This window comes from Pseudomonas sp. Ps21-P2, from assembly GCF_039672565.1.
Taxonomy (GTDB): Bacteria; Pseudomonadota; Gammaproteobacteria; order Pseudomonadales; family Pseudomonadaceae; genus Aquipseudomonas.
Genome location: NZ_JBDFPL010000012.1, coordinates 49467 through 107137, shown reverse-complemented (window position 1 = coordinate 107137; position 57671 = coordinate 49467). Strand labels below are relative to the sequence as shown.

The window sequence follows — 57671 nt, the reverse complement described above, 5'->3', positions numbered from 1 at the left end:
CAGGTACGCGATCTTGCTCCACAGGCCACCCATTTCGCGCATGTCGCGGGTGTGCAGACGCTCGTACAACTGACCGCTGAGGATAAACAGCGCGGCAGCCGACAGACCGTGAGCGAGCATCTGAACGACGACGCCTTGCAGCGCCTGCTGGCTACCGGAGTAGATGCCGATCAGCACGAAGCCCATGTGCGAAACGCTGGAAAACGCGATCAGGCGCTTGATGTCGGTCTGGGCGAAGGCGAGGAAAGCACCGTAGAAGATACCGATCAGGCCCAGCACCATGGCGATCGGCGCGAACTCGGCCGACGCATTTGGGAACAGCGGCAGCGCAAAACGCAGCAGACCATACGCAGCGGTCTTCAGCAGGATGCCTGCCAGGTCCACGGAACCTGCGGTCGGCGCCTGGGCGTGAGCGTCAGGCAACCAGGAGTGCAGCGGCACGATTGGCAGCTTCACCGCGAAAGCGATGAAGAAGCCCAGCATCAGGATGTATTCGGTGCCGTGGGACAGCTTGGTTTTCAGCAGGTCCGCGTAGCCGAAGGTGATCACGCCGGTCTGGTTGAAGTGCACCAAGACCAGACCCAGGATCGCCACCAACATGATCAGGCCGCTGGCCTGAGTGAAGATGAAGAACTTGGTCGCTGCGTAGATCCGCGTCTTCTTGCCGTCCGCCGAGCTGTGACCCCAGAGCGCGATGAGGAAGTACATCGGCACCAGCATCATTTCCCAGAAGAAGAAGAACATGAACAGGTCGATGGCGAGGAACACGCCGACGACACCGCCCAGGATCCACATCAGGTTCAGGTGGAAGAAGCCGACGTTACGTTGAATCTCTTTCCACGAGCAGAGTACCGAGAGGATACCCAGCAGGCCGGTCAGCAGAATCATCAGCAGGGACAGGCCATCGAGGGCCAGGTGCACGCTGATGCCGAAGCGCTGGATCCACTGGAGCTTGAATTCAAGGGCCCAGGTCGGATCGGCGCCCGGAACTGGAGCGTAGGTAAACGTACCGGTGCTCCAGACCCACAGGCCCAGAATCGTCTCGAGAGACATGGTCAACAGCGCAATCCAGCGCGGCAGGGTAGGGCCGAAGCGCTCACCTTGCCAGCACAGCAGGCCGCCGATGAAGGGGATCAGGATTAGCCAGGGCAGAATCATGACGGGCTCAATTCCTTTCGCAAAGTCGCAAGGTTCATGTCAGTTCGACTCATCAGACCAGCACAATCGCGCCGAGTACCAGTACGGCACCTGCGGCGATCGAAGCGGCGTACCAACGGAGCTGACCGGTTTCGGTGCGGGTCATCAAGCCGTTGCCAGCTTTGACCAGACGCGGAATCAGGCCGATTGTGTGGTCAAGCGGGTCGCCACGCAGCAGGCGGCTGATTGCCAGGTAAGGTTTGACGAACAGCACGTCATACACCCAGTCGAAGCCCCAGGCCGCAAACCACCATGCAGACAGGAAACGACCCGGACCGCTGTTGGCGATGGCCGTGGCCAGACGACGCTTGCCGAGGAACAGCACCGCCGCCAGCAGGATACCGGCCAGAGCGATGGCGCCCGAGGCGATTTCCAGGCTGTGCTTGGCTTCGCCACCCGCATGACCCGCGCTTTCCGGCAGCACGCCGGCCAGTGGCGGATGAATCCAGGCGCCAATGAACGTCGACAGCACGATCAGCACACCCAGCGGCAACCAGTGGGAAATCCCGTGGCCGGCGTGGGCTTCGGTCTTCGCTTCGCCGTGGAAGGCGATGAAGATCAGGCGGAAGGTGTACAGCGAGGTCATGAACGCACCGACCAGACCGGCATAAAGCAGGTACTGATGACCGCTGGCGAACGCTTCCCAGAGGATTTCGTCCTTGGAGTAGAAACCCGCAGTGACCAGTGGCAAGGCCGACAACGCCGCGCCGCCGACGATGAAGCTGGCGTAGGCCAGTGGCAGCTTCTTCCACAGGCCGCCCATCTTGAAGATGTTCTGCTCGTGATGGCAGGCAACGATCACCGCGCCGGACGCGAGGAACAGCAGCGCCTTGAAGAAGGCGTGGGTCATCAGGTGGAAAATCGCGCCGTCCCATGCACCCACGCCCAGCGCCAGGAACATGTAGCCGATCTGGCTCATGGTCGAGTAGGCGAGGATACGTTTGATGTCGGTCTGCACCAGTGCCGCGAAACCTGCCAGTACGAGGGTCACGCCGCCGACAATGCCGACCAGATGCAGGATGTCCGGAGCGAGGATGAACAGGCCGTGGGTCCGCGCGATCAGGTAAACGCCCGCGGTCACCATGGTGGCGGCGTGGATCAGTGCCGACACCGGAGTAGGACCGGCCATCGCATCCGCCAGCCAGGTTTGCAGCGGCAGTTGCGCGGATTTACCGACAGCACCGCCCAGCAGCATCAGCGTGGCCAGGACGATCCAGAAATCACCAACCTTGAAGTGCTGAGGCGCACGAACCAGCAGTTCCTGAATGTTCAGCGTGCCCAGCTGCTGGAACAGGATGAACAGGCCGATGGCCATGAACACGTCGCCGATGCGGGTCACGATGAAGGCTTTCAGTGCTGCGTTGCCGTTGTTGCGGTTGCTGTAATAGAAACCGATCAACAGGTACGAGCACAGGCCCACGCCTTCCCAACCGAAGTAGATGAACAGCAGGTTGTCGCCCAGGATCAGGAACAACATGCTGGCAATGAACAGGTTAGTGTAGGCGAAGAAGCGCGAATAGCCGTCTTCACCGCGCATGTACCACGAGGCGAACAGGTGAATCAGGAAGCCAACGCCGACCACCACACCGAGCATGGTAATGGACAGGCCATCGACATACAGGGCGAAGTTGGGCTCGAAGCCGTCTACCGACATCCAGCGCCACAGCACCATGGTCAGGTGACCGCCTTCGGGTGGTGAGACGTTGAACTGGAAGATCACATACGCGGCCACGATGGCCGACAGGCCAATGGAGCCCACGCCGATCAGGGCTGAGAGGTTTTCCGACCATTTGCCGCGCGAGAACGACAGCAGCAGGAAACCGATCAGGGGGAATACGAAAGTCAGAAAGAGTAGGTTCATCCGCGCATCTCGCTGGCAGCGTCGATATCGAGCGTGTGGAAGCGGCGATACAGTTGCAGCAGGATCGCCAGGCCAATGCTGGCCTCGGCTGCGGCAAGGCTGATCACCAGAATGAACATGATCTGGCCGTCAGGCTGTGCCCAACGGCTGCCCGCGACCACAAAGGCCAGCGCGGCTGCGTTCATCATGATTTCCAGGCTCATCAACACGAACAGAATGTTGCGGCGTACCAACAGGCCCGCCAGGCCGAGGCAGAACAGGATGCCGGCGACCGCCAGACCATGTTCCAGAGGGATTGCTGAGTTCATGGCTTTACTCCTTCGCCTCGTTGCGGCCGACATGGAACGCCGTCACGGCTGCCGCAAGCAGCAGCATCGAGGCGAGTTCGACAACCAGCAGGTAAGGGCCAAACAGGCTGATGCCGACGGCTTTGGCGTCCACCGTGGTGTGACCGATGGAAGCGCCGGTGGAGTTGGCAAACAGCACGTAAATCAACTCCGCCAGGAGCAGGCCGCCCAGCAGAATCGGGCCGAGCCAGATGCCGGGTTTGAGCCAGGCGCGTTCTTGTTGAACCGAGGCCGGGCCCAGGTTCAGCATCATCACCACGAAGACGAACAGCACCATGATGGCGCCCGCGTAAGCGATGACTTCCAGGGCACCGGCAAACGGTGCACCGAGACTGAAGAACGTCATGGCCACGGCGATCAGCGAAATGATCAGGTAGAGCAGGGCGTGCACCGGGTTTGTGTTGGTGATCACCCGAAGGGTGGCCACCACAGCGATGCCGGATGCGAAATAGAAAGCGAATTCCATCTTTCTTCCTTAAGGCAGCAAGCTCTTGACGTTGATGGGCTGGGCTTCGTTCTGTGCATCGCCTTTCGGCTTGCCGGCGATGGCCATCCCCGCAACGCGGTAGAAGTTGTAATCAGGGTTCTTGCCGGGGCCGGAGATCAGCAGATCTTCCTTCTCGTACACCAGATCCTGACGTTTGAACTCGGCCATCTCGAAATCCGGTGTCAGCTGGATCGCGGTGGTCGGGCAAGCTTCCTCACACATGCCGCAGAAGATGCAACGCGAGAAATTGATGCGGAAGAACTCCGGATACCAACGACCGTCGTCGGTCTCGGCCTTCTGCAGCGAGATGCAACCCACCGGGCACGCCACGGCGCACAGGTTGCACGCCACGCAGCGCTCTTCGCCGTCGGGGTCGCGGGTCAGGACGATGCGGCCACGGTAGCGCGGCGGCAGATAGACCTGCTCTTCCGGATATTGCAGGGTGTCACGCTTACGGAAGCCATGGCCGAAGACCATGATCAGGCTGCGCAGCTGGGTACCCGTACCCTTAACGATGTCGCCAATATATTTGAACATGGGTCAAATCCTCACTGAGCCGCCAGGACGACCGCAGCGGTCACCAGCAAATTGATCAGGGTCAGTGGCAAGCAGAACTTCCAGCTGAAATCCATCACCTGGTCATAACGCGGACGAGGGATCGAAGCACGCAACAGGATGAACAGCATGATGAAGAACGCGGTTTTCAGGGCAAACCACATGAACGACAGTTGCGGCAGGATATCGAACGGGCCATGCCAGCCACCGAAGAACAGGGTCACCAGCAGCGCCGAGATCAGGATGATGCCGATGTACTCACCGACGAAGAACATGCCCCATTTCATGCCGGCGTATTCAATGTGGTAACCGTCGGCCAGTTCCTGTTCCGCTTCCGGCTGGTCGAACGGGTGACGGTGAGTCACGGCGACGCCAGCGATGAAGAAGGTACAGAAGCCGAAGAACTGCGGAATGATGAACCACAGGTGATCGGCCTGGTACTTGACGATGTCGCCCATGTTGAACGAACCAACCTGCACCACGATGCCCATCAGTGACAGGCCGAGGAACACTTCGTACGACACGGTCTGCGCCGAGGCACGCAAGCTGCCCAGCAGGGCGTACTTGTTGTTCGATGACCAACCGGCGAACAGCACCGCATAGACCGACAGACCGGCCATGGCGAAGAAGAACAGCAGACCGATGTTCAGGTCGGCGACTACCCAGGTCTGGGTCACCGGGATGACCGAGAACGCGATCAACAGCGCGCTCATGGCCACCACCGGCGCCAGGGTGAAGATCACCCGGTCGACGAAGGGCGGGTTCCAGTCCTCTTTAAAGAACATCTTCAGCATGTCGGCGGCGATCTGGAACATGCCGAACGGACCGACGCGGTTCGGACCGTAACGGTCCTGCCACCAGCCCAGCAGACGACGTTCGACGAAGCTGAGCAGCGCGCCGCAGACCACCACGGCGAGCAGCACCACGATGGCCTTGACGACGGCGATGATCGAGTCGATCACTTCAGGGGTGAACCAGGTCATTGAGCGGCCTCCTGCAGTGCGTCGACGGTTTTGCCGAACAACGCCGGAGGAATGCCCGCCAGACCGGACGGCAATGCCACCAGGCCTGCGCCCAGTTCTTCACTGATGCGCAGCGGCAGACGCAGTGTCTGTCCGGCAACACTCAGGCTCAGCAGTGCGCCGTCGTTGACGCCCAGACGGTCCGCTTCGGACTTGGCCAGCGCCACATATGCCTGAGGAATGCGCTCTTGAACCGGCCCGGCTTTGGAGGAAGTCTCCTCGCTGCCGAACAGGTGATAGAACGGCACGACCTGCCAGGTTCCTTGTGCAGGGGAGAAGGCACGCGGGACATTGGCGAACCAGCCCAGCTTGTCGCCGCTGCTTTCGATCAGGCGCACGCCCGGATCGCCGGCACGCAGGTGACCACCGACTTCGTCCTGGAACTTGTTCCACGCCTGTGGCGAGTTCCAGCCCGGCGACCAGGCGAACGGCACCTGGGAGCGGGGTTCGGCAGAGCCCGAGTAACCTTCCATCGAGAACGCGAACGCAGTGTCTTTGTCCTGCGGCGTACGCGGTTCGTGGACGCTGATATTGGCGCGCATGGCGGTCCGGCCGCTGTAACGAAGCGGCTCGCGAGCCAGTTTCAGGCCCTTGATGCGGAACGCAGCAGACGGCGCAGCACCGACGATGCCGGCCAGTTGCGGATTGCTGGCGGCGCAGGCGGCAGTGACGTGGTCGAGCTGAGTCCAGTCAACCGGCTGATTCAACAGGGTAGCGCGCAGGGCATGCAGCCAGCGCCAGCCTTCGTGAACCAGAATGCTTGCGTCCAGGTAAGTTGGATCAAAGACCTGGAAGAAGCGCTGGGCGCGGCCTTCCTGGCTGACCAGCGTACCGTCGCCTTCGGCAAAGCTTGCAGCCGGCAGCACCAGGTGCGCGCGGTCGGTGGTCGCGGTCTTCTGGTGATCGGCAACGATGACCACTTTGGCGGCCTTCAATGCAGCGTCGACCGTTGCCGCGTCCACGCGGGTAAACAGGTCGTTTTCCAGCACGACGATGGCGTCGGCCTGACCGGAAATCACGGCTTGCAGCGCAGCGTCGACCGAGTCGCCACCGAACAGGGTCAGGCCCATGCTGTTGGCTTCCGGCACGATCAGGCTCAGCGAACCCTGCTTGTCGCGCAGCTTCAAGGCTTTGGCGATGTTCGCCGCGGCTTCGATCAGCGCGTTCGAACCCAGCGAGGCGCCGGAGACGATCAGTGGGCGCTTGGCGTCAAGCAACGCGGTGGCAATGCGCTCGGCCAGTTCCAGCGCTTCGCTGTCCAGGCCAACAACGGCCGGAGCGCTCGGGTCGATGGCGTGGGCCACCGCGAAACCGATGCGCGCCAGGTCGTCAGGCGCCGCGTGCACGCACTCTTCGGCGATGTCGTCGAGGCGGGTGTCGGTGAGGCTGGCGATGAACAGAGGGTTCAACTCGTGCTGACCGATGTTCTTCACCGCAGCGTCAAGCCATGGCTGGACTTTCATCGCAGCGGCCATGTCTTCGGCTTTGTTCTTCACCGACTGACGCAAGCCGAGGGCCATGCGCGCAGCGGTCTGGGTGACGTCTTCGCCAAGGATGAACACGGCGTCGTGCTCTTCGACTTCACGCAGGGTCGGGATCGGCAGCGGGCTGTCTTTCAGCACTTCGGCGATCAGGCGCAGACGCTCCAGCTCCCCGGCTTCGATGCCCGAGTAGAAATGCTCGGCGCCGACCAGTTCGCGCAGGGCGAAGTTGCTTTCCAGGCTGGCGCGGGGCGAACCGATGCCGACGATGTTGCGCCCGCGCAGCAGGTCAGCCGCTTTATCCAGCGCAGCGTCCAGGCCCAGCTTGATGCCTTCGGCCAGCGGCTGGCGCGGACGGTCCGTGCGGTTGACGTAGCCATAACCGAAACGGCCACGGTCGCAGAGGAAATACTGGTTCACCGAACCGTTGTAGCGGTTTTCGATACGGCGGATTTCGCCATAACGTTCGCCCGGGCTGATGTTGCAGCCGCTTGAGCAGCCGTGGCAGATGCTCGGCGAGAACTGCATGTCCCATTTCCGGTTGTAGCGCTCGGAGTGGGTCTTGTCGGTGAATACACCGGTCGGGCAGACCTCGGTGAGGTTGCCGGAGAATTCGCTTTCCAGGGTGCCGTCTTCAACGCGACCGAAGTACACGTTGTCGTGGGCGCCAAACACGCCGAGGTCAGTACCGCCGGCGTAGTCCTTATAGAAGCGCACGCAGCGATAGCAGGCGATGCAGCGGTTCATCTCGTGTGCGATGAACGGCCCCAGTTCCTGGTTCTGGTGAGTACGCTTGGTGAAGCGATAGCGGCGCTCGTTGTGGCCGGTCATCACCGTCATGTCCTGCAAATGACAGTGACCGCCTTCCTCGCAGACCGGGCAGTCGTGCGGGTGGTTGGTCATCAGCCATTCGACGACGCTGGCGCGAAACGCCTTGGATTCGTCGTCTTCGATGGAGATCCAGGTGTTGTCAGTGGCGGGCGTCATGCAGGACATGACGATACGACCACGGGTGTCGTTCTCGTCGGTGTACTGCTTGACCGCGCACTGGCGACAGGCGCCAACACTGCCAAGTGCCGGATGCCAGCAGAAATAAGGGATGTCGAGGCCCAGCGACAGACATGCCTGTAACAGGTTGTCTGCGCCATCGACTTCGAGCGCTTTGCCGTCTACGTGGATAGTGGCCATGGTTCAAAGTTCTTCGTTGGCCCGGTGTCAGCGGGCGTGGCTAATGGAATCTCGGTGCCATCCGACTCAAACAGCCTCGCGGCGTCGTCGGATGCAGGGAAGGCGGCCTTGTGAGCCGCCGACCGTTTATTGTGTTATGCGCCGACCATGGTCGGACTGATGACCTGATTGAGGTCGCCCGCACGTGTCGGTGCGATGCCTGCCTCGAATTCCGGCCGGAAGTACTTGATCGCGCTGCCCAGAGGTTCCACGGCGCCCGGTGCGTGGGCGCAGAAGGTTTTGCCTGGGCCGAGGAAGTTAACCAACCCCAGCAGCGTCTCGATATCGCCCGGTTGACCCTGGCCGTTCTCGAGGGCGCGCAGCATCTTCACGCTCCACGGCAAGCCATCGCGGCATGGCGTGCAGAACCCGCACGACTCCTGGGCGAAGAACTCTTCCATGTTGCGCAGCAGCGACACCATGTTGACCTTGTCGTCCACCGCCATCGCCAGACCGGTACCCATCCGGGTGCCGACCTTGGCCACGCCGCCGGCGTAGAACTGGCAGTCGAGGTGTTCCGGCAACAGGAAGCCGGTACCGGCGCCGCCGGGCTGCCAGCACTTGAGCTTGAAGCCGTCGCGCATGCCGCCGGCGTAGTCTTCGAACAGCTCGCGGGCAGGCAGGCCGAATGGCAATTCCCACAGGCCGGGGTTCTTCACCTTGCCGGAGAAACCCATCAGTTTGGTGCCGTGGTCTTCGCTGCCTTCGCGGGCGAGGGACTTGTACCAGTCGTTGCCGTTGTTGACGATGGCCGGGACGTTGCACAGCGTCTCGACGTTGTTCACGCAGGTCGGCTTGCCCCATACGCCAACGGCGGCAGGGAAGGGTGGCTTGGAACGCGGGTTGGCGCGACGGCCTTCGAGGGAGTTGATCAGTGCGGTTTCTTCGCCGCAGATGTAACGCCCTGCGCCGGTGTGCACGATCAGCTCGAAATCAAAACCGCTGCCGAGGATGTTCTTGCCCAGCAGGCCGGCCGCTTCGGCTTCTTTTACCGCACGGCGCAGGTGCACGGCCGCAGTGGTGTACTCGCCGCGCAGGAAGATGTAACCGCGGTAGGCCTTCAGCGCGCGTGCACTGATCAGCATGCCCTCGATCAGCAGATGGGGCTGTTGCTCCATCAGCATGCGGTCCTTCCAGGTGTTCGGCTCCATTTCATCGGCGTTACACAGCAGGTAACGGATGTTCATGGATTCGTCTTTGGGCATCAGCCCCCACTTCACGCCCGTGGGGAAGCCTGCGCCGCCGCGACCCTTGAGGCCGGAGTCTTTGACGGCCTGAACGATTTCGTCAGGCGACAGCGTGGCGAACGCTTTGCGCGCCGCGGCGTAACCGTCTTTCTTCTGATATTCGTCGAGCCACACCGGCTCGCCGTCATCGCGCAGACGCCAGGTCAGCGGATGGGTTTCCGGAGCGCGGGTGATGAGGTTGGCGGGGCCGAAGGAAGTGATGGTCATACGTAACCCTCCAGCAGCGGGGCGACGCCCGCAGGCTGTAGATTGCCGAAAGTGTCGTCGTCGATCATGACCGCCGGCGCCTTGTCGCAGTTGCCCAGGCAGCAGGCCGGCAACAGCGTGAAGCGGCCGTCGGCGGTGGTCTGACCCAGGCCGATGCCCAGCTTGCTCTGAATCTCGCTGACGATGTCTTCATGACCGGCGATGAAACAGACCATGCTGTTGCAGACGCGAATGATGTGGCGGCCTACCGGCTGACGGAAGATCTGGCTATAGAACGTCGCCACGCCTTCAACGTCGCTGGCAGGGATGCCCAGCACTTCGCCGATTGCGTAGATGGCGCCGTCCGGCACCCAGCCGCGTTCCTTCTGAACAATCTTCAGGGCTTCGATGGACGCCGCGCGCGGGTCCTCGTAGTGATGCATTTCGTGCTCGATGGCCGAGCGCTCGGATTCGCTCAGGGCGAAACGGTCTGTCTGGATAAGCGTGCTGTTCATGCTTAGCGGTCCACGTCGGCCATAACGAAATCGATACTACCCAGGTACGCAATCAAGTCCGCGACCATGCTGCCTTTGATCACCGAAGGGATCTGCTGCAGGTGCGGGTAGCTCGGGGTGCGAATCCGGGTACGGTAGCTCATGGTGCCGCCGTCGCTCGTCAGGTAATAACTGTTGATGCCCTTGGTCGCTTCGATCATCTGGAAGGATTCGTTGGCCGGCATGACCGGGCCCCACGAAACCTGCAGGAAGTGGGTGATCAGGGTTTCGATGTGCTGCAGGGTGCGTTCTTTCGGCGGCGGCGTGGTGAGCGGGTGATCCGCCTTGTACGGGCCGGCCGGCATGTTGCGCATGCACTGCTCGATGATTTTCAGGCTCTGGCGCATCTCTTCGACGCGGACCATGCAGCGATCGTAGGCGTCGCCGTCGTGGGCCAGGGGCACTTCGAATTCGAAGTTCTCGTAACCCGAATACGGACGTGCCTTGCGCAGGTCGAAGTCCAGACCGGTCGCGCGCAGGCTGGGCCCGGTGACGCCCCATTCCAGCGCTTCCTTGGTGTTGTACGCAGCGACGCCCACGGTACGACCCTTGAGGATGCTGTTCTGCAGCGCTGCCTTGGTGTACTCGTCGAGACGCTTGGGCATCCAGTCGATGAAATCCTTGACCAGTTTTTCCCAGCCGCGCGGCAGGTCGTGGGCGACACCGCCGATGCGGAACCAGGCCGGGTGCAGACGGAAACCGGTGACGGCTTCGATTACGGTGTAGGCGCGCTGACGGTCGGTGAACGTGAAGAACACCGGGGTCATGGCGCCCACGTCCTGGATGTAGGTCCCCAGGAACAGCAGGTGGCTGGTGATGCGGAAGAACTCGGACATCATGATGCGGATGACGTTGACCCGATCCGGCACGGTGATGCCGGCCAGTTTCTCGACCGAGAGCACGTACGGCAGGTTATTCATCACGCCGCCGAGGTAATCGATGCGGTCGGTGTACGGAATATAGCTGTGCCAGGACTGGCGCTCGGCCATCTTCTCGGCGCCACGGTGGTGGTAACCGATGTCCGGCACGCAGTCGACGATCTCTTCGCCGTCCAGCTGCAGGATGATGCGGAACGCACCGTGGGCCGAAGGGTGGTTCGGGCCCAGGTTGAGGAACATGTAATCCTCGTTGGTGCCGGAACGCTTCATGCCCCAGTCTTCCGGGCGGAAACGCGCGGCTTCCTCTTCCAGTTGCTGCTTGGCCAGCGTCAGGCTGTAGGGGTCGAACTCGGTGGCGCGGGCCGGGAAGTCCTTGCGCAGCGGATGACCTTCCCAGGTCGGCGGCATCATGATGCGGGTCAGGTGCGGGTGGCCCGGGAAGTCGATCCCGAACATGTCCCAGACTTCACGCTCGTACCAGTTGGCGTTCGGCCAGATGCTGGTCACGGTCGGCATGCTCGGGTCGCTTTCGGACAGCGCGACCTTGATCATGACGTCGCTGTTACGTTCTATCGACATCAAGTGATAGAACACGGTGAAGTCAGCGTCGGGCAGGCCACGGCGCTTGGTGCGCAGGCGCTCGTCGACGCCGTGCAGGTCGTACAGCATCACGTACGGCTTGGGCATCTGACGCAGGAAGGTCAGGATTTCGATCAGCCGCGCACGTTGCACCCACAGCACGGGCATGCCAGTGACGGTGGACTGGGCGCTGAAGGCTTCAGCGCCAAAACGGTTATGGAGTTCAACGACGACCTCTTGGTCGTCAGCCTTGTGAGGCGGGATGTACAGAGCGGTGTCTGCAGTCATAGGTCTCGATCGCTATCGGTCAACGTACAGAATGAACCCAGGTTCAGGCTTCTTTTTGTAAAAGAAAAACTGGATCAGACTTCGTCGGGGCTGCGCAGGTTGGTCACCGCAATACGCTGTTCGCGGCGCTGTTCCTTCTGCGACGGCATCTCGGCGCGATAAACGCCCTGATCACCGACGACCCAGGAAAGGGGACGACGCTCCTGGCCAATGGATTCCTGCAACAGCATCAAGCCTTGCAGAAATGCCTCTGGACGGGGCGGGCAGCCGGGCACGTAAACATCCACAGGGAGGAATTTATCCACGCCCTGAACCACGGAATAGATGTCGTACATGCCACCGGAGTTGGCACAGGCGCCCATGGAGATGACCCACTTGGGCTCCAGCATTTGCTCATAGAGGCGCTGGATGATCGGGGCCATCTTCAGAAACGGGGTGCCGGCGATGACCATGAAATCCGCTTGGCGCGGCGATGCCCGGATCACTTCAGCGCCGAATCGCGCGATGTCGTGGGGCGCCGTGAAGGCGGTGGTCATTTCCACATAGCAGCACGACAGGCCGAAGTTGTACGGCCAAAGGGAGTTCTTGCGACCCCAGTTGACCGCGCCATTCAGCACGTCTTCGAGCTTGCCCATGTAGATGTTTTTGTGGACTTGGTCTTCTAACGGATCGGAAACGACTTCGCGTTCGCCGATGGGGTACTGCTCGTTAGGAGCATCCGGGTCGATCCTGGTGAGATTATATTGCATTGCCAAAGCCTCATTGTTTTAGCTTCGCCTGCCGGTTACGACGACCAACGGGAGCCCAATCGAGCGCCCCTACCCGCCATAGGTAGACAAGACCTGCCAACAGAATTGCTATGAAAACGAGCGCTTCGGCGAAGCCGGTCCAGCCGCTTTCGCGGACGGACACAGACCAGGCGTACAGAAAGAGGGCTTCAATGTCGAAAATCACGAAGAGCATCGCGACCAGATAGAATTTTGCCGAGAGCCGCAGACGGGCGCCGCCGGTGGGCAGCATGCCGGATTCGAACGGTTCGTTTTTACTGCGGCCCCAGGCTTTGGAACCCAGCAGGCTGGAAAGGCCGAGCATGAAGGCGCAGAGGCCGACGACACCAAGGAGAAACACGGCGAAGCCCCAATTGTGGGCAATCAATCCTGTCGAGTCGGGCATGCTGGCAGTCCTTAACAGAGAGCAAAGGTCTCTGGGCTTGGAAAAGAAGTAGAAGCAGTGACGATATGTCGCAGTGCGATCAATTCCGGGATTTTATGTGCAAAAGGAGGGCAAGTAAATTTTCTGCATCAAATTTATTCGCAGGATTAATGAGATAGGTCACGGTTTTCATGCTTAGCCCCAGCGGGGGCGGGCATCGAAGAGGGTTTGGAGAAATCTGTTTCTTACGGCGCGGCGACAGTTCGGCCTGACTTAAATGATAATAAATATCATTTGGCGGCTCTATTTGATGTGTGTCACTGGAAGGTGACGAAGTTCCCGTTTAATTAGCCGGGAGAGGAAGACGGTTATTGAGTGTGTGGTTAATTAACTTTTAGGCGCTGATTTGAGTTGTCTATCGTTAATAGTTGACTGGCAACGTAGGTTAAATCCCTCACTGTCATCAGAAAGCCGCCCGTAGGCGGCCTCTGAATTCCTATTGCGTAGTGGCTTAATGGAACTGTTCTTCTTCCGTCGAGCCCGTCAGTGCGGTCACTGAAGACTTGCCGCCCTGAATGACCGTGGTCATGTCATCGAAGTAGCCGGTGCCCACTTCCTGCTGGTGCGCTACGAAGGTGTAGCCCTTGGCGGCGTCGGCAAACTCCTGTTCTTGCAGTTTCACGTAGGCGGTCATGTCGTTGCGGGCGTAGTCGTGCGCCAGGTTGAACATGCTGTGCCACATGTTGTGGATGCCGGCCAGCGTGATGAACTGATGCTTGTAGCCCATTGCCGACAGCTCGCGCTGGAATTTGGCGATGGTCGTGTCGTCCAGATTCTTCTTCCAGTTGAAGGAAGGCGAGCAGTTGTAGGACAGCAGCTGATCCGGGTATTCCTTTTTGATCGCTTCGGCGAAGCGACGGGCCTCGTCCAGATCCGGCTTGGCGGTTTCACACCAGATCAGATCGGCATATGGCGCGTACGCCAGGCCGCGGGCAATCGCCTGGTCGAGGCCGGCGCGTACTTTGTAGAAGCCTTCCGGCGTGCGGGTGCCGGTCACGAACGGCTGGTCATACGGGTCGCAGTCCGAGGTCAGCAGGTCTGCGGCGTTGGCGTCGGTACGCGCCAGAATGATGGTCGGCACGCCGGCAACGTCAGCCGCCAGGCGTGCGGCCACCAATTTCTGTACGGCTTCCTGGGTGGGCACCAGCACCTTGCCGCCCATGTGACCGCATTTTTTCACGGACGCCAGTTGGTCTTCGAAGTGGACGCCTGCAGCGCCTGCCTCGATCATGCTCTTCATCAGTTCGTAGGCGTTAAGCACGCCGCCGAAACCGGCTTCGGCGTCGGCCACGATCGGCGCGAAGTAATCGATATAGCCTTCGTCGCCCGGGTTCTTGCCGGCTTTCCATTGGATCTGGTCGGCACGGCGGAACGAGTTATTGATGCGCTTGACCACGGTCGGCACCGAGTCCACCGGGTACAGCGACTGATCGGGGTACATCGATTCGGCGGAGTTGTTGTCCGCCGCGACTTGCCAGCCAGACAGGTAAATCGCCTGGATGCCGGCTTTGACTTGTTGCACGGCCTGACCGCCGGTGAGGGCGCCCATGCAGTTGACGAAATCCTTGTCGGGTCGGAAGGACGGCTTGGCGCCCTGGGTCACCAGGTTCCACAGCTTGTCAGCGCCCAGCTTTGCAAACGTGTGTTCAGGCTGAACCGAGCCACGCAGGCGGACGACGTCAGCAGCGGAGTAGGTGCGGGTTACGCCTTTCCAGCGTGGATTCTCGGCCCAGTCTTTCTCGATGGCTGCAATTTGTTGTTCGCGTGTCAGTGCCATGGGGTAAACCTCGTTGCTTGGTGTTGTGGGTCTTGAGGTGAAGCTCCTTGCTTCGCCGGCGCCGGGTTTCTTCAAGGCGCACTGATGGCTGCTCACTGAATCGGAAAGCATGGTTTCTCAGTCATATTTTTTCGCCATCAGGATGATGAGGCGATGAAGCTGCCTTTTGGGCGGAAATGACGTTAATCGGCACGAACATGCTGAGTTCGAGCGCGATCAGGAGGCGTTCTGCACGACCTCCGATCAGCGGGAGCGAGGCCATCATGCCTCGGTGATTTTGCCTCGTCAAACACTTTGTAGTGCTTTTTTGAGAGCACTACATCCTTCGTCTAATACGACTTGTCGGTCAGTTTCAGGCGTGTGAGTGCTGGGAAGGGGAAGTCAGCGCGGGTACTGGGCGGTCACGGTATGGAGGCAGGATGTAGTGCCGGATCGGGCACTACATAATTGGCGGTATCTAACCGGAATAGCACGGATGGCCACGGTCCATGTGGGAGCGAGCTTGCTCGCGAAAGCCTTGTGTCAGCCACCAGAGAGCCATTGGCTGCACCGGCCTCTTCGTGAGCAAGCTCACTCCCACAATTTTGTGCAGTGGCTAAATCACCCTTGGGCTTGGCATTGCGATAACGAGCAGTTCCCCTCAATCCAGGCTATCGACCTTCACCCGCAGCTGCATGTCGTTGCTGCCCTGTGTCGAATAGCGTCGGACGACGCCATGCTCGTCGGCGCGGGACTGATCGCTGGCGCCGGCCAGCGTGATCCACTCACCCAGCCGACCACTGACTTGCGTGTCGGTGCTCTGCACCTTGATGGCGTCGGCCTGTTGCTGGCTCATGCGGTCGTTGTTGGTGCTGATGCTCAGGTGGACGATGTCACCGGTGACCGTCGCGGTGACGTAGAAGCCCTGGGTCACGTTGCGGTATTGCGTGTTGGTCTGCGGGTAGCCATAGCCATCGGACTGCACCGTGGTGATCGGTACGCTCTGGCCCATCTGAATCAGCGCCGGCGTCCCTTCGTTGGCCTGAACCTGTTGCACGCCACCGTCGCGACTGGCGGTGCCGTAATTCTGGATGCGCGTGCGGCCGTCGGCGCTGATGCGTCCGTCCTGGGAACGCACGGTGCCATTGACCGAGTAACCCTGGTCGCTCTGGACCGTGCTGTCACTGGTGTCGACGCTGATCATAAGTCGCTTGGGCGCGGTATCGAGTTGACCGAGCAGGTCGCGCAGTTCGCTGATCTTGTCCGGTTCGGCGTTGACGATCAGCTTGTTGCCATAGGCATTGACGCTGCCTTCGTTGCCCAGAAACGACTTTACGGTGGGCAGCAGATCGTCGCTGGTGCGGTAATTCAGGGGGATGACTTCAGTGGCGGCCGCAGCCGTGAAGCTGCAAGCCAACAACAGTGAAGCGAGGAGGGTGCGTAATGACATCGATGTGGTCTCCGCGAGGGGCGCGTCTGAACGACGAGTTTGCCAGTTTGTCGGCCCGCGCAGCACCAAGTTGAATCGCAGGCAGCAAAACGCCCCGGTGCTCGCGTTTCAGCATAGACAGCTGAGGCGCGAAAGCCGGGGCGCCGGGTGCAGCAATGGGCAATCAGTGCGAGTCGCGCACCATGTCCACGTGGGGCAGGCCGGCTTCGAGGAACTCGTCGCTGACCACGCTAAAACCGAAGCGCTCGTAGAGTGCCGTGGCATGAACCTGAGCGCTGAGCCGCTGCTGTTTCAGGCCGCGGCGCTCTGCTTCGGCGAGGATCGCGGTGATCAACGCTTCACCCACGTTCAGGCCACGCCAGTCTTTGAGCACGGACAACCGGCCAAACTCACCGTCCGGCAACAGGCGCGCGGTGCCCACGGCGTAATCGCCTTCCAGCGCCAGAAAATGCAGAGCGTCTGCATCTTCCGAGTCCCATTCCAGTTCGGGCGGCACCGACTGCTCGGACACGAATACAGCGTCGCGAATGCGCCGAATGTCGGCGTTGTCTTTCTGCCAGTCGGCTACCCGTACGTGGATCTTATTCATCAGCAAACCCCAGACTTCCTTGTTTGACCAGCTCACAGAGCAGGTTACGTCCATCGTCATCTGCCAGCCATTGGCCCAGATTGTCGATATGCAGCGCATCGGCTGCACAGATCATTTTCAACAGTTCGCGCAGATGGCCCGGCAACAGACGGCTCTGACCGCTGGCGAACAACAGCAGGTCGTCGTCGACTTCCGACCACGCCAGTCGCGCGCTCGGGTTGCGGATCAGCACGGCGCCCTGTTCCAGACTGTCGAGCAGCTCGCTCTCGGCCAGTTCCGGGCCGACCACCAGCTCGGGATAACGCGGCTCGGTCATGAACTGGCCGAACCAGGTCAGCAGCAGGCGCTCGTCACCCATGTGCTCGGCCAGCAAGCCCTTCAGGCGATCAAGGGCATCACGCTGAATCTGGTGCGGATCGCTGACCGGTTGCGCGTCGGCATCGGTGTAGCGTTCTTCTTCAGACATGAACTGGCTGAGGAAGTCCGTGAAGTGGGTCAGCACTTCAGCGGCGCTTGGCGCGCGGAAGCCCACCGAATACGTCAGGCACTCATCCACCGCGACGCCGCAGTGGGCCAGACGTGGCGGCAGGTAGAGCATGTCGCCTGGTTCCAGCGTCCACTCGTCGGTACCCTGGAAGTCGGCGAGGATGCGCAGGTCGGCGTGCTCGAGCAGTTTGCTCTCTGCGTCGCACATCTGGCCGATCTGCCAGTGACGCTTGCCGTGGCCCTGCAGCAGGAACACGTCGTAGTTGTCGAAGTGCGGACCGACACTGCCGCCCGGTGCGGCGTAGCTGATCATCACGTCATCGATGCGCCAGCTTGGCAGGAAGCGGAAGTTTTCCAGCAGTTCGCTGACTTCAGGCACGAACTGATCCACGGCCTGGACCAGCAAGGTCCACTCACGCTCCGGCAGTTTGCTGAATTCGTCTTCTGCGAACGGGCCGCGGCGCAGCTCCCACGGGCGCTCGCCTTTCTCGATGACCAGGCGCGATTCAACTTCTTCTTCCAGCGCCAGGCCCGCCAGTTCGTCGGCGTCGATCGGGCTTTGGAAATCCGGAATGGCCTGACGGATCAGCAAAGGTTTCTTCTGCCAGTAGTAACGCAGGAACTCGCGCGCTGTGATGCCACCTAGGAGCTGAAGAGGGATGTCAGGATTCATGTGTAACCTATTGAAAAAACGAGTTTTTACGACGGGAATAAAAACGCCCGGCTCAGCCGGGCGTTCAGAGCGTGTGCAGTGCGGTCAGATGCGCTTGGCTTGCGCCACGGCGTTGCCGATGTAGTTCGCCGGCGTGAGCTTTTTCAGCTCAGCCTTGGCTTCGGCAGGCATGTCCAGACCGTCGATGAAGGTCAACAGTGCTTCAGGGCCGATGCCCTTGCCGCGCGTCAATTCCTTGAGCTTCTCGTACGGGTTCTCGATGTCGTAGCGACGCATGACCGTCTGGATCGGCTCGGCCAGGACTTCCCAGCAAGCGTCCAGATCGGCGGCGATCTTCTGCTCGTTGAGTTCCAGCTTGCCGATGCCTTTCAGGCTCGCTTCGTAGGCAATCACGCTGTGAGCGAAGCCCACACCGAGGTTGCGCAGCACGGTTGAGTCGGTCAGGTCACGCTGCCAGCGGGAGATCGGCAATTTGCTGGCCAAATGCTGGAACAGCGCGTTGGCGATGCCGAGGTTGCCTTCGGAGTTTTCGAAGTCGATCGGGTTGACCTTGTGCGGCATGGTCGACGAGCCGATTTCGCCGGCGATGGTGCGCTGCTTGAAATAGCCCAGGGAGATGTAGCCCCAGATGTCGCGGTCGAAGTCGATCAGGATCGTGTTGTAACGGGCGATCGCGTCGAACAGCTCGGCGATGTAATCGTGCGGCTCGATCTGCGTGGTGTAGGGGTTGAAGCCCAGACCCAGCTCGTCTTCGATGAAGGCGCGGGCGTTGGCTTCCCAGTCGATGTCCGGGTAGGCCGACAGGTGCGCGTTGTAGTTGCCGACGGCGCCGTTGATCTTGCCCAGCAGCGGCACGGCAGCGACTTGAGCGATCTGGCGTTCCAGGCGGTAAACGACGTTGGCCAGTTCCTTGCCCAGGGTGGTCGGCGAGGCTGGCTGACCGTGGGTGCGCGAGAGCATCGGCACGGCGGCGAAGCGGATCGCCAGCTCGCGGATCGACTCGGCGATTTCCCGCATCAACGGCAGCAGCACGGTGTCGCGGCCTTCGCGCAGCATCAGCGCGTGGGACAGGTTGTTGATGTCTTCGCTGGTGCAGGCGAAGTGGATGAACTCGCTGACCTTGGCCAGCTCCGGCAACTTGGCCGCCTGCTCCTTGAGCAGGTACTCGATGGCCTTGACGTCGTGGTTGGTGGTGCGCTCGATCTCTTTCACGCGCTCGGCATGCTCGAGAGCGAAATCGTTAGCCAGGGCATCGAGGAGGGCGTTGGCCTCGGCGGAGAATGCCGGCACTTCAGGGATTTGCGGGTGAGCCGCCAGGCGTTGCAGCCAGCGTACTTCCACCAGGGCGCGGAAACGGATCAGGCCGTACTCGCTGAAAATCGGGCGCAGGGCCTGGGTTTTGCCGGCGTAGCGGCCATCTACAGGGGAAACCGCAGTGAGCGAAGAAAGCTGCATGGGGTGTTCTCGGACTGTCAGGCGACGAAAAGGGGCGCGTATCATACATGAAAATTCCGGTCAGCCGAGGCTGGCTGACCGTTATGACTCGCGCGATGTCAGGTTCGGAGCGGGCTGAATGGGGTTGGCCACTCAGCGGTGAAGCAATGGATACAGTTCTTTCAATAACTTGCGGCGGCTGATGACCAGTTGCCAGCGGTGGCCGCCCACTTGTCGCCAAAGGCGTGCGCAGCGAATACCGGCAAGTAACAGCGCGCGGATTTTCGAGGCGTTGTTGGGTTGCTGCAGATTGCGCATGTCGCCGTGGACCTGAATCCGTTGACGCAAGGTGCTCAGGGTGTCCTGATACAGCGCGCCGCTGGCAGCAATGACGTTTTCGTGCGCGATACCGAAATGCTCGACTTGGGATTTGATCTGCGGCAGGCGCTTGCCGATGGTGTCGAGCATGTCCTCGCGCTTGGACAGTTGACGTTCCAGGCCCAGCATCGCCAGGGCATAACGCAGGGGTTCCCGTTGCAGCGTGGCCGGATCCCGTTCCAGAGCGCTGGCGAGGGCGCGATAGCCCTCGTGCAGATTCAGGTCGTCGCCACCGAACACGTCCAGCGTGTCTTTCGGGTCCATGACCAGCAGCGTGCCCATCAGGCAGCCAACAGCCGCTTCACCGGCCTGGCCGGTCTTGGCGATGCGATCGACCAGCACAGCGGCCTGAAAGACTCCGGCCAGGGCGACAAGTTGTTCCTGAATCGGGGTCATCAACGTGCATCCCTGGTGTGCCACGGCTCGGCGATTTCGATAACGCCGCCGCCGAGGCAGACCTCGCCGTCGTAAAACACCACGGACTGGCCCGGCGTCACGGCGCGTTGCGGTTCGTCGAAGGTGGCGCGATAGCCGGTCTCGGTACGTTCCAGTGTGCAGCTCTGGTCGCTCTGGCGGTAACGCACTTTGGCGGTCAGCTGGCGCGGGCTGCTGAGGTCGATCGGATTGACCCAGTAGATCTCCGACGCGAGCAGGGCGCGGGAGAACAGCCACGGGTGTTCGTTGCCCTGGCCGACGATCAGCTCGTTGTGCTCCAGATCCTTGACCAGCACGTACCACGGCTCATCGCCGGCGTCCTTCAGTCCGCCGATGCCCAGGCCCTGGCGCTGGCCGATGGTGTGGTACATCAGGCCGGCATGCCGACCGATGACCTCGCCCTCGGTGGTCTTGATTTCGCCGGGCTGCGCAGGCAGGTATTGCTTGAGGAAGTCGGTGAAACGACGCTCGCCGATGAAGCAAATGCCGGTCGAGTCCTTCTTCTTCGCGGTCGCCAGCTGGTATTTCTCGGCGATGGCACGCACCTCGGGCTTCTCCAGTTCACCGACCGGGAACAGGGTCTTGGCGATCTGCTCACCGCCGACGGCATGCAGGAAGTAGCTCTGGTCCTTGTTCGGGTCCAGGCCCTTGAGCAGTTCGGTGCGGCCGTCGATGTCGCGGCGGCGCACGTAGTGCCCGGTGGCAATCAGGTCAGCGCCGAGCATGAAGGCGTAGTCGAGAAAGGCTTTGAACTTGATCTCGCGGTTGCACAGGATGTCCGGGTTCGGCGTGCGCCCGGCTTTGTATTCTTCGAGGAAATGCTCGAAGACGTGATCCCAGTACTCGGCCGCGAAATTCACGGTGTGCAGTTTGATACCGATCTTGTCGCACACAGCCTGGGCGTCCGCGAGGTCGTCCATGGCGGTGCAGTATTCCGTTCCGTCGTCTTCTTCCCAGTTCTTCATGAACAGGCCTTCCACCTGGTACCCCTGCTCCATGAGCAGAAGGGCGGAGACCGAAGAATCCACGCCGCCGGACATGCCGACAATGACGCGCTTCTTTTCTGTATCGGAAAAGGCTGAATCAGACATAGGAATTCGATTGGGTAGCAGCAGGAAAGGGCGCGATTCTAGCAGGGAGTCGGCGCCAAGGCTAAAAGCTATTCAGTTGCACAGACGCATGGGATGAGTAGGACCTGCTTCAGCCGGGAAAGGGCCAGTCAGTCGCGTACAACGTCCAGAATGTGAATCGGGCCTGCCAGGTAGTCGTCGATGCAGCGCAATACCAGCTTGCTGCGCCAGCGCTCCGGTTGACGGGCGAGTTCGTCGCGGCTGAACCAGGGCGCGCCGACGATGCCGGTGTCCAGCGCACGGTCGGGGTGGTGCCGCGTTGCTTTGGCCGAAAAGCACACGCGCTGGTAGGTCACGCCATTCGATGGCGCTGTGTACAGGTAAATGCCGACGACGCCCGTCAGTTCGACGTCCCAGCCGGTTTCTTCCAGCGTTTCGCGGATGGCCGCTTCGCGCAACGTTTCATCAGGCTCGAGGTGCCCGGCAGGCTGATTGAGCACGAGCTTGCCGTTTTTCAATTCTTCGACGAACAGGAAACGGCCATCGTCTTCGATGACGGTTGCGACGGTGATGTGGGGGTGCCAAGTCATGGATAGCTCGGAGAATATAAATAAGGTTTCGGAGCATAGCCGCTACAGTGACCTGCCTCAAACCCGTCCTCTTGGCTACCGTTGGTCTTATCCAGCATTTGCTTTTCTTGCCAGGGAAAAATAGTGCTTAACTGAAAGATAAGGTTGTTGTATCAGTGCGCAAGTCCGCATTCATTGAGTGCCGGATATCGTCGCCCGTTATAAATGGAGAAGTACATGAACACTATGGATGGTGATAAAGGCCGGTCGTGCGCCTGTCGGTATGTAGACGTTATTGGATGGCGACCTATCGTTTTCGGGGTGATACTTCTAATTGGATTAATGCAAAGAGGGTGGGCGGGGCCGCTTGAAGTGGGAGGCGAGCAGCGGGGCAGTGCAGCAGCGTCGCCGGAGGTAATATTACAAGCCAAAGACCGCAGTCTTCAGAAAACTGAACCCGACCACGCCGGAGTAGGCAACAGCGCGCCATACATTCGGGATTTTTCCAAGCCCTATAATGAATATGTCTGGGTAACGGCTCATAACGGTTATCTGAATGACCTGGACGAACAGTTGGAGCGAGGTGTTCGCGGATTGATGTGGGACGTTCACCCCTTCAGGCTGGGGGCCTATCCCGACTACTGGACCGAGGCCTATTTGTGTCATGAAACCTTGGGCGGTTACGAGGAGAGTCCGTGCGCTCCTGCATCCAAAACAAGAAAACCATTCAAGGACGAACTGCAAAAAGTCATGCGGTTTCTTGATAAGGAAGAGAATAAATCCGCTGTCGTTACTATATTGCTGCAAGATCGAGTCGAACGCCGATTTATCGAAGAGGCCTTTGCCAGCGTGCCTGGTTTGTCGGACTACGTATTTGATGTTAGAGACTACATTCGCGATGATCATTGGCCAACGTTGCAGCAAATAATCGACAGTCACAAAAGGATCATCTTTTTCGTTGAGAACCTCAATGGTGAGTATTCAACGCCGGCCAAGCCTATCTACCTGGCGAAGGGTTCAAATTTCAAGGTGGAGAATACCTATGATCTGGGATCTACAACCTCTGATAACTGGGAGTGTGTTACTCGCTGGTCAGACATCCCGCTGACAACTCCTTACGCCTCGGAAGTCGGGTTTACATCGTGGCCCAGGCTTTTTACCCTGAATCAGTTCCACACGTTGTTTTCCTCCCCCGCCCATGCCGCCCAGATCGACAATAATTTAACGTGGATGGAACACCGGATTGACCGTGCGTGCGCGGTCGCAAATGAGAAACGGTTGATTCCCAACTTCCTCGCTCTGGATTACTCCCAAGTGGGTGATGCGGTCGCCTATGCCGGTGCATTGACCGAGGGCGGCGTCTACTTCTATGAGGATAACAACGGTGTCTCCGAGGCTCATCCAGATTCAACGCTTCACGCAGGTCCCACCAGTGCTTTGAACTCAGACGTCGTCTGCGTCTTGCCCACCAGTGTCGAGTGGGATATTCGCTTAAAAGCTGCAGGGTGCGAGAACGACGAAACACGATCCCTTGCACTTAGGGGTGTCAAGAAAGGCACCAGTATAAAAGTCTTCGATCAACCTAATGCGAGCAAGTCGGACGACTACACCGTCATCAACGTGTTGCGTGACATCGGGCTCAGCGAGCGAGTCGTGGTGGGCAGTTATGAGCGCTCTTACACCAACGCAGATGTAGAGGTGACCTATCACCCTCACAACGGTCTTGATGGCAAGGTCTCACACATCATTATCGAGCCCGAGACAGGCAGCATCATGCCTAAAATAAAATTGGCTGACGACAGCGACAATGACGTTTGCTCTGTTCCGGTGGATGCGGCCATTTCATTTGAGTTGGGCGGCAATGATGATGCTTATGGATGTTCAAACGATGATGCCCAGTCCTTTGTGCTGACGGGGGCTTTAGCCGGCAGCACTATCACGCTCTTTGGTACTAAAGATGCGTCCGAAACCTGTTCGCAGGGTTGCGTCAGATTATTTGTACGCAAGGACATGACCGCTCCCTTCAGCATTGCCAATCTGGATGGGTTCGGTGCGAGCACGGAAAGTGCTGACGGATCGGTATTGGCTGTTCGATATGGGGGCGATCAGCAACTGGCGGGCAAGGTCTCTTATATGAAGGTGTCACTGGACAGCTTTACGGGCCAGGACGTCGTGCCAACAAGTGCGGAGGCCGATGGCTCTTTTGGTAGTTGGGGGGCTAAAGCTCAGTGCCCGGTCGGCCGGTTTGCCTGGGGGTTCAGTTTGAAAATCGAAAAGAACCAGGGTAGCGGAGATAACACCGGGCTTAACTCAGTCAGAATGTTTTGTTCAGAAGACGCTCAGTCAAACCCGATCGAGAGTGCCGGGGGAAGTTGGGGGGGCTGGAGCGCGACGTATAAGTGCGCCCCTTCGAACGGGTCGCTCAAGGGTTTTGCCATGAGGACGCTGTGGCCCAGAGATCACAGCGACGAGGTGGTCGCAACCGACCTCATCGGTATTTGCCAGGACGGTACCCGGATCGGCGGAGCAATGCCTGAAGACTGGGGAGTCTGGAGCAGCGATTTTATCTGTCCTGCGGATCTGTACGCCGCAGGGTTTATAACGCGGCTCGAGGGTTATCAGGGGGAGGGTGACGACACTGCCCTGAACGGCATGAGGATGTATTGTGCCCGCAGCTTTGACGAGGTGTTGCCAACAAAGCCGGTCATACAGCAAGTGACCCCTGGAACGTCTGTGATCTACTGGGACGATTCCGTGAACCAGGACGGCATCGCCGAGTTCGAGATATCGGGTGATGGCCGAGTGTTGGGGAGTACCCACACCAACTTCTATGAATTCAACACGCAAGGCATCAGTGAGGTGTCCGTCGTAGCGGTCGATTTTGATGGCAATCGTTCTGCGCCCTCATCCGTGGCGGTTCCGGCGTTCGATGCCACACCGCCCGCCACGCCGACAGGGCTGAAGGTCGTCAATCACCAGGACGGGTTGTTTGAAATAAGCTGGGATGAGATCGCGGGCTCCGCAAGCAGCCTGGCATATGAGATTTCCTACGATGGACAGGTGCAAGGGGTAACGCCTGAAACGTCGATAGCGATCGACGAAGCTGTCACACCGCTCAACTTCATGCTGGCCGTTCGTGCTCACAAGTTTAATGACACTTATTCGGCGCCCGTATCCCTGTTTATCGACAGGACCCCCCCTCAGTCACCTTCAGACTTGAGTTTCAGTGACCTGCAAAGCCACTCGTTGAAATTGAGCTGGGCCGCGTCGTCTGACGAGACGAAAATGAAGGGGTACGCGGTTTACAGGGATGGCAGCCTGTTGGCCGAGACGGCAGGCACGACATTCACTGTCGAGGGGTTGGAGATCGGTGTGAACTACACCTTCGCTGTCCAGGCCAGGGACGCCGCTGATAACCAGTCAGCTGTTGTTTCTGTGTTCGTTGATCGTGAAGCGCCGTCTACGCCCCGTGGCATTGAATACAGCGATGTGACACCGACATCGCTGAAACTTTCATGGCTTCCCTCAGACGATAATGTGGGTGTGGTCGGGTATCGCATTGTGCGGGACGATGGCGCGACCTTCGATACCGAAACCCCCGACTACCACGACACCACGCTTAAACCCTTGACGACTTATCGTTACAGTGTGAGCGCTTACGACGCCAACCTTAACCCATCGCAGTCCACGATGCTTTTGGTGGATCGCGAACCACCGTCAGCGCCGTCCGGGGCCCGATACAGCGAGGACACAGGCACCACGTTGCTTATCCAGTGGACCGCCTCCACCGATGATGTCGGCGTAACGGGTTACCACATCTACCGAGATGATCTGCCTGAGGCGATCGGTGAAACTGATCTGACGACGTTCACTGCATCGGGCCTGACCCCCGCAACGACCTACACCTTTCACCTGGAAGCGTTCGATGCCGCCGGCAATCAATCTGCCCGCGCCCTGCTGCTTGTTGATCGGGTTGCGCCAGTGCTTGCGCCGTTCTTTTATGCCTATGGCGCGAATGGTGCTGAAACAGACACGCCACTGTTGAAGTGGGAGGACGCAACCGACGACACCGACGTGGCCGGCTACGAACTATCGGTGGATGGAAGCGTAGTACAAACCGCCAGCGAAAGACCCGTCAAGACCGCCGATCTGGGCCTCAGCACTGGCGAAAACCATACCTTTGGTCTTAGGGCCTATGATGCGGCGGGTAACTATTCAGCCCCTAAGGAACTCGTGATGTATCACGGCCGCCCCTCGATGCCGATAGACCTAAAAGGCACGTTAATGCCAGGTGGTGGGGTTATCTTCGATTGGGACAGGGGTGATCCGTCAACCACCCTGTATTCAATCCAGACAGACGCAGGGGTTGAGACCGAGCAACCTGACGTTCGATTCCCCACATTGGTCAATGAGGCGCTTGACCCCCCTTCGGTCGCCGTGAAGCTAGAGGCCATCAACAGCGAAGGCGCCAAATCGTTAAGTATTTTCTGCAAGAAAACGGATCCAGCCACGCCCACCTTTGACCGCTGTGAGCCCAGCGATTACACGAACACCAGGCATACGCTCAACGTGAAGCCTCCCCGGCCATAGCAATGCCAGGTCGTTTGCCGGCCTCAGTGACCTACAAAAAAGAAACCCGGCGCGAGGCCGGGTTTCGTTTTGCATCCTTGCAGTACTGCGTAGCGCTTACCGTCTTACTTCAACGCATTGATCGCGTCATTCAGGGTCTTGCTTGGGCGCATGGCGTTGCTGGCCAGTTCCGGGGTAGGGAAGTAGTAGCCGCCGATGTCCAGTGGCTTGCCCTGCACGCTGTTCAGCTCGGCGACGATGGTCGCTTCGTTGTCAGCCAGGGTTTTTGCCAGCACCGTGAACTTGGCTTGCAGCGCCGTATCGTCGGTCTGTGCCGCCAGAGCCTGAGCCCAGTAGGTGGCCAGGTAGAAGTGGCTGCCACGGTTGTCGATACCGCCGACCTTGCGCGATGGCGACTTGTTGTTGTCCAGGAACTGACCGGTGGCCTTGTCCAGAGCAGTAGCAAGTACCAGCGCTTTCGGGTTGTCGTAGACGTTGCCCAAGTGCTCGAGGGAAGCAGCCAGTGCCAGGAATTCGCCCAGGGAATCCCAGCGCAGGAAGTTCTCTTCGTTCAGCTGTTGAACGTGCTTCGGCGCCGAACCACCTGCGCCGGTTTCGAACAGACCACCGCCACTCATCAGCGGCACAATGGACAGCATCTTGGCGCTGGTGCCCAGCTCCATGATCGGGAACAGGTCGGTCAGGTAGTCGCGCAGCACGTTACCGGTCACCGAAATGGTGTCCTTGCCCGCGCGGATACGCTCCAGGGAAACCTTCATCGCGTCGACCGGCGACTGGATGCTGATGTCCAGGCCTGCCGTGTCGTGATCCTTCAGGTAGTGCTCGACCTTCTTGATCATCGCCGCATCGTGGGCGCGCTCAGGGTCCAGCCAGAAAATCGCCGGGGTGTTGCTCAGGCGCGAACGGTTGACGGCCAGTTTGACCCAGTCCTGAATCGGCGCGTCCTTGGTCTGGCACATGCGCCAGATGTCGCCGGCTTCAACGTTCTGCTCCATCAGGACCTGACCTTTGTCGTCGGTCACGCGGACCACGCCATCGGTTTCGATCTGGAAGGTTTTGTTGTGAGAGCCGTACTCTTCGGCTTTCTGCGCCATCAGGCCAACGTTTGGCACGCTGCCCATGGTGGTCGGGTCGAAGGCGCCGTGTTGCTTGCAGTCTTCGATCACGGCTTGATAGATGGTTGCGTAGCAGCGATCCGGGATCACGGCCTTGGTGTCCTGCAGGACACCGTCGTTGTTCCACATCTTGCCGGAATCACGAATCATCGCCGGCATCGAGGCGTCGACGATGACGTCGCTCGGCACGTGCAGGTTGGTGATGCCTTTGTCGGAGTTGACCATCGCCAGGGCAGGGCGGGTCGCATAGACGGCTTTGACGTCCGCTTCGATCTGCGCTTGCTGGTCGGCGGGCAGGTCTTTGATGCGGGCGTACAGGTCGCCGATGCCGTTGTGCAGGTTGAAGCCGATTTCTTTCAGGACCTCAGCGTGCTTGCTCAGCGCTTCCTGATAGTACTCGGCGACGAACTCGCCAAACATGATCGGGTCCGAGACCTTCATCATGGTGGCTTTCAAATGCACGGAGAACAGCACGCCGAGCTTCTTGGCGTCTTCGATTTCACGGGCCACGAAAGCGCGCAGGGCTTTCTTGCTCATGACCGCGCAGTCGATGATCTCGCCCGCAAGTACCGACGTCTTGTCCTTCAGCACGGTGGTGCTGCCATCTTTGCCGATCAGCTCGATCTTCACGGCGCCAGCGGCTTCGATGAGCGAGGATTTTTCGCTGCCGTAGAAGTCGCCGTTGTCCATGTGCGCCACGTGGGACTTGGAGTCCGCAGACCAGGCGCCCATTTTGTGCGGGTGCTTGCGCGCGTAGTTCTTGACGGAGAGCGGCGCCCGGCGATCAGAGTTACCTTCACGCAGCACCGGGTTCACGGCACTGCCTTTCACTTTGTCGTAGCCAGCCTGGGCAACCTTGTCGGCTCCGGTGACGACTTCATCCGGATAGTTCGGGATGTCGTAGCCCTTGGCTTGCAGTTCCTTGATCGCGGCCTTCAGTTGTGGAACCGAAGCGCTGATGTTCGGCAGCTTGATGATGTTGGCTTCCGGCGTGGTCGCCAGTTGGCCCAGCTCTGCCAGATCGTCGGACACCTTCTTGTCACCCAGGCGCTCGGGAAAGCTGGCGAGGATGCGGGCTGCAAGCGAGATGTCGCGGGTTTCAACGGCGATGTCAGCGGAGGCGGTGAACGCTTCGATGATAGGCAGCAGTGAGTAGGTGGCGAGGGCTGGCGCTTCGTCAGTGAAGGTGTAGATGATCTTCGAGCGGTTGGACATATTCGGGATAACTCTCTTCTTTGCTGAGCGTACACAAAATTTCGAGATGCGCAGGGTAGGCACTTTCGCCCAAAGTATCGATGAGCCGAAAGTCGAGAATTTCGTCGCGTGATAGGGGGTGCATCAGTCGAGCGTCAAACGGTCGGACCCGGGTAGCGGTCCGGCCTGTCGAGGGCTGAAAGCCTGGGTTCAGGTGGTTCGGCCCCCAATGACCCAACGGTCACCGGCGCTGAGTATATCACTGCACCCGGCCATTACTACGGTACTCGTGTGACGGCTTTGCGGTGCCCGGGACGATTGCGCAGGTCTCGGGATGCGTGAGGATTCCCCGGGAAAACCGTGCAGCCCTTGCGCCACGGGGCCTGCGGCAACCTGTCGCAGTTAGCGGGTGTGAATCCGTCCCGACGCGTAACGAGGCGGATTTCGACTAAAGGAGCACCTGGGCCACAGTTGCGTTGGCTCGCTTCCCTATATAGATGCACGATAGATGCACGCAACGGGGCAGCGAAGGCACAAAAAAAGCCGGCCAACCCTGATGGATTGACCGGCTTATCGAATCTCGCGCTTGAACGGTCCGGCTCAGGCGTGATTGTTGCGCTATGCCCGCTGTTCCTCGGGTTGCCTCTCGTGATGAGGGACGGCCTGATGGTTATCAGCGGAGATCTTCGCGCTGATTTTAATGGCGTGAAGACCTTTCGGTCCCTGGATGATTTCGAAATTTACCGGCTGTCCGGCCTTCAGGGTTTTATAGCCATCCATACTGATCGCCGAGTAGTGTGCAAACAGGTCCTCGGACTTGCCATCTTCGACGATGAAGCCATACCCCTTGGCGTTGTTAAACCACTTGACCTTACCGCTTAGCATAGTCACATCCCTCTGCAAAGGACTCCGATGGGAGTATCATCACCTCTCATCCGCCGGACCTAAAAAATTTTGGTTGACTGCGCGGACCCTTTTTACCCAATGTGGGTTCTATTGTTTGTAACACCGATTGGCCGATAGTCAAGGTCAAGCGGCGGTCCAGTTGAAAACCGGTATCACCGCCACCACTTATTTCAATCACGTCCTCTGTGAACCTTCTTTACCATGCATGCAATCAGCAAGATTCGACTAACATTCAATCAGGATGACCCGCATCCCCATGAGGACGATGCGTCGGGCACCGCTGTACAGGAAGCCAAGCCGATATTGCAGGTGCCGCCTATGTACAAGGTGGTTTTGTTCAACGATGACTACACCCCGATGGATTTCGTTGTCGAAGTGCTCGAGGTGTTTTTCAACCTGAATCGTGAGCTGGCGACCAAGGTCATGCTGGCCGTCCATACAGAGGGACGGGCCGTTTGCGGATTGTTTACCCGCGACATCGCCGAGACCAAGGCTATGCAGGTCAACCAGTACGCCAGGGAAAGCCAGCATCCGCTACTCTGTGAAATCGAGAAGGACGGTTAACGCCGGACACTTGGGTATGAGGTGAAGCTATGTTAAACCGTGAGCTCGAAGTCACCCTCAATCTGGCTTTCAAGGAGGCCCGCTCTAAACGTCATGAGTTCATGACCGTCGAGCACCTCCTGCTGGCCCTATTGGACAATGAGGCTGCCGCCACCGTACTGCGTGCCTGCGGCGCAAACCTCGACAAACTCAAACACGACCTCCAGGAGTTCATCGACTCCACCACGCCGCTGATCCCCGTGCATGACGAGGATCGCGAGACCCAACCTACACTCGGCTTCCAACGCGTTCTTCAGCGTGCGGTTTTCCATGTGCAGAGCTCCGGCAAGCGAGAAGTCACTGGCGCAAACGTGCTGGTGGCGATCTTCAGCGAGCAGGAAAGCCAGGCAGTGTTCCTGCTCAAGCAGCAGAGCGTTGCCCGTATCGATGTCGTCAACTATATCGCCCACGGTATTTCCAAAGTGCCGGGGCATGGCGATCAATCTGAAGGTGAGCAAGATATGCAGGATGACGAGGGCGGTGAGTCTTCTTCCTCAGGCAATCCTCTGGATGCCTATGCGAGCAACCTGAATGAGCTGGCCCGTCAAGGCCGCATCGATCCGCTGGTAGGGCGCGAGATGGAAGTCGAGCGCGTCGCTCAGATTCTCGCGCGGCGCCGCAAGAACAACCCGCTGCTGGTGGGCGAGGCCGGGGTGGGTAAAACCGCCATTGCCGAAGGCTTGGCCAAACGCATCGTCGACAATCAGGTGCCGGACCTGCTGGCCAACAGCGTCGTGTACTCCCTCGACCTGGGCGCACTGCTGGCCGGCACCAAATACCGTGGCGATTTCGAGAAGCGCTTCAAGGCGCTGCTCGGCGAGTTGAAGAAGCGTCCGCATGCGATCCTGTTCATCGACGAAATCCACACCATCATCGGTGCCGGCGCTGCGTCCGGTGGCGTGATGGATGCGTCCAACCTGCTCAAGCCGTTGCTGTCGTCGGGTGATATCCGTTGCATTGGTTCGACCACGTTCCAGGAATTCCGCGGCATCTTCGAAAAAGACCGTGCGCTGGCCCGTCGTTTCCAGAAGGTCGACGTCTCGGAGCCGTCTGTCGAAGACACCATCGGCATTCTGCGCGGCCTGAAGGGCCGTTTCGAACAGCATCACAATATCGAATACAGCGACGAAGCCCTGCGTGCCGCTGCCGAACTGGCATCGCGCTACATCAATGATCGTCACATGCCCGACAAGGCCATTGACGTGATTGACGAGGCGGGCGCCTATCAGCGGCTGCAACCGGTGGAAATGCGCGTCAAGCGCATTGAAGTGCCGCAGGTTGAAGACATCGTGGCGAAGATCGCGCGGATTCCGCCGAAGCACGTCAACAGCTCCGACAAGGAGTTGCTGCGTAACCTGGAGCGCGACCTGAAGCTGACCGTGTTTGGTCAAGACGCAGCCATCGACTCGCTGTCCACCGCCATCAAGTTGTCCCGTGCAGGCCTCAAGTCCCCGGACAAGCCTGTCGGTTCGTTCCTGTTCGCAGGTCCGACCGGTGTCGGCAAGACCGAGGCAGCGCGTCAGCTGGCCAAGGCGCTGGGTATCGAGCTGGTGCGTTTCGACATGTCCGAGTACATGGAGCGTCACACCGTATCGCGTCTGATCGGTGCGCCGCCGGGCTATGTCGGTTTTGATCAGGGCGGTCTCCTGACCGAAGCCGTCACCAAGCAGCCGCATTGCGTGCTGCTGCTCGATGAAATCGAGAAGGCGCACCCTGAAGTCTTTAACCTGCTGCTGCAGGTGATGGACCACGGGACGCTCACCGACAACAACGGGCGCAAGGCGGACTTCCGCAATGTGATCGTGATCATGACCACCAACGCCGGTGCTGAAACGGCCGCGCGCGCTTCGATCGGTTTCACCCATCAGGATCACTCCTCTGATGCGATGGAAGTGATCAAGAAGAGCTTTACGCCGGAATTCCGCAACCGTCTGGACACCATCATTCAATTCGGTCGCCTCAGCCATGAGGTTATCAAGAACGTGGTGGACAAGTTCCTCACCGAGCTTCAGGCGCAGCTGGAAGACAAGCGCGTATTGCTGGAGGTGACCGACGCGGTGAGGGGTTATCTGGCCGAGGAGGGTTACGACGCAGCGATGGGTGCACGCCCGATGGCACGTCTGATCCAGGACAAGATCAAGCGTCCGCTGGCCGAGGAGATTCTGTTCGGCGAGTTGTCCGAGCACGGCGGTGTGGTACACATCGACATCAAGGACGGCGAGATCTCGTTCGATTACGAAACCACGGCTGAACTGGCCTGACGCTTCGGTTGATGCAACAAACCTGAAAGGCGCCGATTGGCGCCTTTTTTGTGTCTGGCTGGTTTTTGGGGTTTGGTTCGGGTTGGCTTGAGAATGTTACTTTGAAGCCCTTCGGGCCTTTTTGCGAGCAAGGTGGAGCGCCACCCCGGTCGCTCCCACATCTTTTGCAACGTGCCGCGTTCTGACGGACCGAGTGCTCTGCCTTTTTTGCAACGTGCCGCGGTCTGTGGGATCGAGTGATGCAGCCTCTATATTCCGCGCACAAAAAAACGCCCGGCATGGGCCGGGCGTTTTTGTTAAGACCTGTTTAGCGGGCGCGGTAAGTGATACGCCCTTTGCTCAAGTCGTAGGGCGTCAGCTCAACGCGGACCTTGTCGCCGGTAAGAATGCGGATGTAGTTCTTGCGCATCTTGCCGGAGATGTGCGCGGTTACGACGTGCCCATTTTCCAACTCCACACGGAACATGGTGTTGGGCAGGGTGTCGACGACAGTGCCTTCCATTTCGAAGCTGTCTTCTTTCGACATGCAGTAAAGCCCTCGGTATCCAATGAATGGCCCGGTGCAAACGGCAGCCAGGCAAAAGCGGGCTGCATTGTGCCCGAAAATTGAGCTTTAAGCCAAGGGCTTCAGTAAAGAGTGACCCATCTTTGATTGGTGAGCAGCTCGATGGGGCGATATTGGGTCTTGTAATTCATCTTTTTGCAGTTCTTTATCCAGTAACCGAGGTACACGGCATGCAATTGCATGCGTGCGGCTTCGGCGATCTGCCAGAGAATCGCGTAACGCCCCAGGCTGCGGCGCTCTTCGGAGGGTTCGTAGAACGTGTAAACGGCCGAAAGGCCGTTGGGCAGCAGGTCAGTGACGGCCACGGCGAGTAGCCGGCCTTCCAGGCGAAATTCGTAAAACCGCGAGAACGGCAGGTCCCGTACCAGGAACGTGGAAAACTGGTCGCGACTTGGGGGGAACATATCGCCGTCCGCATGGCGCTGCTCGATGTAGCGCTGATACAGATCGAAGTACTCCTCACTGAAATGCGGCTTGGTGCTCGTCACTTCGAGGTCGGCGTTCCTTCTGAAAATACGTTTCTGCTGACGATCAGGCACGAACAGCCCGACCGGAATGCGCGCAGGCACGCAGGCGCTGCAGTTCTGGCAGTGCGGACGGTACAAATGATCGCCACTGCGGCGAAACCCCATGTCCGAGAGATCGGCATAGACCTGGACGTCCATCGGCTGGCTGGGGTCGAGGAACAGCGTGGTGGCTTGTTCCTCGGGCAGGTAGCTACAGGAGTGGGGTTGAGTGGCATAGAACTTCAGCCGCGCCAGCTCGGTCATGATCAACCCTCGAGAAAAACCTTGAGTTAAGAGTGTATGCCAGCCGACTCAAACTCGCCTAGGCAGCCAGTCGGCGCAAGTGCTCTTATCCAGATGTTCGCGCAGACAGTCGGCGAAGGTCTGCCGTGGAATCGACCGAGCGCCAAGGCTTAGCAGATGCTCGGTTGGCATCTGGCAATCGATCAGGACAAATCCCCACGTTTGCAAATGTTCGACCAGCGTCGCAAAGCCGACCTTTGAAGCGTTGTCGGCGCGGCTGAACATGGATTCGCCAAAGAACAACTGGCCCATGGCCAATCCATACAAGCCGCCCACCAAGGCGTCGCCGTCCCAGACCTCAACGCTATGGGCGAACCCACGCGCGTGCAGTTCGATGTAGGCCGCCTGCATGGAGTCGGTTATCCATGTGCCGTCTGCGTAGGCCCGAGGTTCGGCGCACGCTTGAATGACCGCCGGGAAGTCCTGATCGAACGTGACCCGATAACGCCCCTGGCGCAGCAACTTGCCCAGACTGCGCGACACATGCAGTTCATCCGGAAACAGCACGGTACGCGGGTCCGGCGACCACCACAGAATCGGCTGGCCCTGCTGATACCAGGGAAAACAGCCATGGCGGTACGCGGCGATCAGGCGATCGGCAGACAAATCGCCGCCGCCGGCCAACAGTCCGTTGGGCTCGCGCATGGCTTTTTCCAGCGCAGGAAAATCAAGGGTGTCGCGTTGTAACCAGGTCAGCATGGCATCCAGACTTTACGAGAGGGGAGGGGAGTCAGCGCGGGTCGTCATTGCGAATTGCAACTCCGTGCTGCAAACGGGGTCACAAGCCGCCTGATCGAACCGGGATGTCGGACCGCTTGATTTCTTCATTCCAGCATGGCCTTTTGACAGTTCAAGGAACCAGTAGCTACGCGTCATAAGCCTTTGTCGGCAAAGAAAATGCGTGCCGCAATTGTCTGCGGCCGTCGAAGCTTGAAGATCGGCAAGCTCCGCGCCAGACTAACGTAGCGCGCGGCGCGCAAATCCGTACAATGCCGATGTTGTTTAACCTCATTTCAAGTCACCTGTCGAGCGTGCGTTATCGCAGTCGTGTTTTCCCCGGTGGTCATGCTGACCGTCGGACCGATATTCAGGCCGATGTTCGGGAAAGGCACTGCCATTTCGTCAAGGCAGTCGTACACAGTCAATCATCAGATGTTCGCGCTTGCGCGCAGGAATTGAAGCGTTTTGAAGAAATCCACCATAGCACCCACCCCCGTTCCGCTCTGGCGGCAGCACCTGCACTACCGGCTCAAGGAAGGTGCACTGATCGCGTTCGGCGCGCTGTGTCTGTATCTGATCATGGCGCTACTGACCTACGATCAGGGCGATCCAGGCTGGAGCCACACGAGCAGCTCAAGCAATTCTGCCCAGGTTCAGAACGCCGCAGGCTTCGCCGGTGCGTACTCTGCCGACATCCTGTTCATGATCCTCGGCTACTTCGCCTACATCTTCCCGCTGTTGTTGGGGATCAAGGCCTATCAGGTTTTCCGCCATCGCCATGAGCCGTGGCAGTGGAGCGGCTGGCTGTTTTCCTGGCGCATGATCGGTCTGGTGTTTCTGGTACTCGCCGGCGCTTCGCTGGCGCACTTGCACTTTCATTCGGCATCGGGCCTGCCGGGTTCTGCCGGTGGCGTGCTGGGCGAAGTGCTGGGCGATCTGGCCAAGCGCGCGCTGAATGTTCAGGGCAGCACATTGCTGTTCATCGCCTTGTTTTTGTTCGGTCTGACCGTGTTCACCGATCTGTCCTGGTTCAAGGTCATGGACAACACCGGCAAGATCACCCTGGACCTGATCGAATTGTTCACGGGCTCGCTCAACCGCTGGTGGACCGCGCGCAACGAGCGCAAGCAGATGGTGGCTCAGCTGCGTGAAGTCGACATGCGTGTCGACGAAGTAGTTGCTCCGGTTGCCCCGGATCGACGGGAGCAAGCCAAAGCCAAGGAGCGCCTGATCGAGCGCGAACAGGCGTTGACCGAGCACATGGCCGCCCGCGAGAAGCACGTGCCCGCCGTCATTGCGCCGGCACCTCCACGGGCACCGGAGCCGAGCAAGCGCGTACAGAAAGAGAAACAGGCGCCGTTGTTCGTCGACAGCGCCGTAGAAGGCACCTTGCCGCCGATCTCGATCCTCGACCCGGCAGAGAAAAAGCAGCTCAACTATTCGCCTGAATCCCTGGCAGCGGTGGGTCATCTGCTGGAGATCAAGCTCAAGGAATTCGGCGTCGAAGTCACCGTGGACTCGATTCACCCCGGCCCGGTGATTACCCGTTACGAAATCCAGCCGGCTGCCGGCGTGAAAGTCAGCCGTATCTCGAACCTGGCGAAAGACCTGGCGCGCTCCCTGGCAGTGACCAGCGTCCGTGTGGTCGAGGTCATTCCCGGCAAGACCACCGTCGGTATCGAAATCCCCAACGAAGATCGCCAGATCGTGCGTTTCTCCGAGGTCCTCTCGACCCCGGAATACGACGACGCGAAATCACCGGTCACCCTGGCGCTGGGTCACGACATCGGCGGCAAGCCGGTCATTACCGACCTCGCCAAGATGCCGCACCTGCTGGTCGCCGGTACCACCGGTTCCGGTAAGTCGGTGGGCGTGAACGCGATGATCCTGTCGATCCTGTTCAAGTCCGGGCCGGAAGACGCCAAGCTGATCATGATCGACCCGAAAATGCTCGAGCTGTCGATCTACGAAGGCATCCCGCATTTGCTGTGCCCGGTGGTGACCGACATGAAAGACGCCGCCAACGCCTTGCGCTGGTCGGTGGCTGAAATGGAACGCCGCTACAAACTGATGGCCAAGATGGGCGTGCGTAACCTGTCGGGCTTCAACCAGAAGGTGCGCGAAGCGGAAGAGGCTGGCACGCCGCTGTCCGACCCGCTGTACCACCGCGAAAGCATTCACGACGAAGCCCCGCTGCTGACCAAGCTGCCGACCATCGTTGTGGTGGTGGACGAGTTCGCCGACATGATGATGATCGTCGGCAAGAAGGTCGAAGAACTCATCGCCCGTATCGCGCAGAAGGCCCGTGCGGCAGGCATCCACTTGATCCTCGCGACCCAGCGTCCGTCGGTGGACGTGATCACCGGCCTGATCAAGGCGAACATCCCGACGCGCATGGCGTTTCAGGTATCGAGCAAGATCGATTCCCGGACCATCATCGATCAGGGCGGCGCCGAACAACTGCTCGGGCACGGCGACATGCTCTACATGCCGCCGGGCACCAGCCTGCCGATTCGTGTGCACGGCGCGTTTGTGTCGGACGAGGAGGTTCACCGCGTGGTTGAGGCGTGGAAGCTGCGCGGCACGCCGAACTACAACGATGACATCCTGGCCGGCGTCGAAGAGCCGGGCAGCGGCTTCGACGGTGGCGGTGGCGGCGGTGATGGCGAAGACAGCGAAAGCGATGCGCTGTACGACGAAGCCGTGAAGTTCGTGCTGGAAAGCCGTCGTGCGTCGATCTCTGCGGTGCAGCGCAAGCTGAAGATTGGCTACAACCGCGCCGCGCGGATGATCGAAACCATGGAAAACGCGGGCGTCGTGACGCCGATGAACACCAACGGCTCGCGCGAAGTGATTGCGCCAGCCCCTGTGCGTGACTGACACTTCCCGGTCACGCGTTACCGGGCGTCGCCACCGCGGCGGCGCCCGGCTTCAACCACACTCAAAGAGGAATCCCATGCGTCTTATCCGCATGCTGTTGGTATCTGCACTGGCTTTTTCCGCTGTCTCGGCCCACGCCGACAGCAAGGACGTGGCGCGCCTGACCCAACTGCTGGAAAACTCGAAAACCTTGAGCGGGCGTTTCTCCCAGCTCACCCTCGACGGTGGCGGCACCCAGTTGCAGGAAACCGCCGGCGAGATGACGTTGCAGCGCCCGGGCCTGTTCTACTGGCACACCGACCCGCCGCAGGAGCAAACGATGGTCTCCGACGGCAAGAAGGTTTCCCTGTGGGACCCTGACCTGGAGCAGGTCACCATCAAGACCCTCGACCAGCGTCTGACCCAGACCCCCGCGCTGCTGCTGTCCGGCGACGTGTCGAAAATCAGCGAAAGCTTCGACATCACTGCCAAGGAAGCGGGTGGCGTGATCGACTTCGTGCTCAAGCCCAAGTCCAAGGACACGCTGTTCGACAGCCTGCGCCTGTCGTTCCGCAACGGCATGATCAACGACATGCAACTGATCGACAGCGTCGGCCAGCGCACCAATATCCTGTTCACCGGCGTCAAGGCCAACGAGCCTGTCGCGGCGAGCAAATTCCAGTTCCAGATCCCGAAAGGCGCTGACGTCATTCAGGAATAAAAGGGGTTCGCCTGTTTCATGGACCTGTTCAGCACTGAACCGATCGCGCAACCGTTGGCCGCCCGCCTGCGAGCGACCAATCTGGACGAGTACGTCGGCCAGCAGCACCTGCTCGCCCACGGCAAGCCACTGCGTGAAGCGCTGGAGCAGGGCGCGCTGCATTCGATGATTTTCTGGGGACCGCCCGGCGTGGGCAAAACCACGCTGGCGCGGTTGCTGGCGAAAGTCTCCGACGCGCATTTTGAAACGGTGTCGGCGGTGCTGGCGGGGGTCAAAGAGATCCGGCAGGCCGTAGAGATCGCCAAGCAACAGGCGGGTCAGTACGGCCGCCGGACCATTCTGTTCGTCGACGAAGTGCACCGCTTCAACAAGTCGCAGCAGGATGCGTTTCTGCCCTACGTGGAAGACGGCACGCTGATCTTCATCGGCGCCACCACTGAAAACCCGTCATTCGAACTGAATAACGCGCTGCTCTCCCGCGCCCGGGTCTATGTGCTCAAGAGCCTGGACGAAGGGGCGTTGCGTCAGTTGGTCAACCGCGCGCTGACCGAAGAGCGCGGGCTGGGCAATCGGCATCTGACTTTGGGCGACGAGGCGTTCACGACGCTGTTGGCCGCAGCGGATGGCGACGGTCGGCGGATGCTCAATCTGCTGGAGAATGCGTCGGACCTGGCCGAAGACGGCAGCGAAATCGATCCCGAATTGCTGCAAAGCCTGCTCGGTGACAGCCGTCGCCGTTTCGACAAGGGCGGCGAAGCGTTCTACGACCAGATTTCCGCGCTGCACAAATCCATTCGCGGCTCCAACCCCGATGCCGCGTTGTACTGGTTCGCGCGGATGATCGACGGCGGCTGCGATCCGCTGTATCTGGCGCGGCGCGTGGTGCGCATGGCCAGCGAAGACATCGGTAACGCCGATCCGCGCGCCTTGCCGCTGTGCATGTCGGCGTGGGATGTGCAGGAACGCCTCGGCAGTCCGGAAGGCGAACTGGCCGTGGCCCAGGCCATTGTGTATCTGGCCTGTGCGCCGAAGAGCAACGCCGTGTACATGGGGTTCAAAATGGCCATGCGCGAAGCCACCGAGCACGGTTCGCTGGAAGTGCCGCTGCACCTGCGCAACGCGCCGACCAAGCTGATGAAACAGCTCGGCTACGGCGAAGAATACCGCTACGCCCATGATGAACCGGACGCTTACGCGGCGGGTGAAGACTACTTCCCCGACGAACTCGAACCGCGTCAGTATTATCAGCCGGTTCCCCGAGGCCTTGAGCTGAAGATCGGCGAAAAACTCAAACACCTGTCGGCGCTCGACCGCGCCAGTCCTCGCCAACGGAGAAAATAGTGATTCAGTTGATTCTTGCCGTGTCCGCCGGTGGCGTGGCTGGTACATTACTGCGTTTCGCGACGGCTAACGTGGTCGCTGCGAACTGGCCGCGCTATTTCTATACAGCAACGCTCGCCGTGAATCTGGTGGGCTGCCTGCTGATCGGTTTGCTCTACGGGCTGTTTCTGATCCGCCCGGAAGTCCCGATCGAAGTGCGCGCCGGATTGATGGTGGGAGTCCTCGGTGGTTTGACGACGTTTTCGTCTTTTTCACTGGACACGATTCGCCTGCTTGAAAGCGGCCAGGCTCCTCTGGCCATTGGCTACGCCCTCATCAGCGTACTGGGCGGGCTGCTCGCGACATGGGCCGGCCTGTCTTTGACCCGAATTTAATATACGAGAGACCGATATGCTCGACTCCAAACTGCTGCGTACTCAACTTCAGGACGTAGCGGATCGCCTGGCTTCCCGTGGCTACACACTGGACGTGGCCCGCATCGAAGCGCTGGAAGCCCAGCGCAAGACGGTGCAGACCCGCACCGAACAGCTTCAGGCCGAGCGTAACGCCCGTTCCAAATCCATCGGCCAGGCCAAGCAGCGCGGCGAAGACATCGCGCCGCTGATGGCCGACATCGATCGCATGGCTGAAGAGCTGAGCACCGGCAAGAAAGAGCTGGACGCCATCCAGTCCGAGCTCGACGGCATGGCCCTGAGTATGCCGAACCTGCCCCACGAATCGGTGCCGGTGGGCGCTGATGAAGAAGAGAACGTCGAAGTGCGCACATGGGGCACGCCGGCGTCGTTCGATTTCGCGGTTCAGGACCACGTTGCCCTGGGCGAGAAGTTCGGCTGGCTGGATTTCGAAACCGCCGCCAAGCTGTCCGGCGCCCGTTTCGCGTTGTTGCGGGGCCCTATTGCGCGCCTGCACCGTGCGCTGGCGCAATTCATGATCACGCTGCACATCAACGAGCATGGTTACGAAGAGACCTACACGCCGTATCTGGTCCAGGCGCCTGCGTTGCAGGGCACCGGCCAGCTGCCGAAATTCGAAGAAGACCTGTTCAAGATCTCCCGCGAAGGCGAGGCCGATCTGTACCTGATCCCGACCGCCGAAGTGTCGCTGACCAACATCGTCTCCGGGGAAATCATCGACGCCAAGCAGTTGCCGTTGAAATTCGTCGCCCACACCCCTTGCTTCCGCAGCGAAGCCGGCGCGTCGGGCCGTGATACCCGCGGCATGATCCGTCAGCACCAGTTCGACAAGGTTGAGATGGTGCAGATCGTCGAGCCGGAAAAATCCATGGAAGCGCTTGAGAGCCTTACCGGTCATGCCGAACGCGTTCTGCAACTGCTCGAATTGCCGTACCGCGTACTGGCGCTGTGCACCGGCGACATGGGTTTCAGCGCAGTGAAAACCTACGACCTGGAAGTGTGGATTCCGAGTCAGGACAAATACCGTGAAATCTCGTCGTGCTCCAACTGCGGCGATTTCCAGGCGCGTCGCATGCAGGCGCGCTGGCGCAACCCGGAAACCGGCAAGCCGGAACTGGTTCACACGCTGAACGGTTCGGGTCTCGCGGTGGGTCGTACGCTGGTGGCGGTGCTGGAAAACTACCAGCAGGCCGACGGCTCGATCCGCGTGCCGGACGTCCTCAAGCCCTGGATGGGCGGCATCGAGGTGATCGGCTAAATGGAATTTCTGCCGCTGTTCCATAACCTTCGGGGCGCTCGGGTGCTGGTGGTGGGCGGCGGCGAGATTGCCTTGCGCAAGTCTCGCCTGCTGGCTGATTCCGGGGCGGTGCTGCGCGTGGTTGCCCCCGAGATCGGAGCGGAGGTGCGCGAGCTGATCGAGCGCAGCGGCGGCGAAGAGATTCTGCGCGGCTACACCGAGTCGGACCTCAATGGTTGCGTGCTCATCATTGCCGCCACCGACGATGAGCCACTCAATGCGCAAGTGTCAGCCGATGCCCGCCAGCGCGGTGTGCCGGTTAACGTGGTGGATGCGCCTGCGCTGTGCAGCGTGATCTTCCCGGCCATCGTCGATCGGTCGCCGCTGGTGATTGCGGTGTCCAGCGGTGGCGATGCGCCGGTGCTGGCACGGCTGATCCGCGCCAAGCTCGAAACCTGGATTCCACCGACTTACGGGCATCTGGCCGGTCTGGCCGCGCGCTTTCGCCATCAGGTGAAAGGGCTGTTTCCCAACGTTCAGCAGCGTCGGGCGTTCTGGGAGGATGTATTTCAGGGACCCATTGCTGACCGGCAACTGGCCGGGCAGGGCGCCGAGGCAGAGCGGCTGTTGCAGGCAAAGATTGACGGCGATGCGCCGGCCACGACCGGCGAGGTGTACCTCGTGGGCGCCGGGCCGGGCGATCCTGATCTGCTGACCTTCCGCGCGCTGCGTTTGATGCAGCAGGCGGATGTGGTGCTGTACGACCGCCTGGTAGCACCGGCGATTCTGGATCTGTGCCGCCGCGACGCTGACCGCGTCTACGTAGGCAAGCAGCGCGCCGATCACGCCTTGCCCCAGGATCAGATCAACCAGCAACTGGTGGATCTGGCCAAGCAGGGCAAACGCGTGGTGCGACTGAAGGGCGGTGATCCGTTCATCTTCGGCCGTGGCGGTGAAGAGATCGAAGAACTGGCGGCCCACGGCATTCCCTTCCAGGTCGTACCTGGCATCACGGCGGCCAGTGGTTGCGCGGCCTATGCCGGCATTCCGCTGACCCACCGCGATCACGCGCAGTCCGTGCGTTTCGTGACCGGTCATCTGAAGAACGGCTCTACCGATCTGCCATGGAAAGACCTGGTCTCACCATCCCAGACCTTGGTGCTCTACATGGGCCTGATCGGGCTGCCGGTCATTTGCGAACAGCTGATCAAGCACGGCCGATCGGCCGAAACCCCTGCGGCGCTGATTCAGCAGGGCACCACAGTCAACCAGCGCGTCTTCACCGGCACGCTGGCCAATCTGCCGCAACTGGTGGCGGAGCATGAGGTTCATGCGCCGACCCTGGTGATTGTGGGCGAAGTGGTGAAGTTGCGGGAAAAACTGGCGTGGTTCGAAGGGGCGCAGGCTAGCGTCTGATCACGACATGCGCCTGCCTGGCTTCGCGAGAGCTACACAATTCTTGTGGGAGTGAGCTTGCTCACGAAGACTGCCTTCCAGCCGCTGAAAATTTTGCGGATGCACTGGCCTATTCGCGAGCAAGCTCGCTCCCACAATGATCATGCACCGAGTGACGGGTTTCAGGTCTTTAACTGAAACCCATCAGTCGTTGTGCAAGATCCCTTTTCCGCTCAAACGCCCGCGATCATGCTCGCCGCTAAAGTCCTGCTGCGGGCCTTTTGGCACGATGCCGGTCGGGTTGATGGTGGCGTGGCTTGCGTAGTAGTGATGCTTGATGTGCACGAAATCCACTGTCTCGGCCACGCCCGGCAGCTGGTACATCTCGCGCACCCAGTTGCTCAGGTTCGGGTAGTCGGCAATGCGCCGCAGGTTGCACTTGAAGTGCCCGTGATACACCGCGTCAAAGCGAATCAGCGTGGTGAACAGGCGCACGTCCGCTTCGGTCAGGTATTCACCCGCCAGGTAGCGTTTCTCGCTGAGCAGGCTTTCCAGCGCATCAAGCTCGGCGAACACTTCGTCGAAGGCCTCTTCGTACGCACCTTGTGACGTGGCGAAACCGGCGCGGTAGACACCGTTGTTCACGGCCGGGTAGATACGGTCGTTCAGCCGGTCGATCTCGTCGCGCAGCGGCTCCGGATACAGATCCAGGTGATTGCCGGTCAGGTCGTCGAACGCCGAATTGAACATCCGGATGATTTCCGATGATTCATTGCTGACGATGCGATTCAGTTGTTTGTCCCACAGCACCGGCACGGTCACCCGACCGGTGTAATCGGTGGTGTCGGCGAGGTAGCGCTGGTACATGAACGTATGGCCATCCAGCGCGTCGCCTTTAGACCCTTTCTGCTTGTCGAACGTCCAGCCGTTCTCGCGCATCAGCCAACTGACCACGGAGACGTCGATCAGACTTTCCAGGCCCTTGAGCTTGCGCACGATCAACGTGCGATGGGCCCACGGGCAAGCCAGGGAAACGTACAAATGGTAGCGACCGGCTTCCGCCTTGAAGCCGCCTTCACCGGACGGGCCGGGCCGACCATCGCTGGTAACCCAGTTCCGGCGCTTGGCTTGCTCGCGCTGAAAAGCGCCGTCTTTGCTGCTTTCGTACCACTGGTCTTGCCAGCGTCCTTCAACGAGAAGGCCCATGTCTGACTCCAAAGTGAGCTGTACCGAAGTACGTTGGAGATCAGTCTAAAGGCAATCGTTCGAACGAATAACGCAAAGACTGGGGGGTAGCTATCGGCTAAATCGATCTGTTTCGGTTCGCCCAATACTGCTCGGCCTGCGCGAAGGCTTCAGTTCGCGGCATCCCGAGGCCCCGCAGTGCCAGCGCCATGGTGGCGATCAGCGCCAGTTGCGGGTAACTGTCCTCGATGTCGCCTTTCCAGATCGCGAGCAGATGCTGCGGATCGAGGGTGGCCGGCTTCACGTGGCGACGGTCCGACAACGCCGGCCATTCCTCGTCCCACGGCTGACCGTCAGTCGTGCCATACAAGTGGCTGATGGTGTCGGGATTGATCTCGACTTCACCGCCGTCGCCCTTGATCACGATGGCGTGGTCGCCGAGTAGGCTGCTGGCGTCGCGGTGTACGCCCTGATAACCCGGATGGAAAATACTCTGCAGCCCGCAGCGGGCACCCAGCGGATTGAGGATGCGCGCCAGGGAATGGATCGGCGAGCGCAGCCCTAGCGTGTTGCGCAGATCGATCATGCGCTGCAGCTGCGGCGCCCAGTCGCCGAGGGGGAAGAACGCAATGTTCTGCTGCTCCAGCGCTTCACCCACCGCCTGCCAGTTGCGGCACAGCGGAATGCCCAACAGCTCCAGCAACTGCTCGCTGTACAGGCGGCCGGCGGTGTGGGCGCCGCCGCCGTGCATCAATACGCGCACGCCGTTCTGTGCCAGGCACTTGGCGGCCAGCAGATACCACGGCAGATGACGCTTTTTGCCGGCATACGTGGGCCAGTCGATATCGACCTTCAGTTCCGGCGCATGCAGCCGCTCGCGCACCGCTTCGGTGAAACCCGCGAGCTCATCCGGGCTTTCTTCCTTGTGTCGAAGCAACATCAGGAACGCGCCGAGTTGGGTGTCTTCGACTTTTTCATCGAGCACCATGCCCATGGCTTCCCGCGCTTCGGCGCGGGTCATGTTGCGCGCACCACGCTTGCCCTTGCCGAGAATGCGCACGAAGGGCGCGAACGGATGCTCGGCAGGGGTTTCGATGACGAGGGGAGTGAAGTCGGTCATAGGCAATTGGTCGGCTTGGGCAGGCCCGCCAGCTTGGCGGCAAGTTTGGCGGGAGTGCCGTTGAACAGACGATTCAAGTGCAAGCTGTTGCCCTTGTCGGCGCCCAGTTTCAGCGCGGTGTACTTGACCAGCGGCCGCGTGGCCGGGGACAGCTGAAACTCCGCGTAGAACGCACGCAGCAGTTCGAGAATTTCCCAGTGATCGGGAGTAAGGGCGATGTCTTCTTCAAGGGCCAGGGCTTCGGCGACTTCATTGGACCAGTCGTGGAGGTCCTCAAGATAGCCATCTTTGTCCAGCGCGATGCTGTGCCCGTCGACGATGAGCTGTTTCATAGCCACGTATTGACCTTGTCGTATTGCACCGAGAGCGCGACGAAGCCGGCATAGTCGACGCCTTGGGCCCAGTCAGGCAGCGCGATGTTTCGAGCGGTGGCGTCTTCATCGAGCACGAACAGTTTCAGGCTGCCCGTTTTCGCGCTCAGTGTCTGGGCGGTAGCGGTGTCTGCGCGCAACGCATAGGTTGCGTCGCCGCACAAAAGGATCGCGTCTTGACTGCCGAGCACGCGCAGGCAACTGCTCAGGCGCGAGTCGGTAAAAGGGGAGTGAGAGAGTACGTGCAGGGTAGCCATCAGATTGTGATCACCTGGTCGTAACGGTCAATGAGCCCAGCGATTTGCGGGTCATCCAGTACCTGAAGGGGTTCGACGCTCAAGCCGGTTGGCTGCATCCCACGCTGATTCAGGCTGGTGCCGCAGGCGAACAGGTCTTCCACACCGAACATCGACAACGCTTGCAGGTTGGCGGTCAGGTCTTTCTGCTGCACCTGACTGGGGTTCTGCGCCGTCGCCAGCTGAAACACGCCGTCGTCCATGAACAGCAGGGCGACCGGCAGATCGAACGCGCCGCCGGCCAGGGCAATGTCCAGTGCCTCGCGGGCATCCGGACCAGACCATGGCCCTTGACGGCTGATGATCAGTAATGACTTCGCCACGTCACGGCCCTCCGAAACAAATCAAACGGTCGGCCGCCTGGACCGCGTCGTGCAACTGACCCAGCCCCGACAATTCCCACGGTGCAGCAAGGTTCGCCGCAGGTCGCGAATAGCGTTCCGCTTCTTCGGCATTCAATACGCCCCGGCGCAGGGCCGCTGCGATGCAGACCACGCCATCAAGCTGGTGGGTGGTGACGAAATCACGCCATTGCGCGGCAGTGTCCGACTCGTCCTGAGGCGACACGACATTGCCGGACGCGCTGTGTACGCCGTCCTGATAAAAGAACAGGCGGACGATTTCATGGCCCTGGGCCAATGCGGCTTTGGCGAACAGCAGCGCACGCCGCGAGGAGGGCGCGTGGGCGGGCGAATGCAGGGCGATGGCGAACTTCATGGGCGGCTCGGTGGGGCGCTGGCAGGGAACATGGGCGCAATGATAAAGAATTCATGAACGCCGGACAGCAAAAAGCCCGCCGAAGCGGGCTTTTTGTTGAAGCGGGCAAACTGATCAGTCTTTGCTGCCCATGATGCCGAAGATCTGCAACAGGCTGATGAACAGGTTGTAGATCGATACATACAGGCTGATGGTCGCCATGATGTAGTTGCGCTCACCGCCGTGGATGATCGCGCTGGTCTGGAACAGAATGCAGACCGACGAGAACAGCACGAAGCCGGCGCTGATCGCCAGTTGCAGGCCGCTGATCTGGAAGAACATGCTAGCCACCACGGCCCCGAGCAACACGAAGAAGCCTGCGGTGATGAAGCCGCCGAGGAAACTCATATCCTTGCGGGTGATCAGCACATAGGCCGACAGACCACCGAAGACCAGTGCTGTCATCGCGAACGCGGAAGCAACGACTTCAGCGCCGCCCTGCATGCCGATGTAACGGTTGAGGATCGGGCCGAGGATGAAACCCATGAAGCCCGTCAGCGCGAACGCCGAGACCAGACCCCATGCCGAATCGCGCAATTTGTTGGTGAGGAAGAACAGACCGTAGAAGCCGATCAGCACGACGAAGACGTTCGGGTAACGCACGTTCATCTGTTGTGCAACGAACGCCATGACGCCACTGAAGGCGAGGGTGAGGGCCAGAAGGCCGTAAGTGTTGCGCAGGACGCGGCTAACCTCTAGCTGCTCGACCTGCACGCGGTTGTTGACTGCGTAATCCTGTTCGCGCATGGCGCTACTCCTGATGGTGAAAACGAAGGGTTTGAAACCTCAAGTTGCAAAGATCATAACAGAGGCGAGGCAGCGCGCTAGCCGGAGAGTTTGACAGCTTGTTTCATTACGGTATTATGGCGCCCGCAAAGCGACGGAGGGGTGAAAAACTTCCGACGCCAGATGCTTCGGGGAATTGGCAGAGTGGTTGAATGCACCGGTCTTGAAAACCGGCGAACGTTAATAGCGTTTCTAGGGTTCGAATCCCTAGTTCCCCGCCAAACACAGTAAAAAGCCCTGCTCATGCAGGGCTTTTTCGTTTTCGGGGTCTGGTTTTTGCTCGGCTGCTTTTGATCGTAATCTATCGGATCATCCAGCCCGCGCTGCCCAAAGTTAGCAGATGCTAATCATGTGGCTGATAGCAGCCCGTCATTTACTGTATGCTAACCCGAAGCGATGATTGGACATGGACATTAACAAGCTTAGAGCTGACGCCCTGAAAGCCCTGATGGCCGGGGCCTCCCAGAAAGATTTCGCCAATCGGCACGGCCTTGATGCGTCGTATCTGTCCCAGATTCTTAACGGGCACAGAAATCTCGGCGAGAAAGCTGCTGCGAATTTGGAAGAGAAGATTGGCCTTCCTTCGGGAAGCCTGGTCAGCCCTGCTGCGTCCGAGACTTCCGCGACAGCAGTGAAGGCCGGGCTTTCGGCACTGGAACAGCTCAAGCAGTCCCTCGCCAAGGTGAAAGGCTTTTCAAATGAGGCGCGGGACCGGATTGTGGCGGCGGCTGCCGACCCGGATGACCAGAGCACAGACGTGCTTCCGGCCAATTACGCCGCGCTTCGTCCTACCCAGGAAGAGATTGTCATTCGCCAGTACGACATACGTGCAGCGATGGGTCACGGACAGGTGCCGCCTGATTACAATGAGGTAGTGCGCAACTTGGTTGTCAGAGAGGAGATTCTTCGCGAGAAAGGTGTGACCTACACCTCGAAGACAGCTCTGGCCATGATCAGTGGCTGGGGTCAGAGCATGGAAGGAACCATCAACGATAAAGACTTGGTGATCGTCGACAAAGGCGTGCAGGACTTCATCGGTGAGGGCATCTACGTACTGACCTGGCATCAAGAGCTGTACATCAAGCGCGTGATGCGACTGGACGAAGAGAATTACAGGCTTATTTCAGACAATCAGCATTATGAGAACCAGACGGCAAGGGTCGACGATGTGACGATCCATGCGAAGGTTTTATTGATCTGGAACGCAAGGAAAGCCTAGTTGCGCTGGCCGATGTGGCCGACTAATGGCCGGCACATGGGGTTTCTTGAAGGTACATACGCCCGCCAATCAAGCGGGCTTTTTTGTGCCCTTAGAAAGGCGCGGCTTCCTCCAATACTTCGAATTCGTCCCGCATCTGAACGCGGGGATCGTCATCTGACGGCGCCTCCCACTTCAGCGTGACCGAACGGTCTTCATCGTTGAAAACCATCTCTATCCCATCCACCTCCGCGATCGCCCTCATCACCTCGTCCCACTCCTTTTCGCCGTCAGTCTCCAGCTTATGGATCGTCACCCACATCTGATCCTGAGCGATGGGGTGGTTGATCATGCTCGCGACCCTTAGGTTCAGGCGCTCAAGGCCGGACATGGGCTCGCGCTCTTGAGGCTTGTTCTTCTCTGGCAGGGACATCAGTTTCTCCTTGATTACTGTATATGCGTACAGCTTTCGCAAGCATAACGGCAGTCAGCTGTTTGCAAAACCCCTGTCAGAAATATCGATCTGCTTCGAGCGACCAGCACCCATTCCAAGCGCGGAAATAATTTAGCTTTAGCTATTGACGCTAGATTTAGCGTTTGCTAATTTACGTCCATCGCAGCGACTTACCGCTGCGGTACATGACTGGTGAAGCCGCCAGATAGCCAGGGACCAGCGAAATGGTCTCCCAGCCCCGACAAGGGACCGACTGGATCAAAGCTCTTTAGCAGGACGGAATCACCGATTTCGCTGGCTGGCCTTGGCAACAGGGCCAGACGGGAAATCAACGAAGAAAGAGAGGGCAGTCAGGCGGGTGCACTAACACCCACAGGGATCGCCAGATCGCAGGTTGTACCTGCAAACCAGCCGAGGCCCTTACTCTCCGCGCGAGCGGGGCGGAGCCTGGCAGAATCCAAAAGGCTTCGCAGAATGTTGAAAGATTGCAGATGTGGAAAGTGCAAAAGACTTCTTGCCCGTATCGGTGAGATGACGGAGCTCCAGATCAAGTGTGCCCGGTGCGGGACGTTGAATCATGTGAGGGCCACGTGCCCCGAGCTATCGCCTATGAGCGACATGAATGCGGAATTCTCCGCTAAAAATCATTCGACTCAAGGTAATCAAAATGTCCAATAGCAGCTCAGTAATCGCCCAGCTCAAAAACATTCCTCTGGTAGGAATCAACCTGGGCTCGGTCGCCAATGCTGGTCAAATCCTTCCAGGTTCGGCCGGCACTCATTATCAATGGCCCACTCGGGACACCATCACTCACTGGGTGAAGAACCTCGGTGTGCGCCTTATCCGTTTTCCGTTCGAACTGCAGCGCGCCATTGAGCTGTCGACAATTGACGGTCTGCCAGGTCAAGGCGCGAACTTGAAGCAGGAGTTCGTGGACAAGTGGAAGGAAATGCTGAAGGCGATCAGCGATGACTCTAACGGTGAAGCCAGGATCATCCCCGATCCGCATCACTACATGCGCCTGCATCGCTACCAGACCGATGCGAATGGCCAACTGACCGGTCAGCTTTACCCAAGTAAAGAGGCGGGCAATCAAGACGGCTGGAAAATTACGGAGCAGGTTCTGATCCAGGAGGGTAACTCCGCCGGTGGTGGTTCCTGGAGTGCGGTCCACTTGGCGAACTTCCACCAGAAGTTGGTTGTTGCGTGCGACGACCCTATGGTTCTTGGTTGGGGTTTGGGCAACGAGCCCTATCCAAACCCCAACGCCGGCGCAAAGGACTACATTACGTCGGGCGACTTGGAAACCCTTTACATCAACACGATGAATACCGTGCTGAAGGCCCTGCGCAATAGCTCCAAAAAGCCAGTCTTCATCTGCGGCCTGCAATTCGCGAGTGCCAAGGACTGGGCGGGTGTCTCGGCGAATCTACAGTCGAAGATTGTGGATCCGGCGAATTCTATCGTGTGGGAAGCGCACGCCTATGCTGACGTCGATGGCGGATCGAGCGGTGCCTACAACGGCGACAACACCCAAATTTCGCCAACGGCGCTACGCGACCAAATCGTGGGTCCGTTTCTGACTTACGCCAAAGCCAACAAGATGGCAGCATTCATCGGCGAGACTGGCATTCCACCAACGGACGCTGGCCGTACCGCGCTGAAGAATCTTCTCGACAAAGCCAAGGCTGAGAAAATCCCCGTCACCCTATGGGTCGCGGGTCCGGGCACTGACGGCGAGAAGATGAGCCTTGAAGCGAGTAACCAAGCGGCAACGGTTACGATGGTGAAGCCATACTTCGCTGAGCGCATCACTCAGTGGGGTTATGCACAAGCGTAGGTCTGGCTAGCAGAGCCTGAGCCTCCCATTCCGGGAGGCTCTCCTTCCCATTCTTCCAGTGACCGCGTGTGTGAACACCCGATCCGGAACGCTATATAACAGCATATGCGCTGCTCCGACGGAGCAGCCTGAACGACATGCACTTATTCAGAGCCTCGGCATTCACCGAGGCTTTTTCGTATTTAGCCCTGCCACGCCTATCGCTCTAAGCCAGGCGTGCTGCGGGGCTGCCCCATTCCCCGAGCCCGAGAGGGCGGACTGTCGGAGGTCGACGAAGATGTCGGAAAAAACACCTGACTTCTGGGCCCACGTCTGGCTGATCATCACGACGCCGCTCTGGCAAGGAGCGATCATGGCCGCAACCATTTCTCTATTGCGCGTGGTCTATGAAGGCAAAGAAGCCAACAAATGGCGCGTTGTGCTTGAGGCGCTGATCTGTGGTGCATTGAGCCTGTCAGCCAGCAGCGTCATCGAATGGATGGCCTGGCCGTCGAGCCTGTCCGTTGCCGCCGGCGGCACCATCGGGTTCATCGGCGTGACGGCGATCCGCGAGCTGATCATCCGGTTCCTCGGACGCAAGGCGGATTCGTTATGAGCCTCGAACCAATTGCCGCAGTAGCCAAAGCTGGCTCCACCTTGCGAGCCGTCGCGGTCGCCATAGTCATTGTCATCGTGATGGGCCTGGTGATTGCCATCCAGCAGATCCGCGTGGTCACGTTGCAAGGGGCCATCAGTGTCGAGGCCAAAGCCAAACAGGAAGCCGTCGACGCCAATAAGGAAAGCCAGGCCACGATCACGACGCTGCGCGCTGAAGCACAGCGTAACGCCGACTACACCGCCGACCTGAACAAGCGCATCAGGGCCAGTGAAGACAAAGCCAAGAAGGCGAGGAAGGAGTTCGATGACCTCAAGCGCACCAGTAAACCTGTTCGTGATTGGGCTGCTCAGCCTTTGCCTGACGGCCTGCGCGGCAAAGCCGCCAGTGGTAACAAAGACCACAGTCATAAGGCTGCAAGCCCCTGAGCTGATTCCGTGCGAGCGGGTCAATGCGGAGGATACCGATCTGCGTGACAACGGCGACGTATGGGAGCTGAAGGATCAGGCCATCAAGCTGCTCGACACATGCGCCGACCAAGTCGATGCGCAGATCGTTCGAAGCAAGAATAAGTAAGCCCGTTTATTGGAGGTGCGTCGAGTCTGGACGCACCCATGAGCGGATTTTTTGCCTGGAGGATAGTCATGACCGTGACTGATAAAGATCGCGATGTGCTCGCTCGCACGCTGTACGGCGAAGCTCGTGGGGAAGGGCTTGCCGGAATGGTTGCCGTGGCCTGGACGATCCGCAACCGCGTGAATGATGGACAAGAAAAATCATGGTGGGGCGAGGGCTATGCCGGGGTATGCCAGAAACCCTATCAGTTCAGTTGCTGGAACAGGGGCGACCCGAACTATCCGTTCCTGAGCGGCGCGCGACAGATCCCGTTCCGCGAGTTGGCGCAGTGCCAAATCGCTGCTGACCAAGTGATCGACGGGAAGGTGCCAGACCCCACCGGTGGGGCAACTCATTACTACGCGACCACTCTGTCGAAGGCTCCGGAGTGGGCTGCCAGGGCTAAGCGGACTCTGAAACTCGGGGACCACGTATTTTTCAAAGACGTTCCGTGATCTACGGCACGAGCCCGCCGGGCTTTCGCAGCACCTGCGATACAACCACGCTCGAAAAAAGTTCCTCAAGTAAAAAGCCTAATTGTCGACACTTTGATTAAGGTCTGAGCACAGTTCGACCCTGGGCGAGCCTGACTTTCAAACGCGCACTCACGCGCCACCTTAAGCTCAATTATCAGCCAGGGAAGGGCTTTGCCGGGATTTAGATAATGCTAAGTAAGCTAAGCATATCTCAAAAGCTGTATTTCAGTTTCTTCGTTATCGTATTGCTAATCGGGATGTTGGTAGGAAGCGCGTACAAGGGGTTTGAAGAGGTTGAAACCGCAACCAGGAGCAATGTGCATAGCTATCAAGTGCTTAGCGGAACACAGGTCGCACTGGAACAGTTGATTAATATTGAAACTGGCATGCGCGGATTCGTCATTTCGTCAAAAGACTCATTTCTAGAACCCACGATGATGGGCGAAAAGCAGTTCGCCGAGGTGCTCAACCTGCTCAAAAGTTTGACCGCCGATAACCCGCAACAGCAACAAAGACTTGCCCAGCTTGGCGAAATTCAGAAACGGTGGATTGACGAAGACGTGCACCCGATCATCGCTATGCGCAGAGATTTGACTCAGCGCAGTGCCCCCGATGACCCTTTAGACCAGCGTATTACCTCAGGGGCTGACAAGGCCAAAATGGACAGCATGCGGGCTGTATTGGGAGACATCACCGCTGATGAGAACAAATTGCTGGATATCCGAAACCAGGCAATGGCGGACGCCAAGCATGATGCATTGTTGATTCTGATCTGGGGAGGCATCGCAGCAACGGTTCTATCCGTCATCTTGGCTACCACGTTGGGCCGTAGTACCTCCGCACGCCTGCAACTCGCTATCGACGCAGCCACTGCAATCGCCAACGGTAAGCTGGATACCGTTATTGACACCAGTAGCCATGATGAGCTGCCCAAAGCCTTCTTGCGTATGCAGACTCGGCTAAGAGAGATGATCCAGCAAATCAGCCTCGCTGCCAGTCAGCTAGTTATCGCTGTGCAACAAATTTCGGGGTATCCGAGCAACTTTCCGGCGCTATTCAAGAGCAATCAACGTCCGCGTCAATGATGGCTGCAACTGTCGAAGAATTGACCGTCAGCATTCACCATGTCTCCGAAAATGCGGATGAAGCTCACACGTTGGCTACCCGCTCAGGCCAGCAATCGAAGGATGGTGCACAAGTTATAGAAAGCACCCTGTCCAGCATGATGGGCATCGCAAAAACAGTGCAGCTTTCCTCTACACAGGTCGCAGGCTTGGGCCAGCATTCCGAGCAGATTTCCTCAATTATCAGTGTGATCCAAGGTATCGCTGATCAGACCAATTTACTCGCCCTTAACGCCGCCATTGAGGCGGCGCGGGCGGGTGAACAGGGGCGTGGATTTGCAGTAGTGGCCGACGAGGTGCGCTTGTTAGCGCAGAACACAGGCAAATCGACCAAGGAAATCGCAACCATGATCGGAAAGATTCAATCTGGCGTCCGCGAAACCGTAGAAAGCATGCGCAGCGGGGTCCAGGAAGTGAATGACGGCGTGGAAATGGCGGGTAGTGCCGGCACGGCAATAGGCGAGATACGCGACAGCTCGAACAAGGTACTCGAAGTTGTAGACCAGATTTCCCTGGCTTTGCGGGAGCAGACGGCGGCTAGTCAGGATGTAGCTCGGAATGTGGAGCGCACTGCGCAGATGGCTGAACAAAATAATATGTCCATTCAGGACCTGCTGAAGACGAGCGGCGGGTTGAAAAATCTTGCCACCAGCCTGCAAGTGGAAGTCAGCAAGTTTCAGATGTAGCGAAGGCGATCTCCAGCCGTAACCGTTTAACACTGCCAAGGCTAACTTGGATTTCTTGACCCTGAGCGAGCAAATCAGAGAACTTCTGTAAATCAGAGGTTTTTCTGTTTAAACAGAGAATAGCGCAGACCTTTGTCAAATTGGGCTGCGCTTCTCGGCACTCCGCAGGGAATGTCTGATTTATTTGCCCAGCTTTTTACGTACGTCTACCACCATTGGACCGACTGCCTTTACTGCGGCTTTGAGTTGTTCTTCGGTCACCCCGAACTCGTTAGTCCAGTACTGCAGCTCCCAGGCTTCAGAGGTATTCACTCTGGCTCTGTCCTGTGGTCCGCGATTACCTAAATTGTCAGCCATTTTCTACGCCCTTATGAGATAGCCTGGCTATTCCAGGCCAACGAAGCATAGGCCATCCTGAGCGTCTGACATGGGCGCAAGACATCTACCGGAGCGGCATCTGTGAGCGGTAGAAACCAGTGGTGTTGAAAGCCGGCGAGGGTTGAGACCGTTTCCGGGGTTCAAATCTCCAGGTCCGCCAAACACAGTAAAAAGCCCCGCATCTGCGGGGCTTTTCAGTTTTCGGGGTCTGGTTGGAAATGGGCTCTGAAGTCCGGGCGTCAGGGCCGCGGTGGGCTAAAGCCGGAACTTGCCGACCATGTCGTTGAGCCGGACCGCCAGCTTCGACAGCTCGTTGCTTGCTTCCAGTGTCTGTCTCGCGCCCTCGGTGCTCTGCATTGCCAGATCCCGAATGCTCACCAGGTTTCTGTCCACATCGCGGGCAACATGGGCTTGCTCCTCCGACGCCGTCGCAATCTGCATATTTCGTTCATTGATTTCCAGGACCGCATCGGTGATCAGGCGCAGGGACGAGCCGGCGTCTTTCGCAGAGGTCAGCGTGCTGTAAACCTCCTGCCTGCTTTTGTCCATGGACTCCACGGCAGCGGCAGACCCTGACTGGACCTTGGTGATCATCTGCTCGATTTCCTGCGTGGACAGTTGGGTCCGGTGCGCCAGTGCCCGAACCTCGTCTGCCACCACAGCGAATCCTCGTCCCTGTTCCCCGGCGCGCGCCGCCTCAATCGCTGCGTTCAACGCGAGCAGGTTTGTCTGCTCGGCAATGGCCCTGATGACGCTCAGCACTTTTGTAATATCGTCCGCCTGACTGGCCAGGGCCTTGACCTGAACCACTGAGTTGTCCACGAGGTCGGCGAGGCTCGTCATGGCCGTCACCGTGTTGACGACCCTGCGGTTGCCCTCTTCGGCGGATGTGCTGGATGACTTCGCGGCCTCGGACGTTGAGTTCGCATTTCTCGCCACTTCCTCCACTGCCGCACTCATTTCGGTGACCGCAGTGGCCGCCTGTTCGATCTCGCTGTTCTGTCTTTGAAGTGTCCGGTCTGCGCTTTCGGTGATCGATGTCATTTCGACGGAGGCGGTGCTCAGTTGGTCGGCTGCTCCCGATATCTCGGTGATCGTGGTCTTTAAATTGCCGGCCATGACATTGAGCGCAATCATCAAACTGGATACCTCATCTCGCCCCGTCACGGGGAGGACACCGGAGAGGTCGCCCGTCGCGATTTGCTCCGCGAAGGTCAATGAGCTGGCAACCGGCTTTACGATGCTTCGGGTCAGGGCATACGCCAGGCCTATGGTGAGCACCGATGCAACCAGAACAACCGAGATAAGAACCATGATGCTGTGGCTGTAAACCTCTGCAGCGCGATGCCCGGCGTTAACTGCGTTCTGTGAATTAAGGTCACGCAGCTTTGTGAGCTCTGCCTGATACTGCGTCGCGGTCTGCGCCTGTTCGTTGTTGGCATAGTCCAGCGCGCTTTGATGGTCGGTTTTATTCAGCGAAATAATGTTTTTGACGCCAGCTATGTATTTCTCCATCAGGCCGTTCGCGGTCTGAAACTGCTTGTTATCCTCTTCGTCAGTAACCAGGTGTGCTCGGTAGTAACCCGTCTTGTCTTCGAGCATGGCAATGTCCTGAAAAATACTATCGGTGACCTTGCGTTGTGCGTCTGAGCCCGCCACCGCCAGCGATCGTATGCTTTCCAGCCGGGTATGCAGCAGGGCGATCTGGATATCGTCAATTACCTGAATGCTGGGCACCACGTCGGTTTCCAGCTTTTGTTCAGTGGTACGCATTTCATCAATTTGAACGTAGGCGAACAGGCCAAGGCCTAGCAGAATGAGCGTAATCAGACCAAAGCAGAGCAGCGCTCTGGTCGAAATCTTAAAGTTTTGTAGTTGCATGTGGGTCTCTCCGGAGCTCCAAAGGAATGCTGAGGTCCGTTCCAGCTATCAGCGTGTCTGCCGGATTTTCAATTACTTAAGGTACGTCCAGCGGAAAGGCAGGCCTATAGCTATCATGGTCGCGTGTTTGCTCAGTGCTAAATAATCAATTAACTAATTCTTCATTTAACACTGCCAATGGGTTTGCAAACGCGGCGAGCGTGAGGCGATTATTGCTTCTCGGGATCGCCCCGAAGTACCTGCCAACTATTAAGGAACACTATGCCGTTTAAAGACCTTTGCCTGGCATTGCTGGTCATCATTGCGTGGGGTTTGAATTTCATCGTGATCAAATACGGCCTGGATGGCCTGCCGCCGATGTTGCTGGGCGCGCTGCGGTTCACGCTGGTCGCGATTCCCGCGGTGTTTTTCATTCGCCGTCCGCAGTTGCCCTGGTTCTGGCTGCTCGCGTATGGAGCGACCATTTCCTTCGGTCAGTTCGCCTTTCTGTTCGAGAGCATGGCCCGTGGCATGCCACCGGGGCTGGCCTCCTTGCTGCTGCAGGCGCAGGCATTCTTCACGCTGCTGTTTGCGGCGATATTCATCGGTGAGAAATTACGCGTGTATAGCGTGGCGGGCTTACTCATTGCTGCTGGCGGACTGACCCTTATCGGCATGGGCACGGGGGCTGCGACCCCGCTTCTGGCGGTGTTGCTGGTGTTGTGCGCGGCCTCGATGTGGGCGCTGGGCAACATCATCACGCGCCGGTTTGGGAACGTCGATCTCGTCGCCCTGGTGGTCTGGGGTGCGATCGTTCCGCCGCTGCCGTTTCTCGCCATGTCGCTGTGGCTGGAGGGGCCAGCGCTCATTGAGCATTCGTTGCTTAATCTGGGATGGAGTTCAGTGCTGTCGCTCGCTTACCTGGCCTTCGTCGCCACGCTGTTCGGCTACATCAGCTGGAGCAAGCTGCTGTCGCGCTATCCAGCGGGCAAGGTCGCGCCATTTTCTCTGCTGGTGCCGGTGGTCGGCCTCAGTTCCTCAGCGTTGGTGCTGGGCGAGCGACTCAGCGTGCTGCAATGCGCGGGGGGTGTGCTTGTGATGTTGGGTCTGACGGTAAATCTGCTTGGGCCCAAGCTGTTCAGCCGTGGGCGACAAGCGACCGCTTGATGCGCGGGGATCAGGGTTTCGCGATTCAAACCCGATTCAGGCAAGTGCGAGATCGGAAGAGCGTCGGTAGGGAA

Annotated in this window: 52 protein-coding genes, 1 tRNA gene and 1 pseudogene (1 of these 54 only partly in view); 19 read left to right on the top strand and 35 right to left on the bottom strand. The window is 59.2% G+C overall.

The window, feature by feature from the left end; genetic code table 11:
- From nuoM to ABEH28_RS25135, 20 genes are all read right to left on the bottom strand, one after another.
- On the bottom strand, positions 1–1158 hold the 5' portion of the coding sequence (nuoM, locus tag ABEH28_RS25230) for an NADH-quinone oxidoreductase subunit M (protein WP_346631391.1). It extends 375 nt beyond the left edge of the window; the window shows 1158 of its 1533 coding nt (coding positions 1–1158); the start codon lies at positions 1156–1158; the stop codon falls past the left edge of the window.
- A gap of 52 nt (positions 1159–1210) precedes the next feature.
- Positions 1211–3058 carry an NADH-quinone oxidoreductase subunit L gene (gene nuoL, locus ABEH28_RS25225; protein ID WP_172611451.1) on the bottom strand — a complete coding sequence of 616 codons (1848 nt, stop codon included), beginning with the start codon at positions 3056–3058 and terminating at the stop codon, positions 1211–1213.
- Positions 3055–3366, bottom strand: a complete 312-nt coding sequence (gene nuoK, locus ABEH28_RS25220) for an NADH-quinone oxidoreductase subunit NuoK (protein WP_065989117.1) — start codon at positions 3364–3366, stop codon at positions 3055–3057. Before nuoK ends, nuoL begins: the two co-directional genes overlap by 4 nt.
- Before the next feature lie 4 nt (positions 3367–3370).
- Positions 3371–3871 (bottom strand): NADH-quinone oxidoreductase subunit J, encoded by a 501-nt coding sequence (gene nuoJ, locus ABEH28_RS25215; RefSeq protein ID WP_037008804.1) that lies wholly within the window; start codon positions 3869–3871, stop codon positions 3371–3373.
- A 9-nt stretch (positions 3872–3880) separates the two neighbouring features.
- Positions 3881–4429, bottom strand: a complete 549-nt coding sequence (gene nuoI / locus ABEH28_RS25210; protein ID WP_037008808.1) for an NADH-quinone oxidoreductase subunit NuoI — start codon at positions 4427–4429, stop codon at positions 3881–3883.
- An 11-nt stretch (positions 4430–4440) separates the two neighbouring features.
- Positions 4441–5430: an NADH-quinone oxidoreductase subunit NuoH gene (gene nuoH, locus ABEH28_RS25205; protein WP_037008811.1), complete on the bottom strand. Its 990-nt coding sequence runs from the start codon at positions 5428–5430 to the stop codon at positions 4441–4443.
- Positions 5427–8138, bottom strand: coding sequence for an NADH-quinone oxidoreductase subunit NuoG (gene nuoG, locus ABEH28_RS25200; protein ID WP_346631390.1), 2712 nt, complete (start codon positions 8136–8138; stop codon positions 5427–5429). The genes nuoH and nuoG overlap by 4 nt, the downstream gene beginning before the upstream one ends.
- Positions 8139–8272: 134 nt before the next feature.
- Positions 8273–9631 (bottom strand): NADH-quinone oxidoreductase subunit NuoF, encoded by a 1359-nt coding sequence (nuoF, locus tag ABEH28_RS25195; RefSeq protein ID WP_192174847.1) that lies wholly within the window; start codon positions 9629–9631, stop codon positions 8273–8275.
- Positions 9628–10125, bottom strand: coding sequence for an NADH-quinone oxidoreductase subunit NuoE (nuoE, locus tag ABEH28_RS25190; RefSeq protein WP_065989124.1), 498 nt, complete (start codon positions 10123–10125; stop codon positions 9628–9630). Before nuoE ends, nuoF begins: the two co-directional genes overlap by 4 nt.
- Positions 10126–10127: 2 nt before the next feature.
- Positions 10128–11909: an NADH-quinone oxidoreductase subunit C/D gene (gene nuoC, locus ABEH28_RS25185; RefSeq protein ID WP_346631389.1), complete on the bottom strand. Its 1782-nt coding sequence runs from the start codon at positions 11907–11909 to the stop codon at positions 10128–10130.
- Between the two features lie 74 nt (positions 11910–11983).
- On the bottom strand, positions 11984–12658 hold the full coding sequence (locus ABEH28_RS25180; protein WP_065989126.1) for an NADH-quinone oxidoreductase subunit B: 675 nt from the start codon (positions 12656–12658) through the stop codon (positions 11984–11986).
- 10 nt (positions 12659–12668) lie between these two features.
- Positions 12669–13082, bottom strand: a complete 414-nt coding sequence (locus ABEH28_RS25175) for an NADH-quinone oxidoreductase subunit A (protein WP_037008823.1) — start codon at positions 13080–13082, stop codon at positions 12669–12671.
- Between the two features lie 490 nt (positions 13083–13572).
- Complete coding sequence (gene aceA, locus ABEH28_RS25170) at positions 13573–14898, bottom strand: isocitrate lyase (protein WP_346631388.1); 1326 nt, start codon at positions 14896–14898, stop codon at positions 13573–13575.
- Positions 14899–15538: 640 nt separating this feature from the next.
- A complete protein-coding gene (locus ABEH28_RS25165) occupies positions 15539–16327 on the bottom strand; it encodes a secretin N-terminal domain-containing protein (protein ID WP_346631387.1) in 789 nt (262 codons plus the stop codon).
- Between the two features lie 163 nt (positions 16328–16490).
- Positions 16491–16916 (bottom strand): GNAT family N-acetyltransferase, encoded by a 426-nt coding sequence (locus tag ABEH28_RS25160; protein ID WP_282370064.1) that lies wholly within the window; start codon positions 16914–16916, stop codon positions 16491–16493.
- Positions 16909–18075 (bottom strand): cupin domain-containing protein, encoded by a 1167-nt coding sequence (locus tag ABEH28_RS25155; protein WP_346631386.1) that lies wholly within the window; start codon positions 18073–18075, stop codon positions 16909–16911. Before ABEH28_RS25155 ends, ABEH28_RS25160 begins: the two co-directional genes overlap by 8 nt.
- An 84-nt stretch (positions 18076–18159) precedes the next feature.
- Complete coding sequence (purB, locus tag ABEH28_RS25150) at positions 18160–19530, bottom strand: adenylosuccinate lyase (RefSeq protein ID WP_192174841.1); 1371 nt, start codon at positions 19528–19530, stop codon at positions 18160–18162.
- A 132-nt stretch (positions 19531–19662) separates the two neighbouring features.
- Positions 19663–20283 (bottom strand): high frequency lysogenization protein HflD, encoded by a 621-nt coding sequence (gene hflD, locus ABEH28_RS25145; protein WP_346628115.1) that lies wholly within the window; start codon positions 20281–20283, stop codon positions 19663–19665.
- Positions 20283–21413: a tRNA 2-thiouridine(34) synthase MnmA gene (gene mnmA, locus ABEH28_RS25140; protein ID WP_192174839.1), complete on the bottom strand. Its 1131-nt coding sequence runs from the start codon at positions 21411–21413 to the stop codon at positions 20283–20285. Before mnmA ends, hflD begins: the two co-directional genes overlap by 1 nt.
- A 128-nt stretch (positions 21414–21541) precedes the next feature.
- Positions 21542–21982: an NUDIX hydrolase gene (locus ABEH28_RS25135; RefSeq protein ID WP_346631385.1), complete on the bottom strand. Its 441-nt coding sequence runs from the start codon at positions 21980–21982 to the stop codon at positions 21542–21544.
- 216 nt (positions 21983–22198) lie between these two features.
- Here ABEH28_RS25135 and ABEH28_RS25130 point away from each other — a divergent pair, with 216 nt between their 5' ends.
- Positions 22199–26551, top strand: coding sequence for a fibronectin type III domain-containing protein (locus ABEH28_RS25130; RefSeq protein ID WP_346631384.1), 4353 nt, complete (start codon positions 22199–22201; stop codon positions 26549–26551).
- Between the two features lie 104 nt (positions 26552–26655).
- Here ABEH28_RS25130 and ABEH28_RS25125 read toward each other — a convergent pair whose 3' ends face one another.
- Both ABEH28_RS25125 and cspD read right to left on the bottom strand, forming a co-directional pair.
- Positions 26656–28881 (bottom strand): NADP-dependent isocitrate dehydrogenase, encoded by a 2226-nt coding sequence (locus ABEH28_RS25125; RefSeq protein ID WP_346631383.1) that lies wholly within the window; start codon positions 28879–28881, stop codon positions 26656–26658.
- A 597-nt stretch (positions 28882–29478) separates the two neighbouring features.
- Entirely contained in the window at positions 29479–29745 is a 267-nt protein-coding gene (gene cspD / locus ABEH28_RS25120) for a cold shock domain-containing protein CspD (protein WP_192174835.1), read from the bottom strand.
- A gap of 222 nt (positions 29746–29967) precedes the next feature.
- Between cspD and clpS the strand changes: the two genes are divergently transcribed.
- Together clpS and clpA are read left to right on the top strand one after the other, a co-directional pair.
- Positions 29968–30330, top strand: a complete 363-nt coding sequence (gene clpS / locus ABEH28_RS25115; RefSeq protein ID WP_122536342.1) for an ATP-dependent Clp protease adapter ClpS — start codon at positions 29968–29970, stop codon at positions 30328–30330.
- A 29-nt stretch (positions 30331–30359) separates the two neighbouring features.
- Positions 30360–32630, top strand: a complete 2271-nt coding sequence (clpA, locus tag ABEH28_RS25110; RefSeq protein WP_346631382.1) for an ATP-dependent Clp protease ATP-binding subunit ClpA — start codon at positions 30360–30362, stop codon at positions 32628–32630.
- Between the two features lie 307 nt (positions 32631–32937).
- Here clpA and infA read toward each other — a convergent pair whose 3' ends face one another.
- The 3 genes from infA to aat form a co-directional block, all read right to left on the bottom strand.
- Positions 32938–33156, bottom strand: a complete 219-nt coding sequence (infA, locus tag ABEH28_RS25105) for a translation initiation factor IF-1 (protein ID WP_002553999.1) — start codon at positions 33154–33156, stop codon at positions 32938–32940.
- Positions 33157–33257: 101 nt separating this feature from the next.
- The gene (locus ABEH28_RS25100) at positions 33258–33965 is read right to left on the bottom strand and encodes an arginyltransferase (protein ID WP_282370044.1); all 708 of its coding nucleotides are present in this window, start codon (positions 33963–33965) and stop codon (positions 33258–33260) included.
- A gap of 48 nt (positions 33966–34013) precedes the next feature.
- Positions 34014–34703: a leucyl/phenylalanyl-tRNA--protein transferase gene (gene aat / locus ABEH28_RS25095; protein WP_346631381.1), complete on the bottom strand. Its 690-nt coding sequence runs from the start codon at positions 34701–34703 to the stop codon at positions 34014–34016.
- Positions 34704–35189: 486 nt separating this feature from the next.
- On the opposite strand from aat, the gene ABEH28_RS25090 reads away from it, so the two are divergent.
- The 6 genes from ABEH28_RS25090 to cysG all read left to right on the top strand — a co-directional run bounded on the left by ABEH28_RS25090 (position 35190) and on the right by cysG (position 42711).
- Positions 35190–37604 carry a DNA translocase FtsK gene (locus ABEH28_RS25090; protein WP_282370040.1) on the top strand — a complete coding sequence of 805 codons (2415 nt, stop codon included), beginning with the start codon at positions 35190–35192 and terminating at the stop codon, positions 37602–37604.
- A 76-nt stretch (positions 37605–37680) separates the two neighbouring features.
- Positions 37681–38304 carry an outer membrane lipoprotein chaperone LolA gene (gene lolA / locus ABEH28_RS25085; protein WP_282370037.1) on the top strand — a complete coding sequence of 208 codons (624 nt, stop codon included), beginning with the start codon at positions 37681–37683 and terminating at the stop codon, positions 38302–38304.
- Positions 38305–38322: 18 nt separating this feature from the next.
- Positions 38323–39645 carry a replication-associated recombination protein A gene (locus ABEH28_RS25080; protein WP_192174829.1) on the top strand — a complete coding sequence of 441 codons (1323 nt, stop codon included), beginning with the start codon at positions 38323–38325 and terminating at the stop codon, positions 39643–39645.
- Complete coding sequence (crcB, locus tag ABEH28_RS25075) at positions 39645–40019, top strand: fluoride efflux transporter CrcB (RefSeq protein WP_282370032.1); 375 nt, start codon at positions 39645–39647, stop codon at positions 40017–40019. Before ABEH28_RS25080 ends, crcB begins: the two co-directional genes overlap by 1 nt.
- A 16-nt stretch (positions 40020–40035) precedes the next feature.
- A complete protein-coding gene (gene serS / locus ABEH28_RS25070) occupies positions 40036–41316 on the top strand; it encodes a serine--tRNA ligase (RefSeq protein WP_346631380.1) in 1281 nt (426 codons plus the stop codon).
- Positions 41317–42711 (top strand): siroheme synthase CysG, encoded by a 1395-nt coding sequence (gene cysG, locus ABEH28_RS25065; protein WP_346628123.1) that lies wholly within the window; start codon positions 41317–41319, stop codon positions 42709–42711.
- 183 nt (positions 42712–42894) lie between these two features.
- Here cysG and ABEH28_RS25060 read toward each other — a convergent pair whose 3' ends face one another.
- The 7 genes from ABEH28_RS25060 to ABEH28_RS25030 all read right to left on the bottom strand — a co-directional run bounded on the left by ABEH28_RS25060 (position 42895) and on the right by ABEH28_RS25030 (position 47165).
- Complete coding sequence (locus ABEH28_RS25060) at positions 42895–43896, bottom strand: glutathione S-transferase family protein (protein ID WP_346631379.1); 1002 nt, start codon at positions 43894–43896, stop codon at positions 42895–42897.
- A 97-nt stretch (positions 43897–43993) separates the two neighbouring features.
- Positions 43994–44995: a glycosyl transferase family protein gene (locus ABEH28_RS25055; RefSeq protein WP_346631378.1), complete on the bottom strand. Its 1002-nt coding sequence runs from the start codon at positions 44993–44995 to the stop codon at positions 43994–43996.
- On the bottom strand, positions 44992–45327 hold the full coding sequence (locus ABEH28_RS25050; protein ID WP_192174860.1) for a TusE/DsrC/DsvC family sulfur relay protein: 336 nt from the start codon (positions 45325–45327) through the stop codon (positions 44992–44994). The genes ABEH28_RS25055 and ABEH28_RS25050 overlap by 4 nt, the downstream gene beginning before the upstream one ends.
- A complete protein-coding gene (gene tusB / locus ABEH28_RS25045) occupies positions 45324–45623 on the bottom strand; it encodes a sulfurtransferase complex subunit TusB (protein ID WP_346628127.1) in 300 nt (99 codons plus the stop codon). Before tusB ends, ABEH28_RS25050 begins: the two co-directional genes overlap by 4 nt.
- On the bottom strand, positions 45623–45985 hold the full coding sequence (gene tusC, locus ABEH28_RS25040) for a sulfurtransferase complex subunit TusC (RefSeq protein WP_282370016.1): 363 nt from the start codon (positions 45983–45985) through the stop codon (positions 45623–45625). Before tusC ends, tusB begins: the two co-directional genes overlap by 1 nt.
- Position 45986: 1 nt before the next feature.
- Positions 45987–46379, bottom strand: a complete 393-nt coding sequence (gene tusD / locus ABEH28_RS25035) for a sulfurtransferase complex subunit TusD (RefSeq protein ID WP_272635008.1) — start codon at positions 46377–46379, stop codon at positions 45987–45989.
- Between the two features lie 114 nt (positions 46380–46493).
- Positions 46494–47165: a Bax inhibitor-1/YccA family protein gene (locus tag ABEH28_RS25030; protein WP_133777231.1), complete on the bottom strand. Its 672-nt coding sequence runs from the start codon at positions 47163–47165 to the stop codon at positions 46494–46496.
- A gap of 169 nt (positions 47166–47334) precedes the next feature.
- Here ABEH28_RS25030 and ABEH28_RS25025 point away from each other — a divergent pair.
- Both ABEH28_RS25025 and ABEH28_RS25020 read left to right on the top strand, forming a co-directional pair.
- Positions 47335–47425: transfer RNA gene (locus tag ABEH28_RS25025), tRNA-Ser, on the top strand.
- Between the two features lie 185 nt (positions 47426–47610).
- A complete protein-coding gene (locus ABEH28_RS25020) occupies positions 47611–48423 on the top strand; it encodes an XRE family transcriptional regulator (protein ID WP_346631377.1) in 813 nt (270 codons plus the stop codon).
- A 91-nt stretch (positions 48424–48514) separates the two neighbouring features.
- Here ABEH28_RS25020 and ABEH28_RS25015 read toward each other — a convergent pair whose 3' ends face one another.
- The gene (locus tag ABEH28_RS25015) at positions 48515–48835 is read right to left on the bottom strand and encodes a DUF1654 domain-containing protein (protein ID WP_346631376.1); all 321 of its coding nucleotides are present in this window, start codon (positions 48833–48835) and stop codon (positions 48515–48517) included.
- A gap of 495 nt (positions 48836–49330) precedes the next feature.
- Here ABEH28_RS25015 and ABEH28_RS25010 point away from each other — a divergent pair, with 495 nt between their 5' ends.
- From ABEH28_RS25010 to ABEH28_RS24980, 7 genes and pseudogenes are all read left to right on the top strand, one after another.
- Complete coding sequence (locus ABEH28_RS25010; RefSeq protein WP_346628131.1) at positions 49331–49534, top strand: Com family DNA-binding transcriptional regulator; 204 nt, start codon at positions 49331–49333, stop codon at positions 49532–49534.
- Complete coding sequence (locus tag ABEH28_RS25005) at positions 49524–50696, top strand: cellulase family glycosylhydrolase (protein WP_346631375.1); 1173 nt, start codon at positions 49524–49526, stop codon at positions 50694–50696. Before ABEH28_RS25010 ends, ABEH28_RS25005 begins: the two co-directional genes overlap by 11 nt.
- Positions 50697–50973: 277 nt before the next feature.
- The gene (locus ABEH28_RS25000) at positions 50974–51291 is read left to right on the top strand and encodes a phage holin, lambda family (RefSeq protein WP_192174817.1); all 318 of its coding nucleotides are present in this window, start codon (positions 50974–50976) and stop codon (positions 51289–51291) included.
- 41 nt (positions 51292–51332) lie between these two features.
- Positions 51333–51719 carry a hypothetical protein gene (locus ABEH28_RS24995; RefSeq protein ID WP_346631396.1) on the top strand — a complete coding sequence of 129 codons (387 nt, stop codon included), beginning with the start codon at positions 51333–51335 and terminating at the stop codon, positions 51717–51719.
- Positions 51628–51867, top strand: coding sequence for an Rz1-like lysis system protein LysC (lysC, locus tag ABEH28_RS24990; RefSeq protein WP_346631374.1), 240 nt, complete (start codon positions 51628–51630; stop codon positions 51865–51867). The genes ABEH28_RS24995 and lysC overlap by 92 nt, the downstream gene beginning before the upstream one ends.
- 68 nt (positions 51868–51935) lie before the next feature.
- On the top strand, positions 51936–52361 hold the full coding sequence (locus tag ABEH28_RS24985; protein WP_346631373.1) for a cell wall hydrolase: 426 nt from the start codon (positions 51936–51938) through the stop codon (positions 52359–52361).
- 209 nt (positions 52362–52570) lie between these two features.
- Positions 52571–54192, top strand: a pseudogene (locus ABEH28_RS24980) (methyl-accepting chemotaxis protein).
- A 180-nt stretch (positions 54193–54372) separates the two neighbouring features.
- Here ABEH28_RS24980 and ABEH28_RS24975 read toward each other — a convergent pair.
- Complete coding sequence (locus tag ABEH28_RS24975) at positions 54373–54549, bottom strand: DUF3606 domain-containing protein (protein ID WP_282369999.1); 177 nt, start codon at positions 54547–54549, stop codon at positions 54373–54375.
- Between the two features lie 276 nt (positions 54550–54825).
- A complete protein-coding gene (locus ABEH28_RS24970; RefSeq protein WP_282369997.1) occupies positions 54826–56451 on the bottom strand; it encodes a methyl-accepting chemotaxis protein in 1626 nt (541 codons plus the stop codon).
- Positions 56452–56712: 261 nt separating this feature from the next.
- Between ABEH28_RS24970 and ABEH28_RS24965 the strand changes: the two genes are divergently transcribed.
- Complete coding sequence (locus ABEH28_RS24965) at positions 56713–57597, top strand: EamA family transporter (protein WP_346631372.1); 885 nt, start codon at positions 56713–56715, stop codon at positions 57595–57597.
- The last annotated feature ends 74 nt before the right edge of the window (positions 57598–57671 follow it).

Excerpts from the sequence above, each read along its gene's own strand:
- ABEH28_RS24985 (WP_346631373.1), top strand. The coding sequence starts at position 51,936 with ATGACCGTGACTGATAAAGATCGCGATGTGCTCGCTCGCACGCTGTAC.
- ABEH28_RS25160 (WP_282370064.1), bottom strand. The coding sequence starts at position 16,916 with ATGAATAAGATCCACGTACGGGTAGCCGACTGGCAGAAAGACAACGCC.
- ABEH28_RS25175 (WP_037008823.1), bottom strand. The coding sequence starts at position 13,082 with ATGCCCGACTCGACAGGATTGATTGCCCACAATTGGGGCTTCGCCGTG.
- tusD (WP_272635008.1), bottom strand. The coding sequence starts at position 46,379 with ATGAAGTTCGCCATCGCCCTGCATTCGCCCGCCCACGCGCCCTCCTCG.
- clpS (WP_122536342.1), top strand. The coding sequence starts at position 29,968 with ATGCATGCAATCAGCAAGATTCGACTAACATTCAATCAGGATGACCCG.
- lolA (WP_282370037.1), top strand. The coding sequence starts at position 37,681 with ATGCGTCTTATCCGCATGCTGTTGGTATCTGCACTGGCTTTTTCCGCT.
- cspD (WP_192174835.1), bottom strand. The coding sequence starts at position 29,745 with ATGCTAAGCGGTAAGGTCAAGTGGTTTAACAACGCCAAGGGGTATGGC.
- ABEH28_RS25125 (WP_346631383.1), bottom strand. The coding sequence starts at position 28,881 with ATGTCCAACCGCTCGAAGATCATCTACACCTTCACTGACGAAGCGCCA.
- ABEH28_RS25000 (WP_192174817.1), top strand. The coding sequence starts at position 50,974 with ATGTCGGAAAAAACACCTGACTTCTGGGCCCACGTCTGGCTGATCATC.
- aceA (WP_346631388.1), bottom strand. The coding sequence starts at position 14,898 with ATGGCACTGACACGCGAACAACAAATTGCAGCCATCGAGAAAGACTGG.
- nuoH (WP_037008811.1), bottom strand. The coding sequence starts at position 5,430 with ATGACCTGGTTCACCCCTGAAGTGATCGACTCGATCATCGCCGTCGTC.
- ABEH28_RS25005 (WP_346631375.1), top strand. The coding sequence starts at position 49,524 with ATGTCCAATAGCAGCTCAGTAATCGCCCAGCTCAAAAACATTCCTCTG.
- ABEH28_RS25060 (WP_346631379.1), bottom strand. The coding sequence starts at position 43,896 with ATGGGCCTTCTCGTTGAAGGACGCTGGCAAGACCAGTGGTACGAAAGC.
- ABEH28_RS25100 (WP_282370044.1), bottom strand. The coding sequence starts at position 33,965 with ATGACCGAGCTGGCGCGGCTGAAGTTCTATGCCACTCAACCCCACTCC.
- cysG (WP_346628123.1), top strand. The coding sequence starts at position 41,317 with ATGGAATTTCTGCCGCTGTTCCATAACCTTCGGGGCGCTCGGGTGCTG.
- ABEH28_RS25155 (WP_346631386.1), bottom strand. The coding sequence starts at position 18,075 with ATGAATCCTGACATCCCTCTTCAGCTCCTAGGTGGCATCACAGCGCGC.
- nuoF (WP_192174847.1), bottom strand. The coding sequence starts at position 9,631 with ATGACCATCACTTCCTTCGGCCCCGCCAACCTCATCACCCGCGCTCCG.
- ABEH28_RS25080 (WP_192174829.1), top strand. The coding sequence starts at position 38,323 with ATGGACCTGTTCAGCACTGAACCGATCGCGCAACCGTTGGCCGCCCGC.
- ABEH28_RS25020 (WP_346631377.1), top strand. The coding sequence starts at position 47,611 with ATGGACATTAACAAGCTTAGAGCTGACGCCCTGAAAGCCCTGATGGCC.
- nuoI (WP_037008808.1), bottom strand. The coding sequence starts at position 4,429 with ATGTTCAAATATATTGGCGACATCGTTAAGGGTACGGGTACCCAGCTG.
- ABEH28_RS25165 (WP_346631387.1), bottom strand. The coding sequence starts at position 16,327 with ATGTCATTACGCACCCTCCTCGCTTCACTGTTGTTGGCTTGCAGCTTC.
- ABEH28_RS25130 (WP_346631384.1), top strand. The coding sequence starts at position 22,199 with ATGAACACTATGGATGGTGATAAAGGCCGGTCGTGCGCCTGTCGGTAT.
- serS (WP_346631380.1), top strand. The coding sequence starts at position 40,036 with ATGCTCGACTCCAAACTGCTGCGTACTCAACTTCAGGACGTAGCGGAT.
- purB (WP_192174841.1), bottom strand. The coding sequence starts at position 19,530 with ATGCAGCTTTCTTCGCTCACTGCGGTTTCCCCTGTAGATGGCCGCTAC.
- nuoG (WP_346631390.1), bottom strand. The coding sequence starts at position 8,138 with ATGGCCACTATCCACGTAGACGGCAAAGCGCTCGAAGTCGATGGCGCA.
- hflD (WP_346628115.1), bottom strand. The coding sequence starts at position 20,283 with ATGACCCCGATTCAGGAACAACTTGTCGCCCTGGCCGGAGTCTTTCAG.
- aat (WP_346631381.1), bottom strand. The coding sequence starts at position 34,703 with ATGCTGACCTGGTTACAACGCGACACCCTTGATTTTCCTGCGCTGGAA.
- ABEH28_RS25030 (WP_133777231.1), bottom strand. The coding sequence starts at position 47,165 with ATGCGCGAACAGGATTACGCAGTCAACAACCGCGTGCAGGTCGAGCAG.
- infA (WP_002553999.1), bottom strand. The coding sequence starts at position 33,156 with ATGTCGAAAGAAGACAGCTTCGAAATGGAAGGCACTGTCGTCGACACC.
- nuoK (WP_065989117.1), bottom strand. The coding sequence starts at position 3,366 with ATGAACTCAGCAATCCCTCTGGAACATGGTCTGGCGGTCGCCGGCATC.
- nuoJ (WP_037008804.1), bottom strand. The coding sequence starts at position 3,871 with ATGGAATTCGCTTTCTATTTCGCATCCGGCATCGCTGTGGTGGCCACC.
- tusB (WP_346628127.1), bottom strand. The coding sequence starts at position 45,623 with ATGGCTACCCTGCACGTACTCTCTCACTCCCCTTTTACCGACTCGCGC.
- ABEH28_RS24965 (WP_346631372.1), top strand. The coding sequence starts at position 56,713 with ATGCCGTTTAAAGACCTTTGCCTGGCATTGCTGGTCATCATTGCGTGG.
- ABEH28_RS24970 (WP_282369997.1), bottom strand. The coding sequence starts at position 56,451 with ATGCAACTACAAAACTTTAAGATTTCGACCAGAGCGCTGCTCTGCTTT.
- mnmA (WP_192174839.1), bottom strand. The coding sequence starts at position 21,413 with ATGTCTGATTCAGCCTTTTCCGATACAGAAAAGAAGCGCGTCATTGTC.
- nuoC (WP_346631389.1), bottom strand. The coding sequence starts at position 11,909 with ATGACTGCAGACACCGCTCTGTACATCCCGCCTCACAAGGCTGACGAC.
- ABEH28_RS25015 (WP_346631376.1), bottom strand. The coding sequence starts at position 48,835 with ATGTCCCTGCCAGAGAAGAACAAGCCTCAAGAGCGCGAGCCCATGTCC.
- ABEH28_RS25010 (WP_346628131.1), top strand. The coding sequence starts at position 49,331 with ATGTTGAAAGATTGCAGATGTGGAAAGTGCAAAAGACTTCTTGCCCGT.
- nuoE (WP_065989124.1), bottom strand. The coding sequence starts at position 10,125 with ATGAACAGCACGCTTATCCAGACAGACCGTTTCGCCCTGAGCGAATCC.
- nuoL (WP_172611451.1), bottom strand. The coding sequence starts at position 3,058 with ATGAACCTACTCTTTCTGACTTTCGTATTCCCCCTGATCGGTTTCCTG.
- ABEH28_RS25180 (WP_065989126.1), bottom strand. The coding sequence starts at position 12,658 with ATGCAATATAATCTCACCAGGATCGACCCGGATGCTCCTAACGAGCAG.
- ABEH28_RS24975 (WP_282369999.1), bottom strand. The coding sequence starts at position 54,549 with ATGGCTGACAATTTAGGTAATCGCGGACCACAGGACAGAGCCAGAGTG.
- clpA (WP_346631382.1), top strand. The coding sequence starts at position 30,360 with ATGTTAAACCGTGAGCTCGAAGTCACCCTCAATCTGGCTTTCAAGGAG.
- ABEH28_RS25055 (WP_346631378.1), bottom strand. The coding sequence starts at position 44,995 with ATGACCGACTTCACTCCCCTCGTCATCGAAACCCCTGCCGAGCATCCG.
- ABEH28_RS25135 (WP_346631385.1), bottom strand. The coding sequence starts at position 21,982 with ATGACTTGGCACCCCCACATCACCGTCGCAACCGTCATCGAAGACGAT.
- ABEH28_RS25050 (WP_192174860.1), bottom strand. The coding sequence starts at position 45,327 with ATGAAACAGCTCATCGTCGACGGGCACAGCATCGCGCTGGACAAAGAT.